Source organism: Rhodococcus sp. 14-2470-1a (assembly GCF_002259425.1).
Lineage (GTDB): Bacteria > Actinomycetota > Actinomycetes > Mycobacteriales > Mycobacteriaceae > Rhodococcoides > Rhodococcoides fascians_E.
Map to the genome: position 1 here is coordinate 112,949 of NZ_NPFZ01000014.1, position 56,556 is coordinate 169,504.

At 64.9% G+C, this 56,556-nt stretch carries 58 protein-coding genes and 1 riboswitch (2 of these 59 only partly in view); of the genes, 38 read left to right on the forward strand and 20 right to left on the reverse strand.

The genetic code is table 11. The features are described from left to right. The 4 genes in view from CH292_RS06810 to CH292_RS06825 are tightly spaced (at most 45 nt apart) and all read right to left on the reverse strand, a layout consistent with a single transcriptional unit that may run on beyond the window. Nucleotides 1–194, reverse strand: the 5' end (the start) of a protein-coding gene (locus tag CH292_RS06810) for an ABC transporter permease (protein ID WP_094654378.1). 643 nt of this gene lie to the left of the window's left edge; only the first 194 of its 837 coding nucleotides appear in the window; it begins with the start codon at nt 192–194; the stop codon falls past the left edge of the window. Next, nucleotides 191–1,252: an ABC transporter permease gene (locus CH292_RS06815; RefSeq protein WP_256977967.1), complete on the reverse strand. Its 1,062-nt coding sequence runs from the start codon at nt 1,250–1,252 to the stop codon at nt 191–193. Before CH292_RS06815 ends, CH292_RS06810 begins: the two co-directional genes overlap by 4 nt. Beyond that, complete coding sequence (locus CH292_RS06820; RefSeq protein ID WP_094654380.1) at nt 1,233–2,873, reverse strand: ABC transporter substrate-binding protein; 1,641 nt, start codon at nt 2,871–2,873, stop codon at nt 1,233–1,235. The genes CH292_RS06815 and CH292_RS06820 overlap by 20 nt, the downstream gene beginning before the upstream one ends. A gap of 45 nt (nt 2,874–2,918) precedes the next feature. Further along, a complete protein-coding gene (locus CH292_RS06825) occupies nt 2,919–4,787 on the reverse strand; it encodes an FAD/NAD(P)-binding domain-containing protein (RefSeq protein WP_094654381.1) in 1,869 nt (622 codons plus the stop codon). Nucleotides 4,788–5,003: 216 nt separating this feature from the next. Here CH292_RS06825 and CH292_RS06830 point away from each other — a divergent pair, with 216 nt between their 5' ends. Together CH292_RS06830 and CH292_RS06835 are read left to right on the forward strand one after the other, a co-directional pair. Then, nucleotides 5,004–6,302 (forward strand): NtaA/DmoA family FMN-dependent monooxygenase, encoded by a 1,299-nt coding sequence (locus CH292_RS06830; RefSeq protein ID WP_094654383.1) that lies wholly within the window; start codon nt 5,004–5,006, stop codon nt 6,300–6,302. After that, nucleotides 6,299–7,897 (forward strand): ABC transporter substrate-binding protein, encoded by a 1,599-nt coding sequence (locus CH292_RS06835; protein WP_094654385.1) that lies wholly within the window; start codon nt 6,299–6,301, stop codon nt 7,895–7,897. Before CH292_RS06830 ends, CH292_RS06835 begins: the two co-directional genes overlap by 4 nt. 227 nt (nt 7,898–8,124) lie before the next feature. Here CH292_RS06835 and CH292_RS06840 read toward each other — a convergent pair whose 3' ends face one another. The 3 genes from CH292_RS06840 to CH292_RS06850 form a co-directional block, all read right to left on the reverse strand. Next, entirely contained in the window at nt 8,125–8,838 is a 714-nt protein-coding gene (locus CH292_RS06840) for an aminoglycoside 3'-phosphotransferase (RefSeq protein WP_094654386.1), read from the reverse strand. Between the two features lie 65 nt (nt 8,839–8,903). Then, nucleotides 8,904–10,607, reverse strand: coding sequence for an HNH endonuclease signature motif containing protein (locus CH292_RS06845; protein ID WP_306437479.1), 1,704 nt, complete (start codon nt 10,605–10,607; stop codon nt 8,904–8,906). Nucleotides 10,608–10,722: 115 nt separating this feature from the next. Further along, nucleotides 10,723–11,193, reverse strand: a complete 471-nt coding sequence (locus tag CH292_RS06850; RefSeq protein ID WP_230620905.1) for a GNAT family N-acetyltransferase — start codon at nt 11,191–11,193, stop codon at nt 10,723–10,725. A 127-nt stretch (nt 11,194–11,320) separates the two neighbouring features. Here CH292_RS06850 and CH292_RS06855 point away from each other — a divergent pair, with 127 nt between their 5' ends. From CH292_RS06855 to CH292_RS06885, 7 genes are all read left to right on the forward strand, one after another. Then, nucleotides 11,321–12,211 carry a carbohydrate ABC transporter permease gene (locus CH292_RS06855; protein ID WP_094654388.1) on the forward strand — a complete coding sequence of 297 codons (891 nt, stop codon included), beginning with the start codon at nt 11,321–11,323 and terminating at the stop codon, nt 12,209–12,211. After that, the gene (locus CH292_RS06860) at nt 12,212–13,093 is read left to right on the forward strand and encodes a carbohydrate ABC transporter permease (RefSeq protein WP_094654389.1); all 882 of its coding nucleotides are present in this window, start codon (nt 12,212–12,214) and stop codon (nt 13,091–13,093) included. 31 nt (nt 13,094–13,124) lie between these two features. Continuing rightward, on the forward strand, nt 13,125–14,438 hold the full coding sequence (locus tag CH292_RS06865) for a sugar ABC transporter substrate-binding protein (RefSeq protein WP_019663241.1): 1,314 nt from the start codon (nt 13,125–13,127) through the stop codon (nt 14,436–14,438). A gap of 33 nt (nt 14,439–14,471) precedes the next feature. Then, nucleotides 14,472–14,918 carry an HIT family protein gene (locus CH292_RS06870; RefSeq protein WP_094654390.1) on the forward strand — a complete coding sequence of 149 codons (447 nt, stop codon included), beginning with the start codon at nt 14,472–14,474 and terminating at the stop codon, nt 14,916–14,918. Between the two features lie 115 nt (nt 14,919–15,033). Then, entirely contained in the window at nt 15,034–15,966 is a 933-nt protein-coding gene (locus CH292_RS06875; protein WP_019663243.1) for a sulfite exporter TauE/SafE family protein, read from the forward strand. Between the two features lie 167 nt (nt 15,967–16,133). After that, nucleotides 16,134–16,952 carry an alpha/beta fold hydrolase gene (locus CH292_RS06880; protein ID WP_094654391.1) on the forward strand — a complete coding sequence of 273 codons (819 nt, stop codon included), beginning with the start codon at nt 16,134–16,136 and terminating at the stop codon, nt 16,950–16,952. Then, a complete protein-coding gene (locus CH292_RS06885) occupies nt 16,940–18,214 on the forward strand; it encodes a hypothetical protein (protein WP_020110815.1) in 1,275 nt (424 codons plus the stop codon). The genes CH292_RS06880 and CH292_RS06885 overlap by 13 nt, the downstream gene beginning before the upstream one ends. A gap of 12 nt (nt 18,215–18,226) precedes the next feature. Here CH292_RS06885 and CH292_RS28835 read toward each other — a convergent pair whose 3' ends face one another. Both CH292_RS28835 and CH292_RS28840 read right to left on the reverse strand, forming a co-directional pair. Next, a complete protein-coding gene (locus CH292_RS28835; RefSeq protein WP_033188717.1) occupies nt 18,227–18,433 on the reverse strand; it encodes a dodecin in 207 nt (68 codons plus the stop codon). 236 nt (nt 18,434–18,669) lie between these two features. Next, on the reverse strand, nt 18,670–18,822 hold the full coding sequence (locus CH292_RS28840) for a hypothetical protein (protein WP_179277928.1): 153 nt from the start codon (nt 18,820–18,822) through the stop codon (nt 18,670–18,672). Nucleotides 18,823–18,839: 17 nt separating this feature from the next. Between CH292_RS28840 and CH292_RS06895 the strand changes: the two genes are divergently transcribed. After that, nucleotides 18,840–19,760, forward strand: a complete 921-nt coding sequence (locus tag CH292_RS06895) for a LysR family transcriptional regulator (protein WP_094654392.1) — start codon at nt 18,840–18,842, stop codon at nt 19,758–19,760. Between the two features lie 165 nt (nt 19,761–19,925). Here the strand turns inward: CH292_RS06895 and CH292_RS06900 are convergent, their stop codons facing one another. Further along, nucleotides 19,926–20,405 (reverse strand): winged helix-turn-helix domain-containing protein, encoded by a 480-nt coding sequence (locus tag CH292_RS06900; protein WP_033188703.1) that lies wholly within the window; start codon nt 20,403–20,405, stop codon nt 19,926–19,928. A gap of 173 nt (nt 20,406–20,578) precedes the next feature. Between CH292_RS06900 and CH292_RS06905 the strand changes: the two genes are divergently transcribed. Further along, a complete protein-coding gene (locus CH292_RS06905; RefSeq protein ID WP_094654393.1) occupies nt 20,579–21,073 on the forward strand; it encodes a GNAT family N-acetyltransferase in 495 nt (164 codons plus the stop codon). On the opposite strand, the gene CH292_RS06910 is transcribed toward CH292_RS06905, so the two are convergent. Continuing rightward, complete coding sequence (locus CH292_RS06910) at nt 21,063–21,920, reverse strand: formylglycine-generating enzyme family protein (protein WP_094654394.1); 858 nt, start codon at nt 21,918–21,920, stop codon at nt 21,063–21,065. The two genes, CH292_RS06905 and CH292_RS06910, sit on opposite strands and share 11 nt — an antisense overlap. Before the next feature lie 59 nt (nt 21,921–21,979). On the opposite strand from CH292_RS06910, the gene CH292_RS06915 reads away from it, so the two are divergent. The 12 genes from CH292_RS06915 to fgd all read left to right on the forward strand — a co-directional run bounded on the left by CH292_RS06915 (nt 21,980) and on the right by fgd (nt 33,418). After that, entirely contained in the window at nt 21,980–23,341 is a 1,362-nt protein-coding gene (locus CH292_RS06915) for a sulfatase (RefSeq protein WP_094654395.1), read from the forward strand. A gap of 82 nt (nt 23,342–23,423) precedes the next feature. Then, nucleotides 23,424–24,230, forward strand: a complete 807-nt coding sequence (locus CH292_RS06920; RefSeq protein WP_179277929.1) for a Stf0 family sulfotransferase — start codon at nt 23,424–23,426, stop codon at nt 24,228–24,230. Then, nucleotides 24,227–25,159, forward strand: a complete 933-nt coding sequence (gene cysD / locus CH292_RS06925; RefSeq protein ID WP_019663258.1) for a sulfate adenylyltransferase subunit CysD — start codon at nt 24,227–24,229, stop codon at nt 25,157–25,159. The genes CH292_RS06920 and cysD overlap by 4 nt, the downstream gene beginning before the upstream one ends. Further along, nucleotides 25,159–27,012 (forward strand): adenylyl-sulfate kinase, encoded by a 1,854-nt coding sequence (gene cysC, locus CH292_RS06930; RefSeq protein ID WP_033188699.1) that lies wholly within the window; start codon nt 25,159–25,161, stop codon nt 27,010–27,012. Before cysD ends, cysC begins: the two co-directional genes overlap by 1 nt. Further along, nucleotides 27,009–27,539 (forward strand): AAA family ATPase, encoded by a 531-nt coding sequence (locus CH292_RS06935; RefSeq protein WP_020110806.1) that lies wholly within the window; start codon nt 27,009–27,011, stop codon nt 27,537–27,539. Before cysC ends, CH292_RS06935 begins: the two co-directional genes overlap by 4 nt. Then, entirely contained in the window at nt 27,536–28,249 is a 714-nt protein-coding gene (locus CH292_RS06940) for a GNAT family N-acetyltransferase (RefSeq protein ID WP_019663261.1), read from the forward strand. Before CH292_RS06935 ends, CH292_RS06940 begins: the two co-directional genes overlap by 4 nt. Before the next feature lie 110 nt (nt 28,250–28,359). After that, complete coding sequence (locus tag CH292_RS06945; protein ID WP_020110804.1) at nt 28,360–28,686, forward strand: rhodanese-like domain-containing protein; 327 nt, start codon at nt 28,360–28,362, stop codon at nt 28,684–28,686. After that, nucleotides 28,683–29,579 carry an LLM class flavin-dependent oxidoreductase gene (locus CH292_RS06950; RefSeq protein WP_019663263.1) on the forward strand — a complete coding sequence of 299 codons (897 nt, stop codon included), beginning with the start codon at nt 28,683–28,685 and terminating at the stop codon, nt 29,577–29,579. Before CH292_RS06945 ends, CH292_RS06950 begins: the two co-directional genes overlap by 4 nt. A gap of 8 nt (nt 29,580–29,587) precedes the next feature. Then, entirely contained in the window at nt 29,588–30,934 is a 1,347-nt protein-coding gene (locus tag CH292_RS06955) for an LLM class flavin-dependent oxidoreductase (protein ID WP_094627724.1), read from the forward strand. Then, nucleotides 30,931–31,950: an aldo/keto reductase gene (locus tag CH292_RS06960; protein ID WP_094654397.1), complete on the forward strand. Its 1,020-nt coding sequence runs from the start codon at nt 30,931–30,933 to the stop codon at nt 31,948–31,950. The genes CH292_RS06955 and CH292_RS06960 overlap by 4 nt, the downstream gene beginning before the upstream one ends. A gap of 22 nt (nt 31,951–31,972) precedes the next feature. Continuing rightward, nucleotides 31,973–32,341, forward strand: a complete 369-nt coding sequence (locus CH292_RS06965) for a YidH family protein (RefSeq protein ID WP_033188697.1) — start codon at nt 31,973–31,975, stop codon at nt 32,339–32,341. 63 nt (nt 32,342–32,404) lie between these two features. Continuing rightward, entirely contained in the window at nt 32,405–33,418 is a 1,014-nt protein-coding gene (gene fgd, locus CH292_RS06970) for a glucose-6-phosphate dehydrogenase (coenzyme-F420) (RefSeq protein ID WP_019663267.1), read from the forward strand. 69 nt (nt 33,419–33,487) lie between these two features. On the opposite strand, the gene CH292_RS06975 is transcribed toward fgd, so the two are convergent. After that, nucleotides 33,488–34,003 carry a nitroreductase/quinone reductase family protein gene (locus tag CH292_RS06975; RefSeq protein ID WP_094654398.1) on the reverse strand — a complete coding sequence of 172 codons (516 nt, stop codon included), beginning with the start codon at nt 34,001–34,003 and terminating at the stop codon, nt 33,488–33,490. Nucleotides 34,004–34,063: 60 nt separating this feature from the next. On the opposite strand from CH292_RS06975, the gene pta reads away from it, so the two are divergent. Beyond that, on the forward strand, nt 34,064–36,139 hold the full coding sequence (gene pta, locus CH292_RS06980; RefSeq protein WP_033188696.1) for a phosphate acetyltransferase: 2,076 nt from the start codon (nt 34,064–34,066) through the stop codon (nt 36,137–36,139). Next, on the forward strand, nt 36,136–37,332 hold the full coding sequence (locus CH292_RS06985; RefSeq protein WP_020110801.1) for an acetate kinase: 1,197 nt from the start codon (nt 36,136–36,138) through the stop codon (nt 37,330–37,332). The genes pta and CH292_RS06985 overlap by 4 nt, the downstream gene beginning before the upstream one ends. Here CH292_RS06985 and CH292_RS06990 read toward each other — a convergent pair. The 3 genes from CH292_RS06990 to CH292_RS07000 are packed head-to-tail and all read right to left on the reverse strand — an operon-like array spanning nt 37,321 to nt 42,054. Next, nucleotides 37,321–39,753: a serine/threonine-protein kinase gene (locus CH292_RS06990; protein ID WP_256977968.1), complete on the reverse strand. Its 2,433-nt coding sequence runs from the start codon at nt 39,751–39,753 to the stop codon at nt 37,321–37,323. The genes CH292_RS06985 and CH292_RS06990 overlap by 12 nt on opposite strands. A gap of 1 nt (nt 39,754) precedes the next feature. After that, nucleotides 39,755–40,753, reverse strand: a complete 999-nt coding sequence (locus CH292_RS06995) for a transporter substrate-binding domain-containing protein (protein ID WP_094654399.1) — start codon at nt 40,751–40,753, stop codon at nt 39,755–39,757. Further along, the gene (locus tag CH292_RS07000; RefSeq protein ID WP_020110799.1) at nt 40,750–42,054 is read right to left on the reverse strand and encodes a hypothetical protein; all 1,305 of its coding nucleotides are present in this window, start codon (nt 42,052–42,054) and stop codon (nt 40,750–40,752) included. Before CH292_RS07000 ends, CH292_RS06995 begins: the two co-directional genes overlap by 4 nt. 84 nt (nt 42,055–42,138) lie before the next feature. On the opposite strand from CH292_RS07000, the gene CH292_RS07005 reads away from it, so the two are divergent. Beyond that, nucleotides 42,139–42,978, forward strand: coding sequence for an NUDIX hydrolase (locus CH292_RS07005; protein ID WP_019663275.1), 840 nt, complete (start codon nt 42,139–42,141; stop codon nt 42,976–42,978). On the opposite strand, the gene thiE is transcribed toward CH292_RS07005, so the two are convergent. Next, the gene (gene thiE / locus CH292_RS07010; protein ID WP_019663276.1) at nt 42,975–43,655 is read right to left on the reverse strand and encodes a thiamine phosphate synthase; all 681 of its coding nucleotides are present in this window, start codon (nt 43,653–43,655) and stop codon (nt 42,975–42,977) included. The genes CH292_RS07005 and thiE overlap by 4 nt on opposite strands. A gap of 29 nt (nt 43,656–43,684) precedes the next feature. Then, nucleotides 43,685–43,797: riboswitch (TPP riboswitch) on the forward strand. On the opposite strand from thiE, the gene thiO reads away from it, so the two are divergent. The 9 genes from thiO (at nt 43,797) to CH292_RS07055 (ending at nt 52,001) form a co-directional block, all read left to right on the forward strand. Continuing rightward, on the forward strand, nt 43,797–44,897 hold the full coding sequence (gene thiO / locus CH292_RS07015) for a glycine oxidase ThiO (RefSeq protein WP_094654449.1): 1,101 nt from the start codon (nt 43,797–43,799) through the stop codon (nt 44,895–44,897). It overlaps the preceding riboswitch by 1 nt. Next, on the forward strand, nt 44,894–45,091 hold the full coding sequence (thiS, locus tag CH292_RS07020) for a sulfur carrier protein ThiS (RefSeq protein WP_019663278.1): 198 nt from the start codon (nt 44,894–44,896) through the stop codon (nt 45,089–45,091). The genes thiO and thiS overlap by 4 nt, the downstream gene beginning before the upstream one ends. After that, nucleotides 45,084–45,836 carry a thiazole synthase gene (locus tag CH292_RS07025; RefSeq protein WP_094654400.1) on the forward strand — a complete coding sequence of 251 codons (753 nt, stop codon included), beginning with the start codon at nt 45,084–45,086 and terminating at the stop codon, nt 45,834–45,836. Before thiS ends, CH292_RS07025 begins: the two co-directional genes overlap by 8 nt. Nucleotides 45,837–45,915: 79 nt before the next feature. Beyond that, nucleotides 45,916–46,890: an ABC transporter ATP-binding protein gene (locus CH292_RS07030; protein ID WP_094653382.1), complete on the forward strand. Its 975-nt coding sequence runs from the start codon at nt 45,916–45,918 to the stop codon at nt 46,888–46,890. Further along, complete coding sequence (locus tag CH292_RS07035; RefSeq protein WP_019668066.1) at nt 46,890–47,687, forward strand: ABC transporter permease; 798 nt, start codon at nt 46,890–46,892, stop codon at nt 47,685–47,687. Before CH292_RS07030 ends, CH292_RS07035 begins: the two co-directional genes overlap by 1 nt. A 170-nt stretch (nt 47,688–47,857) precedes the next feature. Further along, nucleotides 47,858–48,832, forward strand: coding sequence for an ABC transporter ATP-binding protein (locus tag CH292_RS07040; RefSeq protein ID WP_094653383.1), 975 nt, complete (start codon nt 47,858–47,860; stop codon nt 48,830–48,832). Beyond that, nucleotides 48,832–49,629: an ABC transporter permease gene (locus CH292_RS07045; protein ID WP_020112594.1), complete on the forward strand. Its 798-nt coding sequence runs from the start codon at nt 48,832–48,834 to the stop codon at nt 49,627–49,629. Before CH292_RS07040 ends, CH292_RS07045 begins: the two co-directional genes overlap by 1 nt. 25 nt (nt 49,630–49,654) lie before the next feature. After that, nucleotides 49,655–51,145 (forward strand): M28 family peptidase, encoded by a 1,491-nt coding sequence (locus tag CH292_RS07050; protein WP_094654401.1) that lies wholly within the window; start codon nt 49,655–49,657, stop codon nt 51,143–51,145. Between the two features lie 76 nt (nt 51,146–51,221). Beyond that, nucleotides 51,222–52,001 (forward strand): adenylate/guanylate cyclase domain-containing protein, encoded by a 780-nt coding sequence (locus CH292_RS07055; RefSeq protein WP_230595877.1) that lies wholly within the window; start codon nt 51,222–51,224, stop codon nt 51,999–52,001. Nucleotides 52,002–52,018: 17 nt separating this feature from the next. Here CH292_RS07055 and thiD read toward each other — a convergent pair whose 3' ends face one another. After that, nucleotides 52,019–52,870, reverse strand: a complete 852-nt coding sequence (gene thiD / locus CH292_RS07060; protein ID WP_019666651.1) for a bifunctional hydroxymethylpyrimidine kinase/phosphomethylpyrimidine kinase — start codon at nt 52,868–52,870, stop codon at nt 52,019–52,021. A 278-nt stretch (nt 52,871–53,148) separates the two neighbouring features. Between thiD and CH292_RS07065 the strand changes: the two genes are divergently transcribed. The 3 genes from CH292_RS07065 to CH292_RS07075 all read left to right on the forward strand — a co-directional run bounded on the left by CH292_RS07065 (nt 53,149) and on the right by CH292_RS07075 (nt 54,577). After that, entirely contained in the window at nt 53,149–53,475 is a 327-nt protein-coding gene (locus tag CH292_RS07065) for a GNAT family N-acetyltransferase (RefSeq protein WP_019666650.1), read from the forward strand. 97 nt (nt 53,476–53,572) lie between these two features. Then, nucleotides 53,573–53,890 carry a GNAT family N-acetyltransferase gene (locus tag CH292_RS07070; RefSeq protein ID WP_020112592.1) on the forward strand — a complete coding sequence of 106 codons (318 nt, stop codon included), beginning with the start codon at nt 53,573–53,575 and terminating at the stop codon, nt 53,888–53,890. Nucleotides 53,891–53,977: 87 nt separating this feature from the next. After that, complete coding sequence (locus CH292_RS07075; protein ID WP_094654402.1) at nt 53,978–54,577, forward strand: hypothetical protein; 600 nt, start codon at nt 53,978–53,980, stop codon at nt 54,575–54,577. On the opposite strand, the gene CH292_RS07080 is transcribed toward CH292_RS07075, so the two are convergent. The 3 genes in view from CH292_RS07080 to CH292_RS07090 are tightly spaced (at most 21 nt apart) and all read right to left on the reverse strand, a layout consistent with a single transcriptional unit that may run on beyond the window. Beyond that, nucleotides 54,547–55,347, reverse strand: a complete 801-nt coding sequence (locus CH292_RS07080) for an exodeoxyribonuclease III (RefSeq protein ID WP_026348066.1) — start codon at nt 55,345–55,347, stop codon at nt 54,547–54,549. The genes CH292_RS07075 and CH292_RS07080 overlap by 31 nt on opposite strands. Before the next feature lie 21 nt (nt 55,348–55,368). Continuing rightward, complete coding sequence (locus CH292_RS07085) at nt 55,369–56,268, reverse strand: GNAT family N-acetyltransferase (RefSeq protein ID WP_051104965.1); 900 nt, start codon at nt 56,266–56,268, stop codon at nt 55,369–55,371. A gap of 19 nt (nt 56,269–56,287) precedes the next feature. Continuing rightward, nucleotides 56,288–56,556 carry the end of a peptide deformylase gene (locus CH292_RS07090; protein ID WP_019666645.1) on the reverse strand. 322 nt of this gene lie beyond the right edge of the window, so the window shows 269 of its 591 coding nt (coding positions 323–591); the start codon falls outside the window, past its right edge; the stop codon is at nt 56,288–56,290.

Consider the following 56,556-nt stretch of genomic DNA (forward strand, 5'->3'; position numbering starts at 1 on the left):
TCGGTCCCGAACAGGTGGTCGACACCGGGTTCGGCGAACGGTGAGGCGGGATCGGTGAGGTTCGGATCGGCCGACGCCAGCAGCGTCGGAAAGGCGGCCGCGATCGCTGCGACAACGACGAATACCGCGGCCAGGACGAGGCCGGGGCGGGTGGTCCGCGGAACCGATCGCCGCGCGGTGAGTACATCGGTCACGCGGGAACCTCCTTCGCCGTGCCCGGGCGTCGACGAGAGGTCGTGCGGAGTCGAGGGTCGATGACCACGTACAAGGCGTCGAGCACGGTGTTGACGACGATGAACACCAGCGCGGACAGCAGGACTATGCCGAGTACGACGGGCATGTCCTTGGATCCGATGGCGGCGAGCGTCACGCGGCCGAGTCCTGGCCTGGCGAAGACGGTTTCGGTGAGGACTGCCCCGCCCAGGGTCGCGCCGACGAAGTACGCCGTCAGTGTCGTGGCAGGCAGGAGTGCGTGCCGAAAGGCGTGCACGAGAAGGACGCGTGCCCTCGATGCACCTCGTGCCTGGGCGGTGAGGACGAACGGTTGAGCCAGGGCGTCCTCGACACCGTCTCGAAGGACCTGCGACAGCAGCCCTGCGACAGGAAGTGCAAGAGTGACGACCGGAAGAACAAGGGAAGCATCGGTTTTCGCGGACGACGCAGGGAACCATCCGAGGGTGAACGCGAACACCCACAGCAGCAGGATTCCGATCCAGAAGGTGGGGATCGACACGGACAGCAGCTCGAAACTCGACGCCCAGGACCGTGATCTGGGACGGCCTGCGGTGGTCAGCGCCAGGACGCACGCAATGACGACGGCGAGAACGACAGCCGGAACCGCCAGCGACACCGTCGGCCACAGCTCGGCCCCGATGACGTCGGCAACCGGTCGCTGCAACTGGTAGGACCGGCCGAGATCACCGGTGAAGACTCGCTTCAGATAGCTCAGGTATTGGAGCAGCACTGGCTGATCGAGCCCGTACGAGCTGCGTATCGCATCCCTCTCGGCGGGCTGCACCACGGAGTCGCTACCCAGGATGATGTCCACCGGATCGCCTTTGATTGCGTGCAGAGCCAGGAACGTCGCCGTTCCCGCACCCCACACCACGAGAACCGCGGCGAGCGCCTTACCGCCCACTGCACGGACCAGGCGGTGTGCGGTGGACGGCGGCGCTGTGTCGACCACCGGCGCTGTCTCGACCAACGGCGCTGTGTCGACCGGCCGTGAGGCGTCAGTCTGTGAGGAAGGCATCGTAGAACAGTGGTGATGCGTTGGTGGCGAACTTGATTCCGTGTACGCCGTTGGACGCCCCGAGCCGGTACGCCTGAACGTAGACCGGTACGTAGTACGCCTTGTCGATGACCTCGCGCTGCACGTCGGCGTAGATCTGCTCACGATCCGGTCCGTTGGCCGTAGCCGCGCCCCTGGTCAGGAGTTCGTCGAGTGCGGGATCGGTGTTCCGTGCATAGGCGCCACCGTTCGGCGGGGTGTTGGTGGAGAGAAACACGGTACGAAGAATGTCCGGCTCCGGTCGCACGAAGAAGATGGCCGCAGCCTCGTAGTCACCCTGCGCAGCTCGGTCCGTCCACGTACCGGTGTCGATGGGCTCGACGACGAGGTCGAAGCCCACGTCGCGCTTGATCTGGTCCTGGAACGCTTCGAGCAGAGGCGCGTTCTCGGCGAAGTAGCTGGAGGAGTCGTACGGGAAACGAACGGTGAGGCGCTGACCGTCCTTGGTGCGGTACCCGTCGGCGTCGCGTCCGGTCCACCCCGCCTCGTCCAGAAGCGAATTGGCCTGGTCCGTGTCGAATCCCCACGTCTGCGCGATCGAGGAATCGTAGTACGGCGTCTTCGGGCCGAGAACGTTGTCCGCCCCCGCAAGCTGTCCGAAGAACACCGATTGCACGAGCTCAGGCGAGTTGAGCGCGCTCTGGAAAGCCTTCCGAACTCTGACGTCCGTGAACGGTTCCGCCTGTGTGTTGAGGAAGATGCCGTAGTTGACACCTGGATTCTCGTACTTGATCAGTTGCAGATTCGGATCCTCGTCCACCACGGGCGCATTGGCCGACGGCACCGCCGCGATGGCGTCGACCTCGCCGTTCTCGAGCGACCCGAGGCGGGTGGAGTTCTCCGGCAGAATGCGGAAGTTCAGTCGGTCGAGGTACGCGGCGCCGGTGTGATCGGCGTACCCGGGTCCCCAGTTGTAGTCGTCACGCTTGGAGAGTTCGAAACCGACGCCCTTGGTGTAGCTGTCGAGGACGAAGGGACCGGAGCCGACGACGGTGGTGCACTCGGCATTGTCGGTGCCACGCAGGTGAGTCGGAGATTCGATACCCAGGAACGGTAGCGATGCGCCCTGCAGGAACGACGGATAGGGCGCGGTGAAGTCGACGCGGACCGTGGTCGGATCGACTGTGGTGACCTCACGCAATGGGCCCAGCAACGAGCGTGCGTAGTTGGACTTGGTGGCCGGATCGAATATCCGATCCAGATTGAACTTCACGGCGTCGGCGTCGAGTGGGGTTCCGTCCGAGAACGTGACGCCGTCGCGTAGCGAGAACGTGTAGCTCGTCGCGTCGTCGGACACTTCCCACCTCTCCGCCAGCCACGGCGTGAACTCGTTGTTCTCGGTATGTCCCACAAGCGAATCGAGAACGTTGCGTGACACCAGTGCGGCAACGGAACTGCCGGTCTGCTGTGGATCGACACAATCGAGGTCCGAGTTGAGACCGAAGGTGAAGGTGCCGCCGCTGACGGGCTCGGCGTTCTCGTCGAACGTACTCGTGGTGTCGCTGTCGCCCGCGCAGGCAGACAGCAACAGACCGGCGGCGACGGCGAGAGCTGACGCCGACAGGACATGGTTGCGCCTCATGTCCCCCAGCCTGTATCAGTCGGGCAGGCCGTAAAACCCTTTCGATCAGCGTGATTCGTTGGCGCCGGACGTGAGGAGCTCGACGGCGAGAGCATCGTTGTGGCGGAAGAATCCGGCGTTGGTCCGAGGTCGCGGGAAGGCAGAGGACCAGGTGTGACCCGCGACCCACGGACCGACCGCGAACCGAGCGGGGTGAACGCTGCCGTCGGAGTGCAGGATTCGGGACCGTCCGTCGACGGAGATCTTGGCGGCACTGCGTTCGTTGGCGCGCACCTCCACCATCTGTCCACGTTCGTGCAGGGAGCGAAGCAGTGCGTCCCCGCTGGATCGGATGGACGCGACGGGAAGTCTGGCGTCGACGAGCGTTCGCGCGGTGACGGTGTCGTCGTGTGACGCGCTCCGAGCCGTGAACACGCCGGCGTTGGTATCGGCACTGAACGTGGTGTCGGGGCCGAGGAACCGAACGATCCCGCTCGACGCGAGCGCGCGCAGCTGTTCGAGACGTTGTGGAGGAGGGCCGCTGGCGATGAAACTGAAGAACGAGTGCAGCCACCCTTCGATGTCCTGCGCTACCGACTCGGCAGGAATTCGACCGCGTCTCAGCAATTCTCCCGTGGTCATGTACACCGACAGCAGCGCGTTGAACACCGCTGCGTCGCTACTGTAGTGATGATCGTCGCGTCGGGCCAGGTCCGATTCGATGTATCCGATGATGCGCGCGGTGGCGTCGTCGACGCTGTCGTACGTCTCACCGGTGAGAGGGCGATCGATCAGAGCGAGATCGATACGGTCGTCGTCTTTGGGTACGAACCGCTCGACCAGGGCTGCCGACTCCTTGGAACCCCAGGCGACAGCGTCGAACTCGATCTCGAAATCCTGCCACGTGCCGGTGGTGCGGTCGGCGTGCGAGGCGAACAGCTCGTGATAGTGAGCGCCGGCAAGCTCTTTCGCTGCGGTCGGCCACACGTCGCGCCGGAAGTCGAGAAACCCGTCCCCGGGGAAGCCGTCGGCGGTGAAGTACTTCGGGAGCGGTGGCCGGGCGGCGGCGATGTCGTAGCCGATCTTCGAGTGGTACGGCACGCCGCGGCGCGAGCCTGCATAGATTGTCGGCTCACGGCCCGACGGCCGGTAGGTCAAAGTTCCGTCCGGTAGCCGCGAGAACGTTCCACCGCGGCTTTCGGCGAGCAACACCATCCAGTCGACGAACGCGAGCCCCAGGCCTGCCACCAGGATGGGTTCCGACTCCGGGACGACGTCCGGATCCAGGTCGGCCGTGTACCCGGGCCCGACGTACGTCAGTCCGTGGGTACCGGCGAACGTGTGCAGATACTTCTCGGCGGACGACGGCAGGGCGTCCGGATGGCCCTGGGACAACAGCACGACATCGACCCCGACCACCGAACCGTCGTCGAGAATCAGGCGCTGCCCGGGCTCCTCGTCGACGATGTCGACGATGTCGACGACGGTGTTGCGATGCACCGTGACATCCACGGGAGCGTCCGTCACGGCTCGTGCGAAGACCCACTCGAGGTAGCGGCTCTGCAGTGTCCGCGAAGCGAACGACCTGGGTGTGAAATCGGCAAGCTCGGCGGTGAGCGCCGGGTCGTCGCGGAGGGATTCGAGGTTGCTCTCGACCCATTCGGCGAGAGTCGGACCGGTCGAGACCGGCCCGGCGACCACGGTGGTGTCGTCGGTGAACATCGTGACGTCGGCGGCGACCGAGTTCATCCACAGCAGCGGCGGTTGCGAGCCTCGCCAGATGCGGCCGGCGCCGGCAGGAAACGGATCGAAGACGTCAACGGTGACGCGGCGCTCCGGCGTCGCGTCGAGATGGGCGAGCAGTCGCTCGAGGACACCGGTACCGCGCGGTCCCGCACCGACGATCGCAATACGGTGCGCGGGGGTGGTGCTCATAGTTTTGGTGCCTCCGTCGACCCTGGTAGTACCGCCTGATTGTTGCGGGAGTCGCATTGAAGAGTCAACGCAGAATCACGCTGATTCTATTTCTGTTCAGGGCCGTCGGAGCTCCTTAAACTTGTGTGTTGCTCTGCCGCGTGTGCTGTGTCCACGGCGGCTTTCCTGTTCGTTCTCGTTCGTTGGTGAGGTGCAGATGTCCATGGTGTTTACCCGATGAGCAGACGTCGAACACTCAAGACGGTCACCGGGGTCAGCGGCGGCCTCGACGTGTACGACGCCGCGGTCGACCCGACGCGGTCCACCCTCGCGTCGTCGATCGAGATCGCGAAAATCGCCGAGAACAACAAGATCGACGCGTTGTTCGCCGCGGACCTGTTGAGTTTCGGTGCACAGGGGGCGATCGGGGCCCAGGAGCCACTGATCTACCTTGCGGCGCTGGCGGGTGTGACCACGGACATCGGGTTGATCGCGACCGTGACCACGACGTTCCATCACCCGTACAACCTGGCGCGACTGTTCGGGACGCTGGATCACGTCAGCAACGGACGGGCCGCCTGGAACGCGGTGACGTCCTCGCTGGGGGAGGAGAACTACGGAGATCAGGACCTGCCGAGTCCCGAAGAACGGTACGCACGTGCCACCGAGTCGCTCGAAGTGGTGAACGCACTCTTCGACAGCTGGAAGCCGGGCGCGCTGGTGCCGGGTTCCGACGGCGCGGTGTTGGATGCGTCGTTGGTGCGACCCATCGAGTATCGCGGCACGTACTACACCGTCCAAGGGCCGCTGAACATTCCGTCGCTTCCTCAGGGCAGGCCCGTTCAATTTCAGGCCGGACAGTCTGCCGGAGGAATCGAACTCGGAGCGCGTTTCGCCGAAGTCGTGTTCACGTCGCTGGCGACCCTCGAGGATGCCATCACTTACACCAAGACCATCCGAGCCCGCGCTGCCGAGTTGGGGCGCGGTGACGAACTTCCGTTGATCTTCAGTTCGTTCCACGCAACGTACGGTGCGACGGAAGCCGAGGCCCGACAGCGGGTCGAGGAGTCGATCGGCACTCTGGACTTCGTCGCCGGACGCGCACGGTTGGAGGACATGCTCGGAGGCGGAATCGACCTGTCGGAGCTGTCGTTGGACAAGCCGATCCCGGTGGAGTTGCTGCCCGACCCGAAGACAGTCAACCGCCGTCGTGGACGAGTGGAGATATTCGGCAAGCTCGCCGCGGAGGGAAAGACGCTGCGCGAGTTGATCATCGCCTCGAAGGACACCGGACATTGGGCCGAGTCCGGGACACCCGAGCAGCTGGCCGACGCGATCGCGCAACGGTACGACGCCGGGGTCCTCGACGTGATCAGTCTCGGCGGTCTCGGTGATCCACGCACACGCGATTTCGTCGAGAACGGATTGCTGCCGGAGCTTCGGCGCCGCAGAATCGTCGGAAACGATTATCGCGGAGAAACATTCAGGGAGAATCTCGAACTCCCTCCACTCGCTCGATTCCAGGGGGAAGCATGAAACGGTCGGCTTCGGTTGTGCTCGCGGTGTCGGCGACGACGCTCGTCGCCGCATGCGGCGGATCGGCGGAATCGACGTCGCAGTACGGGGAGCCGCAAGCCGGTGGCACGCTCCGGTACGCGCTTTCGCAGGCCCCGACGTGCTCGGATCCCGCGCAGGGTGGCACCAACCAGACCATCTACGTGTCCCGTCAGGTCGTCGATTCCCTGACCGACCAGGACCCCGAGACCGGTGAGATCACGCCATGGTTGGCCGAGAGTTGGGAAGTCAGCAGTGACGCAACGCAGTTCACCTTCGTTCTGAAGGACGGCGTCACGTTCAGCGACGGAACTCCTGTCGACGCGGAAGCGGTCAAAGCCACCTTCGATTCGGTCGTGAACGTTCTCGGCGCCCCCAAAGCGCAGCTCGGTGCCAGTTACCTCTCCGGTTACGCGGGCACCACCGTCGTGGATCCGTTGACGGCCCGAGTGCAGTTCGACGCCCCGAACGCGCAGTTCCTGCAGGCCACGTCGACACCTCAGCTCGGACTGCTGGCCAAGGCGACCACGGACAAGCCTGCCGAGGAACGGTGCCTCGGCGACAACATCGGCAGTGGCCCGTTCGTCTACGAGTCCTATCAGCAGGACAAGGCGATCACGCTGAAGAAGCGCTCCGGCTACGCCTGGGGTTCGGGCGTGTTCTCCCACGACGGGGAGGCATACCTCGACGCGATCGAGTTCACGATCGTGCCCGAGTCCGGGGTGCGGACCGGCAGCCTGGCTTCGGACCAGCTCGACGCCATCAGCGACGCGCTGCCGCAGGATGCGCCGCAGATCGAGGCGTCGGGTGGCCGTGTGCTCACGACATCCAATCCCGGCACTCCGTTCGGCTTCACACCCAACATCACTCGTCCCGTTCTCGGCGACGTCGAGGTACGCCGTGCGTTGATCCCGGCCCTGAACCGTCAGGAACTGGTGGACACGGTGCTCGGGCCGGACTTCCTGCCTGCCACCGGGACGCTTGCGAGCAAGACCCCGCAGTACGTGAAGCTCGACGACGTCACCTACGACCCTGATCGTTCACGCGACATCCTCGACGCCGCCGGATGGGTCCCGGGCGCCGACGGAATCAGAGAGAAGGACGGCCGACGGCTGTCGTTCTCCGTCACGTTCAGCGCGGTGTTCGCCGGTAACCAGGCCATTCTGGAGCTGGTGCAGCAGCAACTCGCGGACGTGGGCGTCGAGCTCGTCCTCGACCTGGTCTCGACGCCGGAAGCTCTGGCGCGGCAGGCGAGCGGTGACTTCGACTCCACCTACGGAAACAGCACTCGAGCCGACGGCGACATCCTGCGCACCTCGTATGCACTCGACGGTCGCAACAACAACCGTCGCGGCCCCATCCCAGAACTGGACGATGTGCTGGCGCGGCAGTTGAGCACGACCGATCCCGCCGAGCGAAAGGAAATCCTCGCCGACGCGCAGCAACTGGTGTCGAGCAACGGGCTGTTGATCCCGACCATCGAGCTCTCCCAGGCCATCGGTGCAGGGCCACGCGTACATGATCTGGAATTCGAAGCATCCGCCAGATTGCAGTTCTTCGACACCTGGGTCGGATAGTTCCGGCGGGCAGGTTAAGAATCAGGCTGATTCGAAGGGTCCCGCTGCGGTGTCGATGGGTCTAGGTTGCTGTACATGTCATGGCTGAGGCGCTTGTTCGACCTGCGATGGTTCGACAGTCACACCGCATGCGGAGTCGGCTGTGCCCGGGCTGCGGTGGATCTGTCCGTTCACGGCTGAGTCTCGACCAGTCTGATCGGGGCCCTCGTTCTCTGGGGGTTCCACGTTCAGGTCTCGTCCCAGAGTCGGCAGTAGAAGTCGAGTTTCCGGCGGTCCAGTTCGATGCCGTAGCCGTCGAGAACTTCGGACGTGAACCGACGGCCGTAGTTCCACTCCGTGCTCATGATTGCAGGCGCCAGATCAGCCCATCGGTCGGCGACGCCCAGAGAACCCAGGTCGACGTGGGCGAACCAGTTGCCGTCGTTGTCCAGCAGCGTGTTCGGAGCGCACGCGTCGCCGTGACACACCACCGGGTCTATTGGAGGTGCTGTACCGACGGACGGATTCGACCCCAGCTTTTCGGCGGACTCGACTCGGGATTCGATCGACCAGTCGTAGGGGCACGTGGCGCGAGGCACTGCGTCGTGAAACGCGCGTAGACCGATGCCGATGGAGCGGGCAGCGACGGTGGGATTCGCCGTCCAGGCATCGTCGACCGCATTTGTCCCCGGTAGCGCTACGGTTACCAGCCACTGCGCGTCGGAGTCGGAACCGGCGTCGACAACCTCCGGAACCCGAGTGTAGGCCGAAACCCAGCGCAACTTGTCGGCCTCGACAGCAAGGTCGATCTGCACGTCCAGCGGACACCATTTCACGAACACCTGTCCGGCGCGGAAGGTCAGTCCACCCAACTCGTTCAGCCAGACCGGCTCTATCTCGGAGCTGCCTGCGTGGCGCCGCACCACAGGCGGAATCGACACCGAGGAATCCGGACGGGTCACCCCGCCATTCCACCACAGCGCAGTACTCGGCACCGGTCTCTTTCTCGACGACTGTGCTGCGCCTGTCAGAACGGTGCGGGGTCATCGGTGTCCTCTGCGTAGGTCGGCGGAGCAGTGGTGTCGTCGAGATCGGATTCGGGTTTGTCGGTGCGGTGGTGGGGTTGTCGTCGTTTCTTCGGTATGTGGGGTAGGAGTGAGCTCGGGGCCAGGTCGGTTCGGCCGGTGGTGTTTCCGGGGAGGGTGACTGCTGTGGTGCCGGAACTCGACTTCCAGTATTCGACGGCACCGGCGAGCATGGTGGGTCTCCAGGCGCCCATGGTTTTGAGGGAGTGGTGGTACCTGCAGAGGCAGTGGAGGTTGGTGAGGATGGTCCAGCCGCCGCGGGTGGGGTTGTGGTGGTCGAAGGCGATGACGTGGTCGATCTCGCAGCCGGCTGCGGGGACGTCGCATCCGGGGTGGCGGCAGGTGCGGTCGCGGTGTCGGACGAGGTCTGCGAGCGAGGCGCCGGGTCGGTAGGTCAGTGCGCCGGGTGGTGGGGTGGTGAGTCCGCCGTGGCCGTCGGGGTAGAGAGCGACGGCGAGTCCGGGGTTGGTTTCGATGGCGGTTTCGAGTGCATCGATGAGTTGATAGGTACCGCTGTAGTTTTCGGTGGAACGTCCGGTCGCTGTGTTCGGAAGAGTGGGAGGGGTGGGGAGTGTGAGTCCGCTGCGACGTCGTCCGCGGCCGAGTGGGTTGAAACTGATGTGCGTCGGTCGCGGTTGTGCCGGGGCAGTGGTGATGCCTGTGTGGTCGGCGAGGTTGGTGGCGTCGGTGAGGATGACGTTGAAGTGGCTGTTGGCGGCCAGTTCTCGGGCGTATTCGGGGTCGATGATGCCGTGGCCTGCGAGGTAGGCGGGGAGGTCGTGGAGTCCGAGGAGTGTGTCGATGTCGATGGTGATACTGGTCAGTGGGGTACGGCGGTCGGGAAGTTGAGGGTTGGCGGTGCAGGATTTGTCGGCGTCGGGTGTGCAGGTGCAGGTGAGGTGGGTGTCGCGGTGGATGAGTGCGACGAATGCTGCGGCGAGGCGTTGGCTGCGAGTGCGTGGGTCGCGGGGGCAGAGGGTGGCGGCCGTTTCGGCGATCAGTTGCCAGCAATCGGCGGCTTGGGCTGCGGGGAGGTTGGCTTCCAGGGTGGCGATGACGCCTTTGTCTCGGTAGCGCAGTGAGGTGAGTTTGTCGGTGACGTCTTTACGGTTGGTTGCGGCTTCGTCGGGTGCGGTTCGAGTGATGATGGCGTTTATTTCGGTGGCGAGGGGGCCGGGGGAGAGGCGTCGGGCTGCGGTGAGGGTTTCGGTTTCGATGCGGTGGGCGGCGTCTGCGCTGAGGCTGGCGGTGGTGCGGTAGATGGCGCGGATGCGTGCGAAATCGATGTCGCCGTCGGCGAATGCGGCGGCGACGGCGGGTAGGCGCAGACGTAGGTCCATGCCGACTTCGGCAAGGGTGTCTGCGACGGTTTTGGAGCAGCCGAGGGTGGCGGCGGTCTCCGAGGCGGCGTAGTTTCCGGCATCGGTGATGAAGTCGCCGATCTGGACGGTCTGGTTCACGCAGGATTCCCAGATTTGCGCGGCGAGTGCGATTTTGCGGGCGCAGGCTCGGTTTTCCTCGCGTGCTGCGTCGGCGAGTTGGGTCAGTAGTACGGGATCGATGGCGGGTTGTGGTTGTGGTCCTGCGCATCGGGCGAATGTGCTGCGTGGTGCGGTGCGTGGCATATGGTGAACCCCCCGGTTCATGGGAACGTATGTTCGAATATACCGCTCCGCTCGTGATCTGGCAACAGTCTTGTTGTTGCTGTGCAACGGTTTTCGATGGTTGTGTCGCTACCACACGCCACCGACACTGTGGTGATCAGCGCACCATTCGGATAGTGACGTAACCGTCGATCCCAAGGAGGTCCTGGGCTGAACCGTCGGGCTCGAAGCCGTTGCGTCGATAGAACTTCATGGCACGTCGGTTCGTCTGGGCGACCCAGAGTTCGGTCGGTTCGTCGGTCAGGACAGTGTCGAGCAGCAGTTGCCCAACGCCGGTGCCGTGGAACGCTTCCAGAACGTAGAGTGCAAACAGTTTTCGTCGGCCGTCCTCGAGGCCGCAGTGTGCAATCCCGATGATGTTGGAATCCACCACTGCAACAGCAACATTCTGGCCTTGTTGGTTCGGGTCGAGTACTGTCCGCCAGTGCTGAGTTCGCCGTGTGATCGAACCCTCGTCGAGATAGGTGTCCGGAACCGATCCTCCGTAGGTAGTGCGCCAGGCCTCGGTATGCATCCGAGCGATCGCCTCGGCCTCGTCTCGACCCGGCCGTCGTACTACTGGAGTCATGGTGTCACTGTAGATCGCGGTTCGATTGTCAACCGATGATTTCTCGCTGATTCCATCGATTCCGGCTCGGCGGACACGCCGGTAGCCTTCAGCAGTCATACGTTCGCGACTCGACGGGGGAATCACGTTGCCTGGGGTAGTTCGGTCGACGCGTCGTCGTCGAGAGATTCTGTCCGGGTACGCATTTCTTCTACCCAGTCTGATCGGCATCTCGGTCTTTCTTGCGGTGCCCATCGTGACAGTCGTATGGCTGAGCTTTCAGAAGTGGGATCTCATAGGTCCGGCCGAGTTCATCGGATTGGACAACTTCCGAGCTGTGCTGACGGACGGCCGTCTTCTGCATTCACTGATCGTCACGACACTCTTCGTGGCCGCCGCGCTGCCTCTGCAGACCGTGTTGGGTCTCGGACTCGGCATGTTCCTCGAACGGCGCGTACCGGGATCTGCTGTGTTCCGGGTGGTGCTGTTGCTGCCTTGGGTGGCCGCACCTCTCGCGCTCGGCGTTGTGTGGAAGTGGATTTTCGCGCCGACCGACGGATTGCTCAATGTAATTGTCGGACAACGTATCGAATGGCTCGCAACACCCTCGTTGGTTCTTCCGGCGATCGTGGTGGTCAGCGTATGGACCAACATCGGATACGTGTCGCTGTTCTTCGCAGCCGGCCTCCGTGCAATACCCAGTGACGTTGTCGATGCCAGCAGAATCGACGGCGCGGGGCGGTGGCATCGTTTCCGATACATCAGCCTCCCGCTCCTGCGTCCGACGATGTTCTTCGTTCTGGTCACCGGTCTGATCAGTTCCTTTCAGGTATTCGACACCGCGTACGCGCTCGCTCCGAATGGTGGGCCGGAGCGCGCCGGTGACGTGGTGACCGGGCGAATCTATTACGAGGCCTTTCAATCGTTTCAGTTCGGGCGCGCAGCGGTGATGGCGCTCGTACTCTTCGTGATTCTCGTGGTCTTCACCCTCCTCCAGCAGCGGTACTTCAGGTCCCGCACCACCTACGAGGTCGCCTGAATGGTTGCCACTCTCGAGAAGACAGGCGTTGGTGCGGATCAGGAAATCCGTCCGCGCCGACGAACCCTGGTGCTGGACGTCATCACGTACACGGTGCTGGTGGTGTCGTCGCTGCTGGTTCTCGGGCCGTTTCTTCTCAGCACGATGACGTCTCTGAAATCGAGCAAACAGTTCGCAGCGGAACCCGCGACTTCCTTCCCCTCGCCTCTCACCGCGGACTCCTACGTGGGCTTGATCCAGGGGAACTACGGATTCGGTAGATCGATCCTGGTCACGGCCGTCGTGAGCCTGGTGATCGTCGTCGGGCAGACGGTGTTCTCCGTGTTTGCTGCTTACGCCTTCGCACGCCTGGAGTTTCCTGGACGTGACTTCCTCTTCTGGGCCTACTTGTCGACGCTGATGGTTCCGGGCGTTGTGACAATGATTCCGCTGTACCTGCTGCTCAGTGAATCCGGCCTCCGAAATACGTTCTGGGCTCTGGTGCTTCCGTTCGTCTTCGGATCTCCCTACGCGATATTTCTTCTACGGCAGCACTTCCTGAGTCTCCCGACGGATCTGATCAGCGCGGCGCGACTGGATGGCGCCGGACACCTCAGGATTCTGTGGCATGTGGTGGTGCCACTGAGCAAGCCAGTTGTATCGACGCTGGCAGTCATCACCGCGGTGACGCATTGGAACAGCTTTCTGTGGCCGCTGATCATCACCAGTGGAGGTCGGTGGCAGGTCATCACCGTGGCGACGGCCAATCTGCAGACGCAGTTCAACGGTAACTGGACGATCGTCATGGCGGCGACGACGATCGCGATCGTCCCTCTGCTCGCATTGTTCGTCGCGTTTCACAAGACCATCGTGTCCTCCTTGACCATCAAGGGCTTCAACTGAAACAGATTCCTCGACACCGAAAGAGACGTCCATGAAAAGAAGCATCAGCACGCTGGTTACGGTCGGCCTCACCCTCGGCCTGGCTGCGTGCAGCGGCACAGGAGACGGCGGGGACGACAACACGGTGACTTTCCGTATCTGGAGCGACGACGCGGTCGCTGCTGCGTACGAGCAGTCCTTCGCAGAGTTCACCGCACAGAACCCGGACATCACGGTTCAGATCAATCAGGTTCCCTGGGCGAATTACTGGGACAAACTTCGTGCCGATCTCTCCGGAGGAGGCGGCGACGACATCTTCTGGGTCAACGCGCCCAACTACGCGAGCTACGCCGACAACGGCAATCTCGTGAACATTTCCGAGTTGTTACCCGACGCGGTGTCGGATTGGGAGCCTTCGGCCGTCGAGAAGTACACACGTGACGGATCCCTGTGGGGTGTTCCACAGCTCATCGACGGTGGAAAGGTTTTGTACTACAACAAGAAGCTTGTTTCCGACGCGGAGGTCGACCTGGCCGATCTCACTTGGGATCCAAGTAACGAACAGGCAGACACGTTCCTGCAGGCGTTGAAGAAGCTCACAGTCGACTCAGCAGGGCGGACTGCTGACCAGCCCGGTTTCGACCCGGGTGCGGTCACGCAGTACGGCTTCAACGCTGCTTGGGATTTCGATGCGATCGTCGGAAACTTCATCGCGTCGAACGGTGGGCTCTATCAGGACAGCGGGAAGTACGTATTCGCCGACGATCCAGCGTCCGTCGACGCAATCGAGTATGCCGTTGACCTCATTAATGACGACCATGTTGCACCGTCGTCCGCGGACACGAACGACAATCTCGACTTCTCGCGAGATCAGTTCTTACAGGGAAAACTGGCAGTGTTCGAGTCCGGCGCATACAACCTCGCCAACATCTCCGAAGGCGCCGACTTCGAGTGGGGAATAACCCCGATCCCGGCGGGACCTTCCGGTCGGATCCCGGTGACCAACAGCATCATCGCTGCCGGCAACTCGGCGTCGGAGAATTCGGAGGCGACGCAGAAGGTTCTCGACTGGATCGGGAGCGAGGAAGGCAGTGAACCTCTCGGCGCCAACGGGGCTCTGATTCCGGCAGTAACCGGAGCTCAGCAGTCGTACTTCGATTTCTGGGCAAGCAAAGGCGTCGACGCCACGTTGTTCCCGGCGGGAGTGCAAAACGGGGTCTTGAAGAACGATCCGGTACCGGGGGCTCAGGCAGCATCGGCCGATCTCGATTCCGCGTTCAAGGAAATCTTCTCCGGGCGCGTGGGGGACATCCAGGAGGCGCTGAAAGAAGCTCAGGACAACGCTAACGAGCAGATCTCCGGTTGATGGTCTACCCACAGCACACCATCGGGAGGGTGCATGAACGCGGACTGTCTGCTCTGCCTCGAGGTCGAGGGGAAAGTCCCGCTGCCCGGTGGGGTGTACGAGACTCCGATGTCCGTGGCATTTCATCTACCCGAGCAACTGAGCGGTGACGTGTTGCTCGGGTATCACCTGGTGGTACCGAAGAGGCACGTCCACGATCACGGCGGACTCGACGAGAACGAGGCGGAGGACATCGGTCGGATCACTCGTGTCCTCTCCCGGGCACTGTCGGCCGCGGGGGCTCAGCGCGTCTACGTTTTCTCGGTCGGTCATTCCTGGCCGCATCTGCATGTTCACGTCGTTCCTCGGTGGCCGAGCGTGCCCGAGGAAGTGCCGTGGCACGCGGTGAAGGACGAGCCCGGATCGCACAGAGTCGACTTCGCCACTGCTGCTTCGTTTGCCGAACGAGTTCGCTGGAATTTGGGTGATTTCAACCCTTGACGTAAAACGCGTCGATGGGTTGCATGGGCGGATGCCGAACGCACTGTCGCCGAGGTGTTGCGGGTCGATCTGACCCGCACCGACCATTCTTCACTCGACTCATGGAGCACACGCAGTGAAAACAATCATTCTTATCGGCATCGTGGGGCTTGCGGCCCAACTCGTCGACGGCGCACTCGGCATGGCGTACGGCGTCACGACGACGACGCTTCTGCTCGCCATCGGCACCAATCCCGCGGCCGCGTCGGCCACCGTGCACTTGGCGGAGATCGGCACCACGTTCATTTCCGGGCTGTCGCACTGGAAGTTCGGCAACGTCGATTGGAAGGTCGTTCGGCGGATCGCCCTACCCGGTGCGGTGGGTGCGTTCGTCGGAGCGACGGTTCTGTCCAACCTGTCCACCGAAGCCGCAGCTCCCGTCATGGCCTTGATCCTTCTGGGCCTCGGGTTGTACATCCTCATCAGGTTCACCGTCCAGGGGATTCCTCGGGGGAATCTCGGAAAGCCGCTGCGCAAGCGGTTCCTGGCGCCGCTCGGGTTGCTCGCGGGCTTCGTCGACGCCACCGGCGGAGGCGGGTGGGGCCCCGTGGGAACCCCGGCCATTCTCGCCAGTGGACGGCTCGAGCCGCGGAAGGTCATCGGCTCGATCGACACGAGTGAGTTCGTGATCGCGCTGGCCGCGAGCCTGGGCTTCCTGTTCAGCCTCGGCTCGCAAGGAATCAACATCAGCTGGGTCCTGGCGATCCTTGCCGGTGGCGTCGTCGCGGCTCCTCTCGCGGCCTGGTTGGTCCGTCACGTTCCGCCTCGGTTGCTGGGGGCTTCGGTGGGCGGCATCATCGTGCTCACCAACACGCGGAGCCTGTTCCGGAGTGGTTGGTTCGAGCTCAGCGGCGCCGTCCAGGCCACTGCGTACGTCACCATCGTCGTGGCCTGGGTGGGGTGCTTCGTGTTCTCACTGAAGGCGTACCTGCAGGACCGCGAGAACGAATCGGCGGACAAGATCTCGGAGGAGGCGAAGACCAATGCGGAGCAGGAAGTCGCTGTCTGACCTGGCCTCGATCGCCAGATCAGCCCTGATCGGGTTCGGATCGACCATTTTCGCAGGCCTCACCACGTACGGCGAGTACCACCTCGGCGCGCACTGACACACCGGAATTACGAACCTGCCCGATTCGAACCATTGACGAGGTTCTGTGCTGGTGGTGGACTTCGAGGATGCCATTCTTCGACGGGGCGCGGGGACCGATCTACTACCGGCACTGGGCCGCAGAGGTTCCGCGCGCGAACGTAGTGTTCCTCCACGGTTACGGGGAACATTCCGGTCTCTATCACCGATTCGCGGATTCTCTCAGCGCCGACGGTATCGACGTGTGGGCGTTGGATCTGATCGGCCACGGGCTGTCGTCGGGGGACCGCGGGGACTTCGGGTCGTTGCGTGACCTGCAAGCGGACGCGGACGCCCTCACCTCGCTGGCCAGGGTGGGTGTGCCCGACGTTCCTACCGTCGTCATCGGGCACTCGCTCGGTTCGGTCGTCGCGACGCTGTCGGTCCTCGACGAGCCGGATCGCTACGTCGCCGCCGTGATCTCCGGTGCGACGCTGGCACCCATCCCGTGGTTGGACCCCGACAACGCTCGATTCGATCTCGATCCGAGTGAACTGTCGGCCGACCCGTTCTACCTCGACGCATTGATCAACGACCCGCTCGCATTCGTCAGTGCGGATTCGGGTCGACTGCTCGGTGCCGAGCTACGGACGGCGTGGGACAGGTTCGACGCCGACCTTGCCGCACTGCGGGTGTCGACGCTCGCAGTGCACGGCGACGCGGACACGGTGTCGCCTATCGAGAACGTCCGGACCTGGGCGGGACGAGTTCGTGAACTCGAACTACGTGAGATCGCCGGCGCCAGGCACGACGTGCTGAACGAGACCGGGCATCGTCGAACCGCTGCCGTCGTCGCCGATTTCGTTCTCGAACGTGCCGATGCTGCATCACTTGTCGTCTACGAGGAGGAGACGTCGTGGCGAGGCTGACGATCACCGACGCGCAACGGGCCGCCCTCGCCGATGCGGCCGCATTCCCGCTGCTCGACGCGATAGCCGGTCGACGGTCACGCCGTTTCCCTCTCGGTGGGAAGATCCCCGACGGTCCGCTGGCGTACGAGAGCACTCACCCGGTCACGCCGATCAGCGAGGTCGAACGGGCTCTTCTGCTGTCGGTCGTCGGCGGAGTCACCGGGTGGCACTACGGCATCACCCGCCACGGTGGGTACGCGCCGAAGTTCCCCAACTACTCGGGGAGTGCTGTGGGAAGAGCCTTTCCGTCGGCCGCCGGATTTCACACCAGTCAGCTGTTCTTCACCGACGATTCGGGAACGTACCTGCTCCCGACACGTGACACCCCACCGTCGCCCGGCGAGTTCGATCTCGAGGAGTGGCTGAATCACACTGCGGATCAGTATGTTCGGCTCGGTGACACGCGACTGGAAATCCCGCGCGAAGAGCCTTACATGGAGGGTCACAACACCTGGATAGCCAACCATCCGGGAAGCTTGCTCGCGTTTCCCGTTGCCGACCTCTCCGAGCACCTGATCGCCAACCTGTCCTTCTTCGCCGCCAACGGGTACGTCGTCTTCGACGACGTGCACGACCGGCCGATCCCGGGAATCGACAAGTTCTCGGCTCTGGCTCACTTCGACGATCCGGTTCCGCTGTCGTTCGTCGAGCAATACACCCTGACCGAGGCAAGCGCGGAGCTTGCGACGGCAACCCACAACGGCGTATTGGTTCTGCAGGCACTCGGTCTCGGCGGGTGGATGTTCGACGGACTCGACCGACTGTCCGTGCTGGGCGGATCCGGTGATCCGCGCGCTCCAGGTCTGGGCTTCCGGTCGGACAACGACCCGAGCTGGCCGTTCCCCAATGCAACCGGCTTGGACGGCGTGTTCGAGACATTGACTCCGCCGCATGTGAACACCGTCGCCGACGGTGTCGCCAAGTACATCGACCGCAAGTACGGGCCGGGTGGGCCGTTCCACCCGGACACACCCGGGGCATGGTCGGAGACGCCCAAGGTCCGTGCAGCCGCCCTGCCCGCGGACGCAGTGCAGGAACTCGTGACCGCGGAGGCGTCGTACATCTACGACGCATTCGGCAAACTGCCGGGAACCGTACCCACCGTCCACGTGCTGATGTATCTGCAGGCCCAGAACATCGACCTGGACTTCTACGACACTCACTTCGCCCCGGGGGCGTACCTTCACACCCACGCCGAGCATGCCCGGCGCGGGTGGTGAGGACGCTCCATCTCACTCCAGTTTGAACCCGACCTTGATCGTCACCTGGAAGTGAGCGATCGATCCATCTTCGATGTGGCCGCGGGTTTCGAGTACCTCGAACCAGTCGAGGTTGTTGAGGGTGGTGTTCGCGCGCGCGATCGCCTTTCGGATGGCGTCGTCGGTGCTTTCGGTGGAGGTTCCGACGATTTCGGTGACGCGGTAGATGTTGTCGCTCATGGGTTCTTTCGCTCCTCTGCAGTCTGGTGAACTTTCCGACTGCTGATACTTCTCCTGCAATGCCGATTTCGAAACAGAACGGTGAAATCGTCTGCTGTAGGCGCTGGTCGAGGCCACGCGCGGAAAAATCATCGTGATTCGAAGGGTGGTTTCCCGTCCGGTGACGGACCACACTCGGGCATCGGCATGAAGTGAAAAGCGAAGACCGGACGAGTTCTCCGAACCTGCAGCGCCTTTCATTCGAGCATGTCGCCCCATCGAGCGCCGGTGCTGTCCCTGTCGTCCTTCTCGAGGAGTATCTCCGCAATGACGCTTCGTCGCTTGTTCTTGTCCAGAATTCCGATGGCCGTTGCAGTTCCAGCCTCCGACGACGAAGCCGGACCGGGCACCGCAGCGGCGGTCTGAGGTGTACGACGTCAAGAGGCTGATACTGCTGCGAGATCTCGCGGAGTACGCGACGATGTCCGCCGTCGCCGAGCTGCACGGCATCACCACCTCGGCTGTGTCGCAACAGCTTCGTACTCTCGAAGACGAAGTCGGTGCCGTCCTGACGCGGCGCAACGGTAGGACGTTGCGGCTCACCGGCGCAGGCAGGGTGCTGGTGGATCACACAGCACGCGTTCTCGCCGCACTGGAAGAAGCCGAGAGTGCGGTGGCGGCGACCGGCGACGTCATCGCGGGTGTCCTGACCGTCGCATGCTTCCAGACCGCAATGGCGCAGCTCGCGCTGCCGGTGGCCGCGGGCCTGGAGAGCGCGCACCCGGGACTGCGTATCCGGTTGATCGAGTCGATGCCGGTCGATTCCGTTCCGGCGGTACGCAATCAAGAAGTGGATCTGGCAATCACGTACACCTACTCGTTCGGGGCCACCGACCTGCCCACCGGCATGACGACGGACTACCTGTTCGACGACCCACTCGTCGTGCTGGCGCCTACCGCGTGGCACGAGCGAATTTCGGAGATGGGTCTCGCGGCGCTCGCCGAAGCCGACTGGATCGCAGCAGCCGACGGTGCGCCCTCCGTACAGTCGGTGGTGTTCAGCTGCAGGCAAGCAGGGTTCACTCCGCGGATCCAGCACCGCAGCAACAGTTTCGCGATGATGGCCGTGATGGTCGGGCACGGATTCGGTGCGACCATCGTGCCGCAGATGTCCGTGCCCGACGATTTCAGGCACCTCGTATCGCAACCCGGTGTCACCCAGCCGATCATCGACGGTGCCCGACGGCTCGGCGTGACGTACCGACAGGCCTCGAGCGAACGGCCGGCGGTAGCCGAGGCCGTACGCGCGTTCCATCGGCGCGTTCGCCCGGTCGAACTGGCGTCCTGACTCTGTCGAACCCCGGTTACTCGACCCTCGTGCATGTTCCTGGGTGCACACAGATCGCTTCGCGAGGGCCGGATGTGCCCTGCCGAACCGACTTGTGTGCACCCAGGGACACCGTCACCCCAGAACACGTCGCCAAGCAGGTGGATCGCACTCCGACACTCGTGTTCACGCGCTGCGGAGGGATACCGGTTCGGTCACCACGCGGATGCCTGGTTCCGGATCGAATCGGTATCCGGTGCCGCGCACCGTGGTCACGAGCCGACCGAACGATCCCAATTTGGTGCGCACTCTCGACAGATGTACGTCCACGCTGCGACCGCCGCCGCTGCGGGTCAGCTCGTCACGTCCGACGACGACCCGCGGGTTGCGCACGAGGTGGGAGAAGATCTCGAACTCGGTGTGACTGAACGACACACTCTGTCCGCCGACGACGACGTCACGCGCAGGCAGATCGATCACCAGTGGCGAGTTGCGGTCGTTGAACCGCACGTCGAATCTCGTCAGGATGCGTGCGTTCGGGGCGAACGTTTCGGTGGTTCGGCGCAGCGCATCCGCGAGCGCGTGCAGTTGCGCCCTGGACAGGCCCTCCAGGGAGGGCGTACCCGTGTCGGAGATGTGCAGCACCACGGTGTCTTCGACAGTCATTCTCTCTCCCCCCCCCCGAAATCTTCGGTGCGACGGGTGAGTCCCGACGTCGGTCCATGGAATCTCGTCGACGCGCACTTGGGAAGATATTCGCTCGAGTTGATCGAAAACGAGAGGATCTGCGTGATCGAAACCGTTGACGTGCGCCGGCCCGCACTGATGGACTTTTCGGCGTGAATGTCGAGGACGACCTGGTGACAGTGGCCCTGCGGACGGAGGAGGTCCCGTGGGACCACGCCGATGCCGAAGCCTTGCGGGCGGCGATGGCCGCGGAAGTCGGGCCGCGGTACGCCGACCGGGCCGCGGACATGGCCCGCACGCAGGCGAACGCCGTCGACCCGGACACCGTGCACCGCACCATCGTCGTCTACGCGGGAGAAACACCCGTCGGGCACGCAGCGGTCCGATGGAACGCCGGTGACCTGGAACTCAAGCGCATGTTCGTCCACCCGGACCACCGCGGAACCGGAGTGTCCACGGCGTTGCTCACCGCGTCGGAGGATGCGGCCCGCGAACTCGGACTGCCGCGGCTGATCCTGCAGACCGGCGATCGCCAGCCCGACGCCGTGCGCCTGTACGAGAAGAGCGGCTACACGCGCATCCCGATCTTCCCGCCCTACGAGGCCATGCCGTTCTCGAACACCTTCGAGAAAGTCTTCACCGGCTGAGCCTGAACCCGATGTGGCTGCTGGAGGTGTCCTCCGTGACGCCCGAACGGGCCGAGGTGCGGTATCGCCGGCAGTAGCTCGCGTGGCACAGGTGCGACCCGCCGCGGATGACGGCCCGGGTGTCGCGGCGGGCGGCGCCGAACGTCCCGGTGGTCCATTCCCAGACGTTGCCGGTGGTGTTGTAGAGGCCGTAGCCGTTCGGCTCGAACGACCGGACGGGTGCAGTGAACACCGTGTCGACGTGCTCGCCGGGGAACTCACCGCGCCACGTGTTCATCCGGTCGAGCGATTCGTCCGCCCCCCAGGGGAACGGTTGCTGCTCCAACCCGCCGCGCGCCGCGTACTCCCATTGCTCCTCGCTGGGCAACGACGACCCGGCCCATGCGCAGTACGCGTCGGCGTCACGCCGGGACACGTGGGTGACGGGGTGATCGGCCACCGGGCTGATCGACGACGCCGGGCCCGACGGCCGCCGCCACGACGCCCCCGAGACGACGCGGAACCACGGCGTCGCGGTGACCGCGGGCGACGAGTCCTCGGCGGGGAGCGATCCGGCGAAGACGAGGGAATCACCGAACTGTTCGGCGTCGGTGACGTATCCGGTCGCGGCGACGAACGCATCGAACTCGGCAACGCTGACCGTCGTCGGCGCGATCGAGAACGCCTCGACTTCGACGCGGCGGACCGGCCCCTCCAGATCGGCCGGATACGCCAGGGGATCCTCCGATCCCATCAGGAACGTCCCACCCGGCACCTCGATCAGCACGCCCGGCTCGGCGCCGCGCTCGGGAAGGTCCCGACGCCCACTGGACTCGTCGCGATCGGGCGCACAGCATCCACCGCTCATACCCCCATGCTGCCACCTGTCCCCCTGAGCGAGGGCCGGACATGTGCTAGGCAATAGGAATGACGAAAGAGAACGTCCTGCTGATCCACTGGCACGATCTGGGGCGGCATCTCGGCGCATACGGGCACCGCTCGGTATCGAGCCCGCGGGTCGACGCACTTGCCGCGGAGGGCTTTCTCTTCACGCACGCGCACGCGACGGCGCCGTTGTGCTCACCGTCGCGAGGGTCGCTCTTCACCGGCCGCTATCCGCACAGCAACGGGTTGGTCGGATTGGCTCACCACGGGTGGGAGTACCGCCCCGGTGTGCAGACCTTGCCCGCGCTGCTCGGTGAATCCGGTTGGCAGACGGCCCTGTTCGGCATGCAACACGAGTCCTCGTTTCCGTCCCGGCTGGGTTTCGATTCCTACGACGTCTCCAACTCGTACTGCGAGTACGTCGTGGAGAAGGCCGACGCCTGGTTGCGCGAGGATCGCACCGAGCCGTTCTTCCTGACCGCGGGATTCTTCGAGACGCACCGTCCGTACCCCGCCGAGCGGTACACCCCGGACGACGCCGATGCCGTGGAGCTTCCCGACTACCTGCCGGACACGCCGGAGGTCCGCGAGGACCTCGCCGAGTTCCACGGATCGATCACCGTCGCCGACGCTGCCGTGGGCGAGCTGCTCGACACACTCGCCGAGACGGGCCTCGACCGTTCGACGTGGGTCGTGTTCATGACCGACCACGGTCCGGCGTTTCCCCGAGCGAAGTCGACCCTGTACGAGGCAGGGACGGGGATTGCGTTGATCGTCAGACCACCGACCGATCGCGGTCTGGCACCCCGGGTCTACGACGAGCTCTTCAGCGGCGTCGACCTGGTGCCCACCCTGCTCGACCTCCTGGGTGCACCCGTACCCGACGAGGTCGAAGGGCTCTCGCACGCAGCCAACCTCGCGTCGGGACGCGCGCCGGTGCGCGACGAGGTGTTCACCTCGAAGACCTACCACGATTCCTTCGACCCCATCCGCGCCGTGCGGACGAAGGATTTCAGCTACATCGAGAACTACGCCGAACGTCCCGTACTCGACCTGCCGTGGGACATCGAGGAGAGCCCGTCGGGCCAGGCCGTGGCCGAATCGGTGCGCTCACCGCGTGCACGCAACGAGCTCTACGATCTGCGCAGCGACCCGGGCGAGACAGTGAATCTGCACGAGGATTCGGAGTACCGTGCCATTGCCGAGGACCTGGCTCTGAGGTTGCACACGTGGCGTGAATCCACGCGTGACGTGATTCCGTCGGACTTCGTCGGGTCGCGCATTTCCGACCGCTACACCCACGACTACCTCGTCACGAAAGGCCTGAAACTGCCGTCGCGGTCTCCGCTGTCGTCCGAGCGCGGGATAGCGGAGGGTACGCAGGACGGTACCGCTGCACACTGAGTTCGGTTTGGCAATGGTTTGACGCAACAGGATCGAAAATCCTGTTGTGCAAAGTGTTTCGCGTGTGTCTAGTATTCCCGGCATGAGCGATCAGCCGCGTTCGTACCTCGTCCTCGCGTCACAGCGAAGCGGAAGCACCCTGCTCGTCGAATCGCTTCGTGCAACCGGGCAGGCTGGCGAGCCACAGGAGTTCTTCCAGTACCTCCCGAGCACGTCGCTGGCGCCTCAGCCGCGTGAGTGGTTCGCCGGCGTCGACGACGAGAACATGCTGAGATTGCTCGCGCCGTGGAAGCCCGGAACACCGTCCACGGAGACGCCGCAGGAGTGGCGCGCCCGAATCCTCGACGCCGGGCGCACCCCGAACGGAGTGTGGGGTGGCAAGCTCATGTGGAACCAGACGCCGCTGCTCACCGCATGGGCCGACGGATTGGCAGGCCGGCAGGCCGACGATCCGGACGCCGGCGACCTGAAGACTGCCATCGAGGACGTACTGGGCCCGGACGTTCTGCTGGTGCATGTCGCACGGAAAGACACTGTGGCGCAGGCGGTGTCGATGTGGCGCGCCGTGCAGACCCAGGTGTGGCGTGGCCGTGCCGACCCGGAGGTGGACGCTCGCGCCGAGTACAACGCCGACGGCATCGCTCATCTCCACGCCATTCTGGAGGATCAGGAGCGGCAGTGGGCGCGATGGTTCGGCGAGGCCGGTGTCGAACCCCTCGACATCGACTACCACGAGCTGGCATCGGACACGACCGGACAGGTCGCCAGGGTGCTCGTCGCCTTGGGGCTCGATCCGGAGTTGGCGCCGCCGCCCGCCCTGCAGCGGCAGGGCAACGACAGGTCGAACGACTGGATCGAGCGTTACCGCGCAGAAAGGATTTCAGTATGACGACCACCGACGAGGTGACCCCCGACGTCACTCACGTGGACGAGCTCCGCGTTCTCGAAGCCGAGGCCGTGCACATCATCCGCGAGGTGGTGGCCGAACTCGAACGTCCTGTTCTCCTCTTCTCCGCGGGCAAGGACTCGATCGTTCTCCTTCGTTTGGCGGAGAAAGCGTTTCGTCCGTCACCGCTTCCGTTCCCGGTGATGCACGTGGACACCGGGCACAACTTCCCCGAGGTCATCGAGTTCCGTGATCGCAGGCTCGAAACGGCGGGACACAGACTGATCGTCGCCTCCGTGCAGGAATCCATCGACTCCGGGCGTGCGAGCGAGATCGGTGGCCCCAACGGCTCGCGGAACCGACTGCAGACCAGAACGCTGCTCGACGCCCTCGAGGCGGGCCGGTTCGATGCTGCCTTCGGCGGTGCGCGACGCGACGAGGAACGGGCACGTGCCAAAGAGCGCGTACTGAGTTTCCGAGATGCATTCGGGCAGTGGGATCCTCGTGCGCAGCGGCCCGAGCCGTGGTCGCTGTACAACGGCCGAATCAGACGCGGCGAGCAGGTGCGCGTGTTCCCGCTCAGCAACTGGACCGAACTCGACATCTGGCGGTACATCGAACTCGAAGGCCTCGAGCTCCCGTCGATCTACTTCGCGCACGAGCGCGAGGTGTTCGCCCGAGACGGAATTCTTCTCGCCACATCGGAATTCACATCTCCAGCAGAGACCGAACAGGCTGCGACGGAATGGGTTCGATACCGCACCGTCGGTGATCTCACCATCACCGGCGCCGTCCGCAGCCATGCAACCGACATCGCCGGAGTGATCGGGGAGATCTCGGCCGCGACGGTATCCGAACGGGGAGAGACGCGCGCCGACGACCGGACTTCGGTGGCCGCGATGGAAGATCGCAAGCGCGAGGGGTACTTCTGATGACACGGCAACTACTGCGACTGGCAACCGCGGGCTCGGTCGACGACGGCAAGAGCACGCTCATCGGACGGCTCATGTTCGACACCGACAGCCTGCCCCTCGATCACCTCGAAGCAGTGACGCGCGACGACGGTGTCCCCGACCTCGCGGCCCTGTCCGACGGATTGCGCGCCGAACAGGAACAAGGCATCACCATCGACGTCGCCTACCGGTTCTTCTCCACCGAGAACCGCAGCTACATCCTCGCCGACACACCGGGTCACGAGCGGTACACCCGCAACATGTTCACCGGCGCATCGACCGCTCACGTCGCCGTTCTCCTCGTCGACGCCCGGGCAGGCGTACTGCGGCAGACCAGACGGCACGCACGGATCTCGTCGCTGCTCGGCGTCCGGCACCTGGTCGCCGCCGTCAACAAGATCGATCTGATCGACTATGCGGAAGACAAGTTCCGCGACGTCGAAGCCGAGCTGCACACGCTCGCCGGCCGTCTCGGCGCCACCGATCTGACGGTGATCCCACTCGCGGCCAAGGACGGCGACAACGTCGTCCACCGATCGACCAACACCCCGTGGTACACCGGCCCCACCTTGCTCGAGTACCTCGAATCCGTCGAACTCGTGGCTCCTGCAACACGTCCGGAGGAACTGCGCCTTCCCATCCAATGGGCGTCGCGACCCACGGCGAACGAGCGGCGACGCTACACCGGTCGCCTGTCCGCCGGAACGCTGCAGGTCGGTGACGCCGTGGTGGCTCTCCCGTCCGGAGCGCGCAGTACCGTCACCGCGCTCGACACACTCGACGACAACCGCTCCACCGCGGTGGCACCGCTCTCGGTGTCCATCTCCCTCGCCGACGACATCGACATCGGTCGCGGCGACGTCGTCGTCAGCGGCGCCGAGGCCGCACACGTTCCGGTCCTCGCCCGCGAGATCGAGGCAACCGTCTGCTGGTTCGGCGACACCCCGCTGCGCGCCGGTGATCGCGTCGCGCTCAAGCACACGGCGTCGACCGTGCGTGCGACCGTGCAGGCACTGCACTCCCGGCTCGATCCCGAAACTCTCGACGAGCAGGATCAACCGGTCGAACTGACGCTCAACGACATCGGCACCGTGACACTGCGAACGTCCTCGGTGATCCTCGCCGACCCGTACACGGACAACCGCGACGCCGGTGCCTTCATCCTCATCGACGAGACGTCGAACGACACCGTCGGCGCAGGCACGATCTCCGAGGCCCGCGAGGTCAAACCCGGCGAACAGACCCGCAACGACATCAAATGGCACCCGTCGGCTCTCGACCGCGCCCACCGATGGTCGTCCACCGGTCAACACGGAGCGACGGTGTGGTTCACCGGGTTGCCGGCGTCGGGCAAATCGACCGTCGCCGTCGCACTGGAGCGCGCGCTCGTCGAATCGGGCCGCGCTGCATATCTTCTCGACGGCGACAACGTCCGGCACGGACTGTCCGACGACCTCGGATTCACCCCGGGCGACCGAGCCGAGAACATCCGACGCGTCGGGCATCTGACGAGGCTGCTCGCCGACGCAGGCGTCGTGGCCATCGCATCCCTCGTCTCGCCTCTCGAATCCGACCGTGCCATCGCGCGCGCCCTCAACGACGCTGCAGGACTCACCTTCGTCGAGGTCGCCGTCAGCACGCCGCTCGAAGAATGCGAGCGCCGCGACCCCAAGGGTCTGTACAAGCGTGCCCGCGCCGGCGAACTCAAGGGACTCACCGGCATCGACGCGCCCTACGAGCCGCCGTCGTCGCCCGACCTGACCATCGACACCACCGGCGCCGACATCGACGACCTCGTGGCCCAGGTCCTGGCCGTGCTCGACCGGGGGTGAGCACACTCGTCGTCCTCGCCGGACTTCCGGCCACCGGGAAGACGACGGTGGCGCGGGAAGTCGCGTCCCGTCTTCAGTGGCCGTACCTGCGACTCGACACGATCGAGCACCGCATCACCACCGCGGGAATCGTCCCGGGGACGGTGGGGTACTCGGTGCTGTACGCGCTGGCGGCCGATCAGCTCGCCGTGGGGGTGCCCGTTGTGGTCGACAGCGTGTCGCCGGTGGCCGCGTCGCGCGACGCATGGCGGAAGGTGGCGTCGGAAACCGGAGCCGAGATCGTCCTGATCGAGGTGGCCTGCTCCGACGTCGACGAGCATCGCCGACGCGTTCGGACGCGCGACGTCGGCATTCCTGGGCTGGCGGTGCCGACGTGGGCCGACATCCAGGACCGCGACTACGAGCCGTGGACATCCCCGCATCACGTCCTCGACACCGCAGGCCAGTCGGTGGAGGAATCGGTGGAGCAGGTGCTGCGTTGGATCGATGTGAATCCGGTCAGAGAGTTCTCGAAAGGCACACGGTGAGCATCAACTTCCTCGACGAGCAGGCGGGTCACCCGCTCGACGATCCGATTCGCAGTTCACTGCTGGGGGCGCACGCCAGGTTCGCGCGCACGGTGGGCCGCAGTTTTCGCTTCGACCCGGAGGTCGCGCCGTTTCTCGGCCACCCGCCCGTGCTCGAGCAGTCCGATTGGAACGACATCGTCGAACTGTTCGGACACGGTGAGATCGTGTCGCTGCGCGGCACCGGGCACGTGATTCCCGACGGCTGGGAGCTGATCGACCAGTTCGGCCTCGTCCAACTCGTCGGGACTCATCTCGAGACCCGGCCGTACGCGGATGCCGTCGTACTCGGCGCACCCGACGTTCCGGAGATGCTGGATCTCGTCGACCGCACCAAGCCGGGACCGTTCCTGCCGAGGACGTTCGAGCTCGGAACCTACCTCGGGATCCGCGACGCCGACGCCGGGGGTGCGCTGGTCGCGATGGCGGGGGAGCGGATGCACCCGCAGGGGTGGACCGAGATCAGCGCGGTGTGCACCGATCCGGCCTACCGCGGTCGTGGCCTGGCCACCGAACTCGTGCGTGCCGTCGGGCACGGTATCCGGGAACGCGGCGAGAAGCCGTTTCTGCACGCGTCGGCGTCGAACGAGAACGCCATTCGGTTGTACCTGTCCATCGGATTCGAGCTGCGCCAGCGTTCGGAACTGACGTTGGTACGCACTCCGGCCTGAGGTGTCCATTCGACTCAGGCTGATCCCAATCCTTTTTCCTACCCGGTCCGTGGGGAAAGATAGTTGGTTGATTCAGGCAAGTAACGCCACCTTTTCGTGAAAGAAGGACCATGAGCTCGAACGACGCATCACTGATCTCTCCCGCCGAGGCAGCTTCCGCCACCGCGACATTGATCGACGTCCGAAGTGAGAAGTCGCGAATCGAGTTCGGCACCGTCGCCGGAGCCGTCGTCGTCGACAAGGCTGCCGTCGAGGCCGAGTTCGGCGCCGCCGACCGTGATCGCGATGAGCCGATTGTCGTGTTCTGCGGATCCGTCAAGGGCTCGGGCCCCGTCGTCGACGAACTGAAGGGGCTCGGCTACACCAACGTCTCGCACGTGGACGGTGGGTTTCCTGCACTGAAAGAGCACGGCGTCCCGACGGTGCACACGCAGTGAGCACAGGAAACGGACTACTTCTAGCTGTCGAACTGGACGGCCGCAACGAATCGCCCAGGGCACTGAAGGAAGCGGTGACGGCCGCCGAACGCGCCGGGTTCACCCTCGTCACGTTCGGGGATGCGCTCGTTCCCGAAGCCGACGAGGAATACCGCATCGACGCAGGCACTCGTGCCGCGTTCGTCTCGTCCACGACGTCGACGATCGGACTGGGGCCGACGGTCCACACGCTCACCACCGAGCCGTTCTTCCTCGCCACCCAGCTGGCGAGCCTCGATCACACCTCGCACGGACGCGGTGCCTGGGTCGTCGGCGCCGACAATCGCAGCGCAGCCCACGATGCAGTGGGGACCGACGTGCGCGACGCCGACGCGATCACGCGGGAAGTACGCGACGTCGTCGATCTCGCACGGCGACTGTGGGATTCGTGGGAGGACGACGCCGTCATCCGCGACACCGCGACCGGCAGGTACCTCGACCCGGACAAGGTTCACCACGTTCGATTCGAAGGAGAGTTCTTCGACGTCGTCGGACCACTCATCACTCCGCGCTCGCCGCAGGGCCAGATCGTCGTCATCGGTCGCGCGGACCTCGGTATCGCCGATCTGCTCGACATCGTCCTCGTCGACGATCCGACCTCGGCCGCCGAGCACGACCGGCTGGTGTTCGCGGATGTGTCCGTGACGGACGATGTTTCGCCGCTCGTCGGTGTCGTCGACGGAGTGCGGTTCACACCGGCATCCGCCGAGGAGCTCGGTGACCTGATCGACAGGGTCGCGCCCGCACTGGCCGAGGCAGGGGTACTGCGCCGCCCGGAACCGGGCCGCACACTCCGAGAGAACCTCGGACTCGACCGTCCCGTCAGCCGCTACGCCGTGACGGCACAGAACTAGGAGAACTCTTGTCGACCATCGACAGCCATCCCGACACCGGTGCCGCCTACGACGAGAACGCGCAGATCCACCTCGGAGTCTTCTACCCCGGCATCGGTGCCCAGACCGTGTGGGAGGACCCGAACGCCCCCGACCAGGTCGCCACGGACACGTTCGTCGAGGTCGCGCAGAAGCTCGAACGCGGACTGTTCGACGCCTTCTTCCTCGGTGACGGCCAGCGCGTTCGCGAGAACCGCGGCGCCATCCTGTCCACCGACATCGCGGGCCGGCCCGACGCCATCACCCAACTCGCGGCACTCGCGAGCGTCACCGAGCGCATCGGGCTCGTCGCAACGCAGAACACCACGTACAGCCTGCCGGTCGAACTTGCTCGGCGCCTCGCGAGCCTCGACGCGCTCTCCGAGGGGCGCGCAGGCTGGAACATCGTCACCACCGACAATGCCTGGACCGGTGAGAACTTCCGGCGTGGCGGGTGGCTCGCCCACGAACGTCGATACGAGCGCGCAACACAGGTCGTCGAACTCGCCAAGCAGTACTGGGCCGGTGAGAAGATCGGCTCGGACACCGACCTTCTGACAGCGCACGCGACGCCGAACGTCCCAGCCAGCGCGCAAGGTCGACCGATACTGTTCCAGGCCGGCGACTCGACGGGCGGCCGCGATCTCGCTGCGCGTCACGCCGACGTCGTGTTCTCGGCCAACAACGCCTACGACGACGCCGTCGCCTACGCACGCGATCTCCGCACCAGGACCGCGGCGTTCGGGCGGGCGGCGGATGCCGTGAAGATTCTGCCCGGCGTGACCGTCGTCCTCGGGGACACGCCCGACGAGGCCGAGGAGAAGGTCCGCTGGCTGCGATCCAACGCGCACAACGGTGTTCGCGCCATCGCGTTCCTGGAACACTACTGGGGCAAGGACCTGTCGGCGTACGACCCGGAGGGTCCGCTCCCGGACATCGATCCGGTGGACTCCGAGCTCGATCCATCCAGGGGCACGCTGTCGATCGACGCGCGCACCGGAAAGTTGGACCAGATCGAGCGGTGGCGAAAGCTGGCGTCGGACAAGGGGTTGTCCATCAGGGAGCTCGTTCTCGAAGTGTCGCCCGCGTCGCGTTTCCACTCGGGTACGCCGGCCCAGGTTGCCGACCGCTGGACCGAGCTGGTGCGCCACCGCGTCGTCGACGGGTTCAACATCAACCCCTATCACCTGCGCGACGGTATCGACGACCTCGTCGACAAACTCGTTCCTGCCCTTCAGGAACGTGGGGTCCACCGCACCGGATACACATCCACCACACTGCGTGGCCACCTCGGTCTGGACGACGAGCACGCCACATCGGACCGGAAAGCATCATGACCTACTCAGCAGCAGAGAACCGTTACGACAACGCGCAGTTCCGCCGCAGCGGCAGAAGCGGATTGAAGCTTCCCGAGTTCTCCCTCGGTCTGTGGCAGAACTTCGGCGACAACCGACACTTCGAGACTCAGCGCGAGATCATCCTCCGCGCATTCGATCTGGGCATCACGCATTTCGATCTCGCCAACCGCTACGGTCCGCCGTTCCGTGCCGCGGAGAAGGTGTTCGGTCGCGTACTCGGCAGCGATCTCGGGCGGTACCGCGACGAGATCGTCATCGCATCGAAGGCAGGCAACCCCATCGGCGCGAGCCCGTACCTGGGCGGTGGCGGACGGAAGACCCTGCTCGATTCCATCGACATCACCCTGCGTGACCTGGGAGTCGATCACGTCGACATCTTCTACTCGCACAGCCCGGATCTCGACACACCTCTGGAAGAGACCATCGGAGCCTTGGCCTCCATCGTGGCGCAGGGCAAAGCGCACTACATCGGCATCTCCAACTACACCGCCGAGCGCGCTCACGACGCGGCGATCATCGCGCAGAAGCTGGGCACACCTCTGCTCGTGCACCAATCCAGGTACTCCATCTTCGATCGGACCGTCGAACGGAGCGGTCACCTGGACACTGCAGCTCAGGACGGCACCGGTGTGGTCGCCTACTCGCCGCTGGCACAGGGACTGCTCACCGACAAGTACCTGCAGGGCACCGTGCCCGCGGATTCACGCGCCGCCGACAGTGCTTTCCTGAACGCCGACGACATCTCCGACGTCTACGTCGAGCGAGCCGCGGCGCTGAACAAGATCGCGCAGGCACGTGGTCAGTCGTTACCTCAGCTGGCGTTGCAGTGGGTTCTTCGCCGTCCGGAGGTCACCACTGCGCTCGTCGGTGCGAGCTCGACCGCTCAACTCGAACACAACCTGGCAGCAACCACTTTCGCCGATCTGGACGACGCCGAGCTCGCCGCCATCGACAAGCACGGAGTGCACGGAACGGTGCTGCGCCCGAAGAAATAGCGGTTCCAGCCGATGGTGCATCATGTGGAGTGTGACCGACGAGCCGCCTGTTGGACCGCCCGCCCGCCCGGACGAACGATTCACCCTGGCCAGCGAACGCACCTTCCTGGCGTGGATGCGCACGTCGCTCGGTTTGCTCGCGGGCGGCATCGCCATCGTCCACCTCGTTCCCGATTTCAGTACCGGATGGGTTCGCACGACGCTCGGACTGGTCCTGATCGGCATGGCGGCGTCGGCTGCCGTCGTCGGATTGCGACGCTGGTTGCAGGTCCGTCGGGCACTCGAGGCCGGAGCGCCGATGCCCGACGCCAAAGACCTCTGGATGTTCGCCGTCGGAATCGGTGCAGTTGCCGTATTGGCCGGAATTGTCACGGTGCTGGGGATCCACTAGCCCACAGTTTCCGTCGGGAGTGCACAATCGAAGGATTAGTGACATTCGACAAGGGAGCAGCGCGTGGCACAGGCTTTGAAACTGGGATACAAGGCGTCGGCGGAGCAGTTCGGACCGCGCGAGCTCGTCGAACTCGGTGTTCTCGCCGAGCAGCACGGCATGGACTCGGCGACGGTCAGCGACCACTTCCAGCCCTGGCGGCACGAAGGCGGACACGCACCGTTCTCGTTGGCATGGATGACGGCCGTCGGTGAACGAACCAAGACCATCCAGCTCGGCACCTCGGTCCTCACCCCGACCTTCCGCTACAACCCCTCCGTCATCGCCCAGGCATTCGCCACGATGGGCTGCCTGTACCCGGGGCGCATCATGCTCGGCGTCGGCACCGGCGAAGCACTCAACGAAATCGCCACCGGATTCACCGGAGAATGGCCCGAATTCAAGGAACGCTTCGCGCGCCTCCGCGAATCCGTGCGCCTGATGCGAGAACTGTGGCTCGGTGACCGCGTCGACTTCGACGGCGAGTACTACACCACCAAGGGTGCATCGATCTACGACGTCCCCGAAGGCGGAATCCCCGTCTACATCGCCGCGGGCGGACCCGTCGTCGCCCGGTACGCAGGCCGCGCAGGCGACGGCTTCATCTGCACTTCCGGCAAGGGCATGGAGCTCTACACCGACAAGCTGCTTCCCGCCGTCGAAGAGGGCGCAGGCAAAGCCGAACGCGACGCAGGCGACATCGACAAGATGATCGAAATCAAGATCTCCTACGACACCGACCCGGACCTCGCGCTGGAGAACACCCGATTCTGGGCGCCACTGTCACTGACCCCGGAGCAGAAGCACTCCATCGACGACCCGATCGAAATGGAGAAAGCAGCCGACGAACTGCCCATCGAGCAGGTCGCCAAGCGGTGGATCGTCGCCTCCGACCCCGACGAGGCCGTGGAGAAGGTCAAGCAGTACACCGACGCGGGCCTGAACCACCTCGTCTTCCACGCCCCCGGACACGACCAGAAGCGCTTCCTCGAACTCTTCGAGCGCGACCTGTCGCCGCGGCTGCGCAAGTTGGGTTAGTTCGACCGCTCCCCGCCGGCATGGATGTGCCACCGCAACGCGTAGGCGGTGGCACATCCATGCGGGTGGTCAGGGCTGCACGGCCGCCAGTTCGAACATGCGCATGTCCCGGTCGGTGCGGTTCTTGTACTCCCCGTAGACGCGGACCATGTCGTTGAACGCCGCGTAGATGCGAGCTTTCTCCGCGCCGACGACGGGGGTGGCGGTGACGGGGATCTTCTTGCCCCCGATGGCGACGGTGGCGTTGGGGTCGGCGAGGAGGTTCGTCGTCCATGCCGGGTGGTGCTGTTGCCCGAAGTTGCTGCCGACGACGTACAGCTTGTCGCTCTCGCGGTAGTACAGCAGCGGGGACGTTCTGGGTCGACCGGATTTGCGGCCGGTCGTCGTCAGAAGCACCACCGGCGCGGCGATGGGACCGAGGATCGTGAACCGGCCGTTCGTTCGCTCGAGCAGCCTGCGGTCGACGCCTGCGAGGTTCCGGATCACCCACGATCCTGGTTTGGTCGCGGCGAACGCGACGGCGGGTGTGCGGATGAAGCTCGTTTCGCTGCCCCAGCGCACATCGGGAAACGGTGATTCGGCCATGACCGATCTGACTACCGCAGGTCACCTTCTGTCAACAGCGGAACCAGTACGCTGACTCCCATGGCCGAGCCTGCATCGAGCATCTACATCGCCTCACCCGAGGGCGACACCGGTAAGTCGACCATTGCACTCGGAGTGCTCCAGATGCTGTGTGCGTCTGCGGCCCGGGTCGGTGTCTTCCGGCCCATCGCGAGGTCGACGACGGAAACCGACTACATTCTGGAACTTCTCGTCGACCACACGACGGCGGATCTGTCCTACGAGCAGTCACTCGGCGTCACCTACGAGGCCGTGCACGCCGATCCCGACGCCGCGCTCGGCGAGATCGTCTCACGCTTCCACGACGTCGCCGCGCAGTGCGACGCAGTGGTGATCGTCGGCAGCGATTTCACGGACGTCGGCAGCCCGTCGGAACTGAGTTTCAACGCCCGTGTCGCAGCGAACCTCGGCGCGCCTGTGCTGCTTGCGCTTCGAGGCTCGGAACGGTCGACGAGCGAGATCGTCCAATTGGCGCAGCTGTGTCAGGCCGAGCTTCGTCAGCACCACGCGCACCTCGCCGCGATCGTCGCCAACCGATGCGATCCCGACAAGCTCGACGAGGTCACCGAGGCACTGACACCGCTCGGAGTGCCGGCGTGGAGCCTGCCGGAGATCCCACTGCTGATCGCTCCGACGATGGCCGAGCTGCTCGAGGCCGTCGACGGAAAGCTCTACAGCGGAGACCCCGAGCTCATGCAACGCGAAGCGCTTCGGGTCATGGTCGGCGGGATGACAGCCGAGCACATCCTCGAGCGTCTGACGGATTCGGTGGTGGTCATCGCCCCGGCCGACCGCTCGGACGTGCTGCTGGCACTGGTCAACGCCCATGAAGCAGAGGGCTTTCCCTCGCTCGCCGGCATCATCATGAACGGGGGCATCGAGCCGCACCCCGCGATCGCCAGGCTCGTGTCCGGTCTCGGTCCCAAACTGCCGATCCTGACGACAGACCTCGGTACGTTCGACACCGCCTCCGCGGCCGCGAAAGCACGTGGCCGGGTGGCCGTCGGCTCGCAGCGCAAGGTGGACACCGCACTGAGCCTGATGGAACAGCGGGTCGACGCACGGGCCCTGCTGGATCGGCTGGAGCTGAGCATTCCGTCGATCACCACCCCGCAGATGTTCGAGTACCAGCTGATCCACCGCGCTCGCGCCGATCAGAAACACATCGTCCTCCCCGAGGGCGGTGACGACCGAATCCTTCGTGCGGCGGGCAGGCTGCTGCAGCGGCAGGTGGCCACGCTGACGATCCTCGGCGAGGAAGGCCCCATCCGGCGTCGCGCAGCGGAACTCGGTGTCGACCTCGGCGACGCGCAGGTGCTCGACCCCAAGACCTCGGACCACGCCGAGGACTTCGCCGCCGAGTACACCGAACTACGCAAGCACAAGGGCATGCGCATCGAGCGGGCACGCGAGATCATGACCGACATCTCGTACTTCGGAACCATGATGGTGTACAAGGGAATTGCCGACGGCATGGTGTCGGGCGCCGCCCACACCACAGCCCACACGATCCGTCCGTCGTTCGAGATCATCAAGACGGCCGACGGCGTCGACACCGTCTCGAGCATCTTCCTGATGTGCCTGTCCGACCGCGTTCTCGCCTACGGCGACTGCGCTATCGTGCCGGACCCGACGGCGGAGCAACTGGCCGACATCGCGATCTCGTCGGCGACCACGTCCGCTCAGTTCGGCATCGAACCCCGCATCGCGATGCTGTCCTATTCCACCGGCGACTCGGGAACCGGCGCCGACGTCGACAAGGTACGCGAGGCCACGCGGCTCGTGCGGGAACGAAACCCGGAACTGCTCGTGGAGGGCCCGATTCAGTACGACGCAGCGATAGAGCCGTCCGTCGCGAAGTCCAAGCTGCCCGATTCCGATGTCGCCGGCCGCGCAACGGTGTTCATCTTCCCGGACCTCAACACGGGCAACAACACGTACAAGGCGGTGCAGCGCAGCGCAGGTGCCGTCGCGGTCGGGCCGGTTCTGCAGGGTCTTCGCAAGCCCGTCAACGACCTCTCTCGCGGTGCACTGGTGGAGGACATCGTCAACACCGTTGCCATCACGGCCATCCAGGCACAGGGGCACCAGGCATGAGCGTCCTCGTCGTCAACTCCGGTTCGTCGTCGGTGAAGTTCCAACTGGTGGAACCCGAGACCGGCCGGTCCGTCGCCTCCGGGCTGGTCGAGCAGATCGGGGAGCCGGAAGGTCGCGTCGTCCTCGAGTTCCACGGTGAGGAGATCGAGAACCGCCGGGAGATAGCCGATCACGGTGTCGGTCTCGCCGTCGCGTTCGAGATGCTGGAGAACGCGGGAGTGGAGCTGGGTTCCGACGTGACGGCGGTGGGCCACCGCGTCGTACACGGCGGGGAGATCTTCTACCGACCGACGCTGATCGACGACGCGGTCGTCAAGCAGATCTCCGACCTCAGTGCGCTTGCGCCGCTGCACAATCCACCCAACGTACTCGGCATCGACGTTGCGCGCGAACAATTGCCGTCCATCCCGCACGTCGCCGTGTTCGACACTGCGTTCTTCCATTCGCTGCCCGCCGCCGCGGCCACGTACGCGATCGACCGAGACGTGGCCCGCCGGAACGGGATCAGGCGCTACGGCTTCCACGGCACGTCGCACGAGTACGTGTCCGGTCGGGTGTCGGAGTTCCTCGGCCGAGACGACCTGAACCAGATCGTGTTGCACCTGGGCAACGGAGCGTCTGCATCCGCGATCCGCAGCGGCGTTCCGATCGACACCTCGATGGGCCTGACGCCCTTGGAAGGCCTGGTCATGGGCACCCGCAGCGGTGACATCGACCCGGGCGTCGTCATGCATCTACGGCGCAACGCGGACATGGACGTCGACGAGATCGACCAGTTGCTGAACCGGAATTCCGGGCTCAAAGGACTCGCAGGTGTCAACGACTTCCGAGTGCTCGCCCAGAAGATCGACGACGGTGACGACGACGCCGCACTCGCCTACGACGTCTACATCCACCGTCTCCGCAAGTACATCGGTGCCTACATGGTGAACCTGGGCCGACTCGACGCCATCACGTTCACCGCCGGCGTCGGCGAGAACGCCTCCGCGGTACGCGCCGACGCCCTGGCCTCGCTGGAAGGGTTCGGTATCGTCGTCGACTCCGAGCGAAATGCCGTACGCAGCAAGGATGCTCGTGTGATCTCGACCGACGACTCGGCGGTGACCGTCCTCGTCGTCCCGACCGACGAAGAACTCGCCATCGCCCGCGCCACCGAACAGGTCGTGTCGGAGCAGAACGGGTCAGAAGAGTGACTGCGGCCTGATGGCGTTGGCGAGGTCGACGAGCGTGTAGCGGTGCGCGCGGTCGGTCGCGTTACGGGCAAGGGCGCGTAACCCGGTCTCGGTGCCCGAGCGCAGGCCCGTCTCGGTGAACGGGGCACCGAGAATCGGCTCACGTTCGGTCTCGACAGCATGACCGGACCGAACCCAGTCCATTGCCATCGCCAGAACCAACGTGCGCATCTGCAACGCTCGAGGTTCGCGCCGGGGGAGCATGGCGACACGTCTCGCGGCCTCGCGGAAGTCGTCCTCCTCGAGGTCGGGGGACGGCCGATCCATCAACAGCGTCAGCACACTCGTCATACGAGCGACGGCGTAGTGCCGCGAGCTGATGGGAACCTGATCCAGCACTCCGACGGCCGCGGTGGGGTCGCTGCGATACATCATCTGGCGCGCAAGGCCGAAGGCGGAGCTGACGACGGCGCGATTGGTGCGCCACACCGAGAGATAGTACGACTCGGCGCAGGCCCGCCACTTCTCGCGCTCTTCCGGCTCCTGGACGGAGGTGCCCTCCATGATCAGCTCGGCGCTCGCGGCCAAGGCGATCTTGGGGGCCAGCTCACCCGGCATCGCATCGAGAACGTTCTCGAAATGCGTCGATGCGTCGGAGAACTCGTTGCGCAACAGGTCCAGAAGGCCGGAGTACCACTCGACCCGCCACGGATCGGGGCCGTCGGTGATCACCTGGTTCAGCACCGATTGCGCGGTCCCGGTATCTCCGAGGTCGATGTGCGCCTTCACCTCCGCGAGGGTGATCTCGAGTCCGCCCGGCGATCCGTCGGCGAACCTCTCGATACCGTTGCGGCGGGCGTGCGCAAGGGAATCGAGCGTCTGCTGCGGTTCGCTGTGCACCGCCGCCGCCAGTAGAGGTGCGCTCGGATCGAGTGGATCGACCAAGGGAACAGGAAGCGCGGAGACGACGTCGCGAGCACTGATTCTGTCGCCGCGCACCTTGCCGTCGACGTACGTGTCCGTGCGCCCGACGGATTCTTCGGTGCCGAACGTGGTGCGCGGCGGACTGAACGCCGTCGACAGGCCGGGACGTTCCGTTCCGGTCTGCAGCGACAGAATCTCGCGGAGTACACCGGTGGCCTGGCTGGCCAGCACGTCGGCGGTGGAGAACCGCTGTGCCGGATCGGGATTGGTGGCGCGCAGCAGCAATCGATGGAACGAGGGGTACCGGCGGAGCAGTTCGTGATCCTCCGGCGACGGAATGCCCGGGTCGTACTTTCCCTTCGTCTGCGGCATGTCCAGAGTGAGAACCGCCAACGTGCGCCCGACGGTGTAGATGTCCGACGCCACCGTCGGGCCGGTCTCGACGATCTCCGGGGCTTGATATCCGGCAGTGCCGTAGAGGTATCCGAAATCCTCGATACCCGCGACCGCGCCGAGATCGATGAGCTTGATCTGATCGTCGGTGACCATGATGTTCTCGGGCTTGAGATCGTTGTACACCAACCCGATGGAGTGCAGGTAGGACAACGCGGGAAGAACCTCCAGCACGTAGGCGATGGCCTGCTCCACCGGCATCCGAACCCGCGCACCCGACTCGGCGTCCTTGCGAGAGGACAGAATGTCCCGCAACGAACGCCCACCCACGTACTCCATGACGATGAACCCGATGCGGGTGCCGTCGGTACGTGGCTGCTCGACGAAGTTGTAGATCTTCACGACGCCCGGATGCGCCACCTCCGCGAGGAACTGACGCTCGGCGACGGCGACCGCGTGGGCCTCGTCGTCACCGAAGTGCAGCAGACCCTTCAACACCACCCAGCGATCGCTGACGTTGCGGTCGATGGCCAGGTAGATCCAACCGAGACCGCCGTGCGCGATACACCCCTGCACCTCGTACTGCCCGACGACGAGATCGCCCGGCTCGAGCAGCGGCGTGAAATCGTACGTCGAGCCGCAATGAGGACAGATGCCCGACGGCTTGTCCGGCTCACCTTCTGCACTCCGGCCGACCGGTGAGTTGCATTTCCAGCAGAACCGTTTGCGTTGCGGAACAGTGGGATCCGACATCACCGCCGTCGCAGGGTCGACAGGATCGACACGAGGAATGTCCACCAGGCCCGCGCCGAGGCGTCGGCGAGGATCCGTTCGATTCGACCGAGTCGGCCTCGTCCGGCCGGACGTCCGCGACGAACGAACCTGCGAGACAGGAGAAGCCTGAGTTCGGTCGGCAGCCTGAGTCCTGTCGGCGGCCTGAGTCCTGTCGGCGGCCTCGGTGCGCTCGGACGCTTCGGTTCTGGCGACGGCCTCGGTACGGGACACGGCCTCGGTGCGGGACACGGCCTCGGTGCGGGACACGGCCTCGGTGCGGGACACGGCTTCGGTGCGCTGTGAGGGCGCGGTGGATCGACCGGTCGGAGTCTCGGGGTCTAGGGCGCTCATGTCAGTCCACGTACTGGGGGAACGGCGGGCCGGGCGAGCTGCCCAGGACCGACAGCCAGCGGGAGTACAGGCGGTTCCAGGTTCCGTCACCGCGGATTCGCTCCAGGGTGCCGTTGACGAACCGCACCAGATCCTCACTCTCCTTCTTGATTCCGACACCGTACGGCTCGGGGCTCAGGCTGTCGCCGACGAGTTCCAGGTACGGATCCTGCGCGGCGAGACCGGCGAGGATCGTGTCGTCGGTGCTGACGGCGTCGACCTGACGTTGTTGGAGGACGACGAGGCAGTCGGACCACATCGCGGCCGTGGTGATCTGCGCAGTCGGGACGATGCGCTGCAGCCGCCGCAGCGACGTCGTGCCGTCGACCGCGCAGACGCGTCGATTCGCCAGGTCCGCGACACCGTTGATGCCGGAGTTCTTGACCGCGAGCACCCGGTGCTGCGCCTGGAAGTACACCGTGGAGAACGACACTTCCTCCTTGCGCGCACACGTGATGGTCATGGTCTTGACCACCACGTCGACCGTCGAGTTCTGCAAGGCCTCGATACGTTCCGCGGAGGTGAGGATGCGGAAGTCCACTCGATCCGGGTCACCGAAGAGGTCGCGTGAGATCTCGCGCGCGATGTCGACGTCGAACCCGACGAGCTTGCCGGTCATCGGATCACGGAAGCTGAAAAGGTTACTGCCGGTGTCCAGCCCGACGATCAGTCGACCGCGCTCTCGGATCTGGTCGACGGTCGGAGACGGTGGCGTGTTCTCCGGGGCAAAACCGGCCTGTCCCGGTCCGAACTGCAGGGGACGAAGACTGGCCGTCGGGCGCGCGCACTGCGGGTCGGGGGAGTCGACTTCCGGTGCACCCGTTGCCGGGCCCGCACCGTCGGGCATGGGTGGTTCGGTGTAACTGATGTCCGGCTCGGGCGGCAACGCCTCCGGTGCAACGCAACTGGTGGTGAGCAGACCCACGAGGATCGCGGCGACGACGAGGAGAATTCGGTTCACAGGTACTCACGCAACCTTGGAACGAGACCGCCTGCGACGCCCGCCGCAGCGGCGATCGTGAGGACGATGGCTCCGGAGCTCAACGCGACGAGGGAGGTCTTGGCTCGCTCGACGTTGCCCCGAAGCTCGGTGCGGCCCTGTTCGATGCCGGCGATCAGCATGTCGTCGAGAGCCTTGAACTGAACCGCCGAATCTGCGACGCCGCTTCCCGTCGCGATGGTGACGGCGGTGTTGAAATCGCCGACGGCCAACGCGTCGTCGATCCGCTGATGCGCGGTCTTCCACTTGGCCAACGACTCCGTCATCGCCGCATCACCGTCGAAGAGATCGGCCAGTTTCTGCGTGTTGTCGTTGAATTCGGCGTCGTACTCGCGGGTGCTGCCGCGGCGCACGAGGTTGAGAGTCTCGTCGGACCTGGCCTGCTGAGCGAGGATGAACCCCGTGGTGAGCTTCTGCAACGGGGTGACACCGCGGTCCAGCGCACGGTCGGTCGCGGTCGCGGAGATGAGCCCGGCCACCAGCATCCACCCGAGGAGCACCGTGACCAGACCCGACGCCGTCAGAAACCCCCAGTTCAGGGTCCGGTGCGTGCGCCGCGACAAGTACAGCTGAGCCAACACCAGCAGTCCGAGGACGACGACGATGGTCGCGATAGCGAACACCGGTGGGTGGACGAACCTTTCCTGATCCGTCGACACCCGCGATGCCTGCGCCGTGTACAGGCCCTCGGCGCGGGGAAGCAGCGAGGTCTGCATCAGCGTGGACGCCTCACCGAGGTACGACGATCCGACGGGATTGCCACTCCGATTGTTGGAACGGGCGGTCTCGACGAGGCCCGTGTACACCGGCAGTGCCGCACCGATCTCCGTGAGAGCGTCCCTGGCCTCGGTGTCGGACTCGCCGAGCCCGCCGGACGCCCGGATCAGCTCGGTGCCCGCGTCGCCGATGGCCTGCGCGTACCGGTCACGCACCGCCTGAGGTTCCAGGCCACCGGAGATGAACGCCGTCGACGCCGCGGCATCCGCGACCGACAGGGCGCCGTACAGATTTTGCGCGGAATTGGCCAGAGGCTCGGTGCGCACCAACAACGAATCGAGCGTGGACTCGCGATCGGACACAGCCTCGCTCGTCACGAACCCCGTCGCGACCAGCAACACGATCAGCAGACCGCCCAGGGCGATCATGCGCGCAGGCGTCGACCGTGCCAGGCGCCGCAACTCACGCCGCGAGTCGCTCTCCGAGGCCGTGGCGGCCGTCGTGGGAGGTACGGCAGCAGTGGGTGTAGTGCCGACCACGTTCACAGGTTCGAGCATATAAGTTTCCGCCCGCGGTGCGTACGTGGACGGCGAACACTCCGAAGGTGCAGTCCCCTAAGGTGTGGAGGTATGCGCGGCGACGGTGACGGGTGGGTAGTCGGGGAGAACGGCACGCGACACTGGGGAAGGTACGGAGCCGCAGGTCTGCTCCTGCGTGCACCGTCCGCAGACGGTGAGCCGACGGTACTGCTGCAACACCGCGCCCTCTGGAGTCACCAGGGCGGAACCTGGGCGCTTCCGGGCGGCGCGAAGGACTCGCACGAGAGCGCAGTGACGGCCGCCGTCCGTGAAGCCGACGAAGAAGCAGGAATCGGCGCGGCCCGGCTCAACGTCCGAGGAGAAAAGCTCACCGCGACGGCCCCGAGCGGTTGGACGTACACCACCGTCGTCGCCGACGCCGACACTCAGCTTCCCACCACCCCGAACGGTGAAAGCACCGAACTGCGTTGGGTTCCCGAAAGCATGGTCGACGCCCTGCCTCTGCACCCCGGCTTCGCGGCGAGCTGGCCCACCTTGCGGACCGAACCTCTCCGCGTACTGCTCGACACCGCCAACGTGCTCGGCTCCCGCCCCAACGGCTGGTGGAAGGACCGCAGCGGCGCAACCGGCGAGCTGCTGACCTCCCTCGCCGACGTCCTGCCGCGCACCGTCGAACTGCCCGGCGGCACCTACGGGTGGCTCACCACCATCGAAGCCGTCCTCGAAGGCGACGCCCGCGCAGCCCGATTCGACGACGCCCGAGTCCCCGTCATCCATGCGTCGGGCAGCGGCGACGACGAACTCGCTCGGCGCGCACACGACGGCAGCGCGCTGACCGCGCTCGTCACCGCGGACCGCGGCCTGAAGGAACGGTTGCCGACGGCGGTGCAGGTGCTCCCACCATCGACCGTCCTCGCCTGGCTGAGCTAGTTGCCTTTCAGCTTCTCCGCCAGCGCCTGAGCTGCGGCCTGAGGGTCGCGGGCCTGCGTGATGGCACGCACGACCACAACGCGGTCCGCGCCGGCCGCAAGGACCTCGTCGACGTTGTCGGCGTCGACACCGCCGATGGCGAACCACGGCCGTGTCGGAGCCGAGTCGGCCGTGCTGCGCACCAGTTCGAGGCCCGCGGCCTTGCGATTCGGCTTCGTCGGGGTCGCCCACACCGGCCCGGTCGCGAAGTAGTCCACACCGTCCTCGATCGCCGCCAGACTCGCCTGGCTACGGTTCTGCGTCGAACGTCCGATCACCACATCCGGTCCGAGGATCTGCCGCGCGTAATGCACCGGCAGATCGCCCTGGCCCAGATGCAACACATCGGCGTTCGACGCCAACGCCAGGTCCGCGCGGTCGTTGACGGCCAACAGCGCGCCGTGACGCCTGGTGGCCGCGGACAGAACGGCCAGCGCAGCCAGTTCGTCCTTGGCCTCCAGCGGACCGAACTCACGCTCACCTGCGGAGTTCTTGTCGCGAAGCTGAATGATGTCGACGCCGCCGGACAGTGCCGCCTCGGCGAACTGGGCTAGATCGCCGAGCTCGCGCCTGGCGTCGGTGCACAGGTACAGGCGGGCAGAGTTCAAGCGTTCACGGGAGCTCTGAGTGGGATGCACGTCTCCAGACGGTAGTCTTCTCGTCGGAAAGACAGATACACGGGAGTCCTGGGGTACGCGGGGCTGAGAGTGGACACGCCCGTCCTTACCGTCAATACCTGAACCGGATCATGCCGGCGCAGGGAGTGAGGGTGGTTCTCGGTGAAGTTCGAAAAGTCGCAGTTCGACGGGCCGCAGTTCGAAAAGTCAGGGCTCGGAACGCTCGCCGTCGTCGGAGGCGGCGTCATCGGCCTGGCCGTCGCAGCCAGGGCGCAGCGCGACGGGTGGTCGGTGCAGCTCTACGACCCGAACATCGGGTCGGGCGCGTCCTGGGTGGCAGGCGGAATGCTCGCGCCGCTGTCCGAGGGATGGCCAGGCGAACACGAACTTCTGCACCTCGGAGCGCATTCGCTTGCCCGTTGGCCTGAATTCGCACGCGAGCTCGGAGTCGACGTGTTCACCGCATCGGGCTCACTGACCGTCGCACTCGACGCCGCCGACGCCCAGGACCTGCGGACCATCGCAGAATTCGTCGGCGCACACGGGCATCAGCTGGACATCCTGAACCGGGCGGAGATCCGTGAACTCGAACCATCGCTCGTGCAGAACATCCGCCTCGGGCTTCTGGCGCCGACGGAACTGGCCGTCGACAACCGCGCCCTCGTCGACGCACTGACAGCATCCGCAGCCGGCGTCGACTTCGTCGCCGAACGGGTGACCGACCTCGACGCCCTGACCGCCGACCGAATCGTCGTCGCCGCCGGAGCGCAGGTCCCCGCCCTTCTCCCGGACATCCCCGTCCGACCTGTCAAAGGCGAAATACTCCGACTCAGACGACGACCCAGCGCGACGGCACCGCCCAGCCGAACCATCCGAGGCAGCGTCCACGGCCGCCCCATCTACCTCGTGCCACGAGGCGACGGCCTCGTCGTCGGCGCCACCCAATACGAATCCGGCCACGACACCCAGGTCACCGTCGCCGGAGTCCGCGACCTCATCGCCGACGCCGAACGACTGATGCCCAGCATCGGCGAATACGAACTACACGAAGCCGCCGCCGGATTGCGCCCCATGAGCCCCGACGGCCTACCGCTCATCGGCCGCGTCTCCGAACGCGTCATCGTCGCCGCCGGGCACGGACGCAACGGAATCCTGCTGACACCCATCACCACAGACGCTGTCGCCGCACTACTCACCGGCGACACACTCCCCGAAGCCAAGGCTGCAGATCCAGCCCGATTCGAGACAGGAAGGCACCGATGATCACCGTCAACGGCGAAGAACACGCACTCTCCGAGGGGCTGACGATGCGTCGACTCCTCGCCGATCTGTCCATGCCGGACACGGGCATCGCCGTCGCCGTCGACGGAACAGTCCTGCCGAAGAGTCGATGGGACGCCACCACCGTCGAACCCGGCTGGACCATCGAAATCCTCACCGCGGTGCAGGGTGGCTGACGTGCTGACTATCGCGGACAGAACCTTCGAATCCCGACTCATCATGGGCACCGGAGGAGCAGCGAACCTGACCGTCCTGGAAGAGGCACTGGTGGCGTCGGGCACCGAGCTGACCACCGTGGCCATGCGACGCGTCGACGCCGCAGGCGGCACCGGTGTCCTCGATCTACTGCGCAAGCTCGACATCGCACCCCTGCCCAACACCGCCGGCTGTCGCGGCGCCTCCGAAGCCGTTCTCACTGCACAGCTCGGACGCGAAGCACTCGAAACCGACTGGGTGAAGCTCGAAGTCATCGCCGACGAGCGAACACTGCTGCCCGATGCCATCGAACTGGTCAAGGCCGCAGAGCAACTCGTCGACGACGGGTTCAACGTACTCCCGTACACCACCGACGACCCCGTCCTGGCACGCAGACTCGAAGACATCGGCTGCGTCGCCGTCATGCCACTCGGTGCGCCGATCGGCACCGGACTCGGCATCTCCAACCCACACAACATCGAGATGATCGTCGACGCGGCAGGCGTTCCCGTCATCCTCGACGCAGGCATCGGCACCGCCAGCGACGCAGCCGTGGCGATGGAACTCGGGTGCGACGCAGTTCTTCTCGCCACCGCCGTGACCCGCGCCAAAGACCCCGCACTGATGGCGTCGGCGATGCGGCACGCGGTGAGCGCCGGCTTCGAGGCCCGCCGCGCGGGCCGCATTCCCAAGCGTTTCTGGGCTCAGGCCAGCTCCCCTGTGTGAGTGGTCATCCGAAAGGATGAGTCGAGTCGAGACTCGCGGGCGATGTGCGAGCACCCCTCGGCCTGACACAGTGGATCCCATGATTCAAGTGACGGGGTTGACGAAGCAGTACGGTGCGGTGAAGGCGGTCGATGATCTGTCTTTTTCTGTGAAGCCGGGGATTGTGACGGGGTTTCTCGGGCCTAATGGTGCGGGGAAGTCGACGACGATGCGGATGATTTTGGGTCTGGATCGTCCGACGAGTGGTCAGGCGTTGATCGAGGGTAAGCCGTATGGCGAGTTGAAGCAGCCGTTGCGGAGTGTGGGTGCGTTGTTGGATGCGAAGTGGGTGCATCCGAATCGTTCTGCGCGTGCGCATTTGGAGTGGATGGCTGCGTCGAACGGTATTCCGAGGTCTCGTGTGGACGAGGTGCTTCGGTTGGTGGGGTTGAGTGAGGTTGCGAAGAAGAATGCGGGTGGTTTCTCGCTCGGTATGTCGCAGCGGTTGGGTCTGGCGGGGGCGTTGTTGGGGGATCCGAAGGTGTTGTTGTTCGATGAGCCGGTGAATGGTCTCGATCCTGAGGGCATTGTGTGGATTCGTAAGTTCATGCAGCGTTTGGCGGCGGAGGGTCGGACGGTGTTGGTGTCGAGTCATTTGTTGTCGGAGATGGCGCAGACGGCGGAGCATCTGGTGGTGATCGGTCGGGGTCGGTTGGTGTCGGATACGTCGGTGCAGGATTTCATCGATCATGCGTCGGAGGCGTCGGTGAAGGTGCGTAGTCCTCAGTTGGATGCGTTGCGGAGTGCGTTGACGTCGGCGGGGTTGACGGTGCGTGAGCCTGCGGGGGTGGATCAGTTGCAGCCGGCGATCGTGGTGACGGATTCGTCGACCGAGGTGATCGGTGATATCGCTGCTCGGCATCAGATCGTGTTGCATGAGTTGTCCTCGCAGCGTGGGTCTTTGGAGGAGGCGTTCATGAAGCTGACGGGTGAGGATGTTCAGTATCACGGTGCGGGTGCTGATGGTGTGGATGGTCAGGGGTCGGATTACAAGGCGATGGGTGGTGCTCTCTGATGGGTGTGTTGGCTGCGGAACGTATCAAGATCACCTCGACGAAGTCACCCTGGTGGTGCACGATCGCCATCATCGCCCTCGGGTTGGGGCTTGCCTTCGCGGTGGGACTGGCGGCCAAACTGGGTCTGCAGTCCTACAACAACCAGATCGCCGAGGGCAACAAACCCGAATTCGAGCCCTACCTACCGTCGGTCTTCGAAGTGGTCGGCAGTGGCGTCGGCGGCATGGGGCTCATGGTCCTCATGATCCTGGCTGCGCTGACGGTGACCAGCGAATACCGCTTCGGCATCATCAGAACCACGTTCCAGGCGGTCCCGAACCGCGCCGCAGTGCTGGTCGCGAAAGCGTCGCTCATCGGTGTGTTCGGTTTCGTGCTGACGTTCGTTCTCGGACTGCTGGCGTTCTACATCGGTAAGGCAGTCGCCGGACCGGATGCAGGCGCTCTGCTGAGCTTCGACATCGACGGCACCTGGCGAGCGATCTACGGAACCGCGATCCTGGCCTTCCTGCAGGTGTTCATCGCCGTCGGAGTCGGTGCGCTTCTTCGCCAGTCCGCAGGCGCCATCGCACTGCTGCTGCTCTGGCCGCTACTGGTCGAGTCGCTGTTCGGACTGTTCGGATCCTTCGGCCGCGCGATCCAGCCGTTCCTGCCCTTCGGAAACGCCAGCCACTTCCTCGGTGAAGCCGGAGGCGTCGACTATCACTGGGGACCGTGGGGAAGCCTGGTCTACTTCGCGATCTTCACCGCCGTCGTGTTCGGTGCAGCATTGCTGGTCGTCAACCGCCGGGACGCGTGAGTGTAAAGTAATACAAACCGCAAAGAACCTCCGAAGGAATACCTTCGGAGGTTCTTTGCATCTCAGGGAAAACCCTGACGAAATTCCGCTTTCCGTCATCCGTGAGAACGACTCGAAAGAATACTTCCGAGCGATGCGGTACGAACCGGAACAGGGCAGTATTTCCGTTCATGATCGAAGTGACGGGGTTGACGAAGCAGTACGGTGCGGTGAAGGCGGTCGATGATCTGTCTTTTTCTGTGAAGCCGGGGATTGTGACGGGTTTTCTCGGGCCGAATGGTGCGGGGAAGTCGACGACGATGCGGATGATTTTGGGTCTGGATCGTCCGACGAGTGGTCAGGCGTTGATCGAGGGTAAGCCGTATGGCGAGTTGAAGCAGCCGTTGCGGAGTGTGGGTGCGTTGTTGGATGCGAAGTGGGTGCATCCGAATCGTTCTGCGCGTGCGCATTTGGAGTGGATGGCTGCGTCGAACGGTATTCCGAGGTCTCGTGTGGACGAGGTGCTTCGGTTGGTGGGGTTGAGTGAGGTTGCGAAGAAGAATGCGGGTGGTTTCTCGCTCGGTATGTCGCAGCGGTTGGGTCTGGCGGGGGCGTTGTTGGGGGATCCGAAGGTGTTGTTGTTCGATGAGCCGGTGAATGGTCTCGATCCTGAGGGCATTGTGTGGATTCGTAAGTTCATGCAGCGTTTGGCGGCGGAGGGTCGGACGGTGTTGGTGTCGAGTCATTTGTTGTCGGAGATGGCGCAGACGGCGGAGCATCTGGTGGTGATCGGTCGGGGTCGGTTGGTGTCGGATACGTCGGTGCAGGATTTCATCGATCATGCGTCGGAGGCGTCGGTGAAGGTGCGTAGTCCTCAGTTGGATGCGTTGCGGAGTGCGTTGACGTCGGCGGGGTTGACGGTGCGTGAGCCTGCGGGGGTGGATCAGTTGCAGCCGGCGATCGTGGTGACGGATTCGTCGACCGAGGTGATCGGTGATATCGCTGCTCGGCATCAGATCGTGTTGCATGAGTTGTCCTCGCAGCGTGGGTCTTTGGAGGAGGCGTTCATGAAGCTGACGGGTGAGGATGTTCAGTATCACGGTGCGGGTGCTGATGGTGTGGATGGTCAGGGGTCGGATTACAAGGCGATGGGTGGTGCTCTCTGATGGGTGTGTTGGCTGCGGAACGTATCAAGATCACCTCGACGAAGTCACCCTGGTGGTGCACGATCGCAGTGATCGTCCTCGGATTGGGCCTCGCGGGAATCGTCGGATTCACCTCCGAACTCGGCCTCGAATCCTACAAAGATCAAGTGGCTCAGGGTGACACACCGGACTACGATCCGTACCTCCCCACCGTCTACGACGCGGTCGGCAGCGGCGTCGGAGGTTTCGGAGTCATGGTGTTGATGATCCTGGCCGCCTTGACGGTGACCAGCGAGTATCGCTTCGGCGTCATCCGTACGACGTTCCAGGCGATGCCCAATCGCGCATCGGTTCTCGTCGCCAAGGCATTTCTGATCGGTGTTCTGGGGCTGGTGCTGAGCTTCGTCCTCGGTCTCGGCGCGTTCTACATCGCCAAGGTGTTCGCAGGCGCCGAGGCAGGCGAACTGCTGAGCTTCGACATCGACGGCACGTGGCGCGTCATCTACGGGACCGCGATCCTCGCCTTCCTGCAGATCGTCGTCGCCGTCGGAGTCGGTGCCCTTCTTCGCCAGTCCGCAGGCGCCATCGCACTGCTGTTGCTGTGGCCGCTGGTGGTCGAGAACCTCTTCGGCCTGTTCGGATCCTTCGGTCGCGCGGTGCAACCGTTCCTGCCCTGGCTCAATGCCTCTCACTTCCTCGGATCCGACGGCGGAGTCGACTTCCACTGGGGACCGTGGGGGAGCCTGGTCTACTTCGTGGTCTTCACCGCCATCGTGTTCGGCGCCGCAGTGTTCGTCACCGATCATCGAGACGCCTGACGGCCGGAGAAGCTAGGGTGCTTCCATGCCACGGAAGACCTTGCTTGCAAGTTTCGCAGTCGGCGCGCTCGTCCTGGCCGGTTGCTCCACGTCCTCGGACAACTCCGGGGCCGAGGAGCAGCCGGCCGTGTCGGTTCCGACGCCGATCTCCAGTCCCGACGGCCCAGGGCTCGCGGACGCCGTCACCGGCGACGCCGTGGTCGCTCACCTCGAGGAGCTCGAACGGATCGCGTCGGAGAACAACGGCAACCGCGCCGCCGGCACCTCCGGATACGACGCCAGCGTCGACTACGTGAGCGGAAAACTGCAGGCAGCCGGATTCGACGTCGAGACACCGGAATTCGACTTCGACCAGTTCACGGTGGACACCGAGTTGCTGTCGGCCGGAGACGAGCAGATCTCGGTCAAAGCCCTCGGATACTCTCCAGCCACCCCCGAGGACGGCATCACCGCACGCGTCGTCGCAGCTCCCGCCGACGAGTCACCCGGTTGCGAGGCAACCGATTACGACGGACTCGACGTCAGCGGTGCCATCGTTGTCGTGAACCGGGGTCTGTGTCCCTTCGTCGCCAAACAAACCGTCGCGGCGGACCTCGGCGCCGTCGCGGTCGTCGTGGTCAACAACGTCCCCGGGCCCGTGGACAACGGCACTCTCGGCAGCAAGGACGACGCCAAGATCCCGACGGGCGGCGTCTCGCAGGAGGACGGCGCGGCCGTCGCGTCGGCGCCGGAACTGACGCTCACGCTGGACACGGTCACCACAACGACCAAGAGCCGCAACATCATCGCGCAGACCTCGACGGGAGACACCTCGAACGTCGTGGTCGCGGGCGCCCACCTGGACAGCGTCGAGGAAGGCCCGGGCATCAACGACAACGGCAGCGGCACCGCGGCGGTGTTGGAATCCGCGCTGCAACTCGGCAGCGAGCCGGACGTGACCAACGCCGTCCGGTTCACGTTCTGGGGCGCGGAAGAGAACGGACTCGTCGGATCGACTGCCTACGTCGAGGGCCTGAGCGACGAGGACAAGGCCGACATCGCGTTGTACCTCAACTTCGACATGATCGGCTCGCACAACGCCGGATACCTCGCGTACGACGGAGACGACTCCGACCAAGTCGGCGAACCGGCTGGACCGGCAGGGTCCGACGCCATCGAGCGTGTGTTCGTCGACTACCTCGGCGGAGAAGGAATCGCCGTCGACGGAACCGATTTCGACGGCCGATCCGACTACGGCCCGTTCATTGCCGCCGGCATCCCGGCAGGCGGAGTGTTCAGCGGCGCCGACGACGAGAAGACCCCCGAACAAGTAGAGAAGTGGGGCGGCACGGCCGGGGAGACCTACGACGAGAACTACCACACCGCCGAGGACACACTCGCGAACGTCGATCGCGAGGCACTCGCGAAGAACGCGTCGGCGATCGGTTTCGGAATCGGCACGTACGCGCAGTCGGTCGAAGGACCCAACGGCGTTCCGGTCGGGGACGCCCGCACCCAGGCGCGTTCGGGCCAGTGACCCACGAACCGGGGATCTTCGGGCTACGAAGTGTCTGTAACCCTCGGTTACGCTTCGTGTCGTGAAACTGTCGTCGATGGTCGGCTGGGTGCAGGATGTCAACCGCAGCCCAGGGGTCGTCGACGTGGTGCGGAGATTCCGACGGGTTCTGCCGGGCGACCCCACGTTCGGTGATCCGCTGTCCCTGGCAGGCGAAGGGTCGGCACTCGCCGTGGCCCGCGTAGCCGACAAATTCCGAGGTGACGAGCCTGGTGCCACCCGAGAAATCGGACTCGGAGCACTTCAGGTGTGGCAGGCAGTGCTCGAGAGAACCGGCCGAGGCCGGGGAGAACGCGACGTGACCATCGTCTTCACCGATCTGGTGGGATTCTCGTCGTGGTCCCTCGTCGCAGGCGACGCCGCGACTCTGACCCTGCTGAGGAAGGTGTCCCAGGCAGTCGAGCCGGCCGTCGCCGCGGGCGGTGGACACGTCGTCAAGAGGCTGGGCGACGGCATCATGGCGGTCTTCTACCGACCCGACCAGGCGCTCGAAGCGGTGGTCGCGGCACGGACGGCGCTGTCGGAGGTCGACGTCGACGGATACACACCGACCATGAGGGTCGGGATTCACACCGGAAATCCGCGACAGATCGGATCCGACTGGCTCGGCGTCGACGTCACCATCGCCGCCCGCGTCATGCAAACCGGCGGTAACGGCAACCTGATGATCTCCCGGAACGCGTTCGACGCAGTACACCCCGACACGGTCGACGCGCTCGGATTGGTTCCGCGGCCCTACCGTCGCGGATTCTTCGCCCCCAAACTCACCGGCGTACCCGAGGACCTGAAGATTCTCCGGCTGGTACGCCACCGCTGACCGGGGTCCAGCGCGCCCTACGAGCTTTGGACGTGCAGCCTCCACAGCGGAGAGACGGGACCGTGGCCTGCGCCCAGGTCGTACGACGCCGCGAGGCACTCGGTGACCCAGTCCTTGCCGAACGCGACCGCGTCCGGCACCGAATACCCGTTGGCCAGCGCGCTGGCGATGGCGGCAGCCAACGTGTCTCCACCTCCGTGATCGTTGCCCGTGTCGATTCGCGGCCGGGAGAATTCGGTGAAGGTATCGCCGTCGAACAGGATGTCCGTGCTGGTCGTCGACGTGCGTAGGTGACCGCCCTTCACTATCGCCCACCCCGCGCCCAACGCATGCAGCGCTTCGGCCGCCCGGCGGGCGGTGGCGTCGTCGATCACGTCGATGCCGGTGATGAGGCGAACCTCGTCGAGATTGGGGGTGACGACAGTGGCGATGGGGATCAGAACGTTCCGGATGGCGTCCAACGCCTCCGCGTGCAGAAGCGGATCACCGTGCATCGACGCGCACACCGGATCGACGACGAGCGGGATCGTGCCGTTCTTACCGATGCCGACCTCGGTGCAGACATCGGTGACGGCTTCGATGATGGCTGTCGACGCCAGCATGCCGGTCTTGGCGGCGCTGATTCCGATGTCGCCGACGACGGTGCGGACCTGGTCTGCGACGACGGCCGGCGGGATTTCGTGGAAGCCACTGACGCCGACGGTGTTCTGCACGGTCACCGCGGCGACGGCGACGCACGCGTGCACCCCGCACATCGCCATGGTGCGGCTGTCCGCTTGAATGCCCGCACCGCCGCCGGAATCGGTCCCGGCAATGGTCAGAGCGCGAACCGGCGTGGAGCCGTTGGGGGGCAGCGGTAGGAACTTCACATCGCGACAGTACCGGCACGGCCGGTGTGGAGGACGCCCGGTTTTACCGCACCTTCGGGAGATGCACGGTAGTGCATGAATGTTGTTGCATCACAACGGTGATGGAAACTCTGTATGACCGATACCAGGGTCTGTGTTGCATGGAGGTTGCATGCCTACGGAACCGAAGGTTTGTTGCTACAAACGGGTGACAAGCTATCTGATCGCATGTTTAATAGTGGTGCACGTCACATGTAACTGCTTCACTGCACATCCCGGAAATGCAAAGGAGGTGACCCATGCTTGCCAGTACTCCCAGTGCTGATGTCTCCATCAACACCGACCAGAATCGTTTCGAGTTGCGGCTCAACGGTGATCTGGTGGGAATCGTCGGCTACTTCGAAGTCGAGAACACGCAGAAGCGCGGAGCCCGTACGCACGTCGTGTCGTTCATGCACACCGTCGTCACCGAGGACTTCGGCCATCAGGGCCTCGCGGCTATCCTCGTCCGCCGATCCCTCGACAGTGCGCGCTCGTATGGATGGAAGGTGAAGCCGGTGTGTACGTACGTACAGCGGTTCCTCGCCGCCAATCCGGATTACTCCGACGTGGTCGTTCCGCTCTGAGTCGTCCGGTAACGGTCCGGGTTCGGCGCGACGTCGAATTGCTATCCAAGTAGCCGACTGTCCCTCGTGACGGGCCGACCTCCGCTCTACTCGGGGGATGGATCACACGTCGAGCACGCTGGCAGCGTCGGTTCGCATAGTGGACAACGCCGAGCATCACCGATTCGACCTCTTCGTCGGGGGCGATCTCATTGGCATCCTCGGTTACCGCCGTTCAGGCAGTGACGCCTCCGTGGCGTTCATGCACACGGTCGTCACGGAAGATTTCGGTGACCGCGGCTGGGCGGGTGTACTCGTCAGGGGTGCACTCAACACCGCACGCGACCGGGGCTGGTCCATTCTTCCGGTATGCACCTACGTCCAGCGCTATCTGGCCCGGAACCCGGAATTCCTCGATCTCGTCGCACCCGACTGAGAGCAGTGCTCTTGTTTTCTCCGTGTGCCTGGTGAATACTCACTTCAGAACGAGAGCACCGCTCTCGCATCCTGAAGGAGGGCACGCATGCGATCGACTGTCGGGCTTCTGGTCGCCACGGGCGTTCTGTTCGCCGTCTATCCCGTTCTGAGGCCCTACTCCTCCGATTCAGGGCAGGCCGGCGCCGACGCGTTCGCGTCCGGACTGTGGGTAGCGGCGCACGTCAGCGCGATGCTCGGGTTCATCACGCTCGCTCTCGCAGTACGCACGATGATCGTCGGCGCCGTCGCCGAAGTGACGACGTGGGTCGGCGTCGGACTGACACTGCCGTACTACGGCGCCGAGACGTTCGCACTCCACGTGCTGGGGTCCGACGCGCTGAGCACCGGCGATCTTCGGCTGATCGACCTCGCCGAACCCATCCGATACGGCCCCACACAAACGGTGATGTTCGGTGCCGGACTGATCCTCGTGGCCATCGGTACCGTTGCACTTGCGCGGCGCGTGCCAGGCTGGCAGTCCGCGCTCTTCGCGTCGGGCTTCGTCCTGCTTCTTCCGCAGTTCTTCGCGCCCCCGTGGTTGCGTGTTGCGCACGGACTGCTCGTTCTCGCCGGCGCAGCAGCGCTGGCGGTCCACGTCGCTGCGGGGCGTGATCGTCAGGAAATATCGACGACGACGGGTGCGTGATCGCTGGCACCCTTGCCCTTGCGCTCCTCACGATCGATCGAGGCGCCCGTCACCCGGGACGCAAGAGCCGGGGAAGCCAGAGCCATGTCGATACGAAGTCCCTGCTTCTTCGGGAAGCGAAGCTGCGTGTAGTCCCAGTAGGTGAACGTCCGCGGCTCGGGCGTGAACTGCCGAGTCACCTCGGTGAATCCGACCTCCGCGAACGACTCGAACGCATCCCGCTCCGGCTGCGACGTGTGGGTCTTGCCCTCGAACAACGCCGGATCCCAGACATCGTCGTCGGTAGGCGCGATGTTCCAGTCCCCGACGAGCGCGATCTGCGCGTCCGGGTCCGCCGACACCCAGGCCTGAGCGTCGGCCCGCAGCTTGGCGAGCCACTCGAGCTTGTACGTGTAATGCGGATCCGCCAGCTCGCGCCCGTTGGGTACGTACAGGCTCCACACGCGAACCCCGCCGCACGTGGCTCCGATGGCCCGCGCCTCGCGCACCGCCTCGACCTCCGGGTCTTTGCTGAACCCGGGCTGATCCTCGAAGCCGATCTGCACGTCGTCCAACCCGACCCGCGACAGCAAGGCGACACCGTTCCACTGGCTGAGGCCGACATGGGCGACCTCGTACCCGATCTCGGTGAACCGCTCGTACGGAAACTGCGCGTCCTTGCACTTGGTTTCCTGCATCGCCAGCACGTCGACATCGGATCGCTGCAGCCAATCCACGATCCGATCCTGACGAGAGCGGACGGAGTTCACATTCCAGGTAGCCAATCGCACGGCGATCAGACTAACGGGTGCTCACATAAGGTCGGCGTAGCGATAGCGATGATGCTCGGTGAAGCCGAGGCCCTCGTACATGGCCACGGCGCCTGCATTGGCCGCCGAGACCTGCAGGTACGCGTGCGTCGCACCCTGCGTGCGACCCCAGGCGACCAGTTCGCCGCAGATCCTCGTTCCGAGGCCGTTCCGTCGATGCGCCTCCGCGACCTCGATGGCCGTCAGACCGACCCAGCGTCGACCGTCGGGCGCGTCCGTCACCGCTGCACGCCCGATCGCCAGCATCTCGCTGGACGCCGAGCCGATCCGGCCGAACGCCGCCACACCGTCACGCACCGACGAGATGACCTCGAGCGCACCGTCGGGCAGGGGTCGCCCGCGGTAGCGGTACACGCCGAGCCAGTCGGCGTCGGGCACGTCGGAGAAGACCGACAGAGTTTCGACGGGCAGCTCCAACCGGGAGATGTCCGCGGCCATGACCAGTGTTTCGTCCCGCGTCACCCACCCGGCGGGCGGTGAACCCAGTCGGTCGGGCAGCAGGAGCACGGCAGGTAGGCCGCGCTCGGAGAACCATCGGACGATGTCGTCGAGGGACACATGACCGGCCGACGGTTCCACCGGCAACGCGGAGTTCGCCCGGCCGGTGAACCCGTGCCCGGCGCGCAGGAGCCAGCCGTCGATCCAGGCCTGTTCGACGCCGGGCCAGCCGTCGGCGGCAGCACGTTCCAGCGATCGAATCTCCGACGTGCGAATCGGACGCGGCCCGAGCTCCTTCAGCGCGACGACACGATCGGGCGCGACTCTCACTTCGCGACCGTCCGCGGACTGCACCGCGACCACCGACCGGCTGTGCTCGATCAGTTCGCCGATGACGTCCGTCATCGGGTGGCTGTGGCCGGGTGGCAGCCGGTAGCGCAGCATGACCCGCGGTCCCACCGCGTCAGTCCTCGTGGCCGAACGGATCTTCGACGGTGCCGGGGACCCAGGACAGACCCGGCTTGCCCCAACCGGCGCGTTTGATCGCCTTCTTCGCGGCACGCGCATTGCGGCCGATGAGAACGTCGACGTACAGGAAACCGTCGAGGTGCCCGACCTCGTGCTGCAGCATGCGAGCGAAGAAACCCGTTCCTTCGATGTCGACGGGCTCGCCCGCGGCGTCGGTGCCCGTGACGCGTGCCCAGTCCGCACGTCCGGTGGGGTACTGCTCGC

Bases quoted from the DNA above. Each gene is read 5' to 3' on its own strand.
- CH292_RS06815 (WP_256977967.1), bottom strand. From the start codon at position 1,252: ATGCCTTCCTCACAGACTGACGCCTCACGGCCGGTCGACACAGCGCCG.
- CH292_RS06820 (WP_094654380.1), bottom strand. From the start codon at position 2,873: ATGAGGCGCAACCATGTCCTGTCGGCGTCAGCTCTCGCCGTCGCCGCC.
- CH292_RS06825 (WP_094654381.1), bottom strand. From the start codon at position 4,787: ATGAGCACCACCCCCGCGCACCGTATTGCGATCGTCGGTGCGGGACCG.
- CH292_RS06830 (WP_094654383.1), top strand. From the start codon at position 5,004: ATGAGCAGACGTCGAACACTCAAGACGGTCACCGGGGTCAGCGGCGGC.
- CH292_RS06835 (WP_094654385.1), top strand. From the start codon at position 6,299: ATGAAACGGTCGGCTTCGGTTGTGCTCGCGGTGTCGGCGACGACGCTC.
- CH292_RS06845 (WP_306437479.1), bottom strand. From the start codon at position 10,607: ATGAACCGGGGGGTTCACCATATGCCACGCACCGCACCACGCAGCACA.
- CH292_RS06850 (WP_230620905.1), bottom strand. From the start codon at position 11,193: ATGACTCCAGTAGTACGACGGCCGGGTCGAGACGAGGCCGAGGCGATC.
- CH292_RS06860 (WP_094654389.1), top strand. From the start codon at position 12,212: ATGGTTGCCACTCTCGAGAAGACAGGCGTTGGTGCGGATCAGGAAATC.
- CH292_RS06865 (WP_019663241.1), top strand. From the start codon at position 13,125: ATGAAAAGAAGCATCAGCACGCTGGTTACGGTCGGCCTCACCCTCGGC.
- CH292_RS06870 (WP_094654390.1), top strand. From the start codon at position 14,472: ATGAACGCGGACTGTCTGCTCTGCCTCGAGGTCGAGGGGAAAGTCCCG.
- CH292_RS06880 (WP_094654391.1), top strand. From the start codon at position 16,134: ATGCCATTCTTCGACGGGGCGCGGGGACCGATCTACTACCGGCACTGG.
- CH292_RS28835 (WP_033188717.1), bottom strand. From the start codon at position 18,433: ATGAGCGACAACATCTACCGCGTCACCGAAATCGTCGGAACCTCCACC.
- CH292_RS06900 (WP_033188703.1), bottom strand. From the start codon at position 20,405: ATGACTGTCGAAGACACCGTGGTGCTGCACATCTCCGACACGGGTACG.
- CH292_RS06910 (WP_094654394.1), bottom strand. From the start codon at position 21,920: ATGAGCGGTGGATGCTGTGCGCCCGATCGCGACGAGTCCAGTGGGCGT.
- CH292_RS06915 (WP_094654395.1), top strand. From the start codon at position 21,980: ATGACGAAAGAGAACGTCCTGCTGATCCACTGGCACGATCTGGGGCGG.
- CH292_RS06920 (WP_179277929.1), top strand. From the start codon at position 23,424: ATGAGCGATCAGCCGCGTTCGTACCTCGTCCTCGCGTCACAGCGAAGC.
- cysD (WP_019663258.1), top strand. From the start codon at position 24,227: ATGACGACCACCGACGAGGTGACCCCCGACGTCACTCACGTGGACGAG.
- cysC (WP_033188699.1), top strand. From the start codon at position 25,159: ATGACACGGCAACTACTGCGACTGGCAACCGCGGGCTCGGTCGACGAC.
- CH292_RS06945 (WP_020110804.1), top strand. From the start codon at position 28,360: ATGAGCTCGAACGACGCATCACTGATCTCTCCCGCCGAGGCAGCTTCC.
- CH292_RS06960 (WP_094654397.1), top strand. From the start codon at position 30,931: ATGACCTACTCAGCAGCAGAGAACCGTTACGACAACGCGCAGTTCCGC.
- CH292_RS06965 (WP_033188697.1), top strand. From the start codon at position 31,973: ATGTGGAGTGTGACCGACGAGCCGCCTGTTGGACCGCCCGCCCGCCCG.
- CH292_RS06975 (WP_094654398.1), bottom strand. From the start codon at position 34,003: ATGGCCGAATCACCGTTTCCCGATGTGCGCTGGGGCAGCGAAACGAGC.
- pta (WP_033188696.1), top strand. From the start codon at position 34,064: ATGGCCGAGCCTGCATCGAGCATCTACATCGCCTCACCCGAGGGCGAC.
- CH292_RS06985 (WP_020110801.1), top strand. From the start codon at position 36,136: ATGAGCGTCCTCGTCGTCAACTCCGGTTCGTCGTCGGTGAAGTTCCAA.
- CH292_RS06990 (WP_256977968.1), bottom strand. From the start codon at position 39,753: ATGAGCGCCCTAGACCCCGAGACTCCGACCGGTCGATCCACCGCGCCC.
- CH292_RS07005 (WP_019663275.1), top strand. From the start codon at position 42,139: ATGCGCGGCGACGGTGACGGGTGGGTAGTCGGGGAGAACGGCACGCGA.
- thiS (WP_019663278.1), top strand. From the start codon at position 44,894: ATGATCACCGTCAACGGCGAAGAACACGCACTCTCCGAGGGGCTGACG.
- CH292_RS07030 (WP_094653382.1), top strand. From the start codon at position 45,916: ATGATTCAAGTGACGGGGTTGACGAAGCAGTACGGTGCGGTGAAGGCG.
- CH292_RS07035 (WP_019668066.1), top strand. From the start codon at position 46,890: ATGGGTGTGTTGGCTGCGGAACGTATCAAGATCACCTCGACGAAGTCA.
- CH292_RS07040 (WP_094653383.1), top strand. From the start codon at position 47,858: ATGATCGAAGTGACGGGGTTGACGAAGCAGTACGGTGCGGTGAAGGCG.
- CH292_RS07045 (WP_020112594.1), top strand. From the start codon at position 48,832: ATGGGTGTGTTGGCTGCGGAACGTATCAAGATCACCTCGACGAAGTCA.
- CH292_RS07050 (WP_094654401.1), top strand. From the start codon at position 49,655: ATGCCACGGAAGACCTTGCTTGCAAGTTTCGCAGTCGGCGCGCTCGTC.
- CH292_RS07055 (WP_230595877.1), top strand. From the start codon at position 51,222: ATGGTCGGCTGGGTGCAGGATGTCAACCGCAGCCCAGGGGTCGTCGAC.
- CH292_RS07065 (WP_019666650.1), top strand. From the start codon at position 53,149: ATGCTTGCCAGTACTCCCAGTGCTGATGTCTCCATCAACACCGACCAG.
- CH292_RS07070 (WP_020112592.1), top strand. From the start codon at position 53,573: ATGGATCACACGTCGAGCACGCTGGCAGCGTCGGTTCGCATAGTGGAC.
- CH292_RS07075 (WP_094654402.1), top strand. From the start codon at position 53,978: ATGCGATCGACTGTCGGGCTTCTGGTCGCCACGGGCGTTCTGTTCGCC.
- CH292_RS07085 (WP_051104965.1), bottom strand. From the start codon at position 56,268: ATGCTGCGCTACCGGCTGCCACCCGGCCACAGCCACCCGATGACGGAC.